At 43.9% G+C, this 57,671-nt stretch carries 54 protein-coding genes, 3 tRNA genes, 1 pseudogene and 1 other annotated feature (1 of these 59 running past the window's edge); of the genes and pseudogenes, 18 read left to right on the top strand and 40 right to left on the bottom strand.

Annotated features, from left to right (window positions below):
* The 11 genes from FFM70_RS01860 to FFM70_RS01815 all read right to left on the bottom strand — a co-directional run.
* A protein-coding gene (locus FFM70_RS01860) for a GNAT family N-acetyltransferase (protein ID WP_137615158.1) crosses the window boundary here: on the bottom strand, positions 1–333 show its 5' portion. It extends 126 nt beyond the left edge of the window; only the first 333 of its 459 coding nucleotides appear in the window; it begins with the start codon at positions 331–333; its stop codon lies off the left edge, out of view.
* Positions 334–420: 87 nt separating this feature from the next.
* Positions 421–491 (bottom strand) — tRNA-Gly (locus tag FFM70_RS01855).
* 61 nt (positions 492–552) lie between these two features.
* A complete protein-coding gene (locus FFM70_RS01850; RefSeq protein WP_137615157.1) occupies positions 553–798 on the bottom strand; it encodes a DUF2187 domain-containing protein in 246 nt (81 codons plus the stop codon).
* Between the two features lie 69 nt (positions 799–867).
* Positions 868–2,259, bottom strand: a complete 1,392-nt coding sequence (locus tag FFM70_RS01845) for an MATE family efflux transporter (RefSeq protein WP_223877414.1) — start codon at positions 2,257–2,259, stop codon at positions 868–870.
* Between the two features lie 218 nt (positions 2,260–2,477).
* Positions 2,478–3,209: an SLC13 family permease gene (locus tag FFM70_RS13915; protein WP_223877413.1), complete on the bottom strand. Its 732-nt coding sequence runs from the start codon at positions 3,207–3,209 to the stop codon at positions 2,478–2,480.
* 15 nt (positions 3,210–3,224) lie between these two features.
* Entirely contained in the window at positions 3,225–4,253 is a 1,029-nt protein-coding gene (locus tag FFM70_RS13910) for an SLC13 family permease (protein ID WP_223877412.1), read from the bottom strand.
* 350 nt (positions 4,254–4,603) lie between these two features.
* On the bottom strand, positions 4,604–6,361 hold the full coding sequence (locus FFM70_RS01835; protein WP_137615156.1) for an aryl-sulfate sulfotransferase: 1,758 nt from the start codon (positions 6,359–6,361) through the stop codon (positions 4,604–4,606).
* A gap of 168 nt (positions 6,362–6,529) precedes the next feature.
* The gene (locus tag FFM70_RS01830) at positions 6,530–7,465 is read right to left on the bottom strand and encodes a DHH family phosphoesterase (protein ID WP_137615155.1); all 936 of its coding nucleotides are present in this window, start codon (positions 7,463–7,465) and stop codon (positions 6,530–6,532) included.
* Entirely contained in the window at positions 7,452–8,084 is a 633-nt protein-coding gene (cysC, locus tag FFM70_RS01825; RefSeq protein ID WP_137615154.1) for an adenylyl-sulfate kinase, read from the bottom strand. The genes FFM70_RS01830 and cysC overlap by 14 nt, the downstream gene beginning before the upstream one ends.
* A gap of 2 nt (positions 8,085–8,086) precedes the next feature.
* Positions 8,087–9,256: a sulfate adenylyltransferase gene (sat, locus tag FFM70_RS01820; protein WP_137615153.1), complete on the bottom strand. Its 1,170-nt coding sequence runs from the start codon at positions 9,254–9,256 to the stop codon at positions 8,087–8,089.
* A 13-nt stretch (positions 9,257–9,269) separates the two neighbouring features.
* Positions 9,270–10,862: a sulfotransferase family protein gene (locus FFM70_RS01815; RefSeq protein WP_137615152.1), complete on the bottom strand. Its 1,593-nt coding sequence runs from the start codon at positions 10,860–10,862 to the stop codon at positions 9,270–9,272.
* A gap of 812 nt (positions 10,863–11,674) precedes the next feature.
* Between FFM70_RS01815 and metE the strand changes: the two genes are divergently transcribed.
* From metE to FFM70_RS01800, 3 genes are all read left to right on the top strand, one after another.
* Positions 11,675–13,981, top strand: coding sequence for a 5-methyltetrahydropteroyltriglutamate--homocysteine S-methyltransferase (gene metE / locus FFM70_RS01810; protein WP_137615151.1), 2,307 nt, complete (start codon positions 11,675–11,677; stop codon positions 13,979–13,981).
* 11 nt (positions 13,982–13,992) lie between these two features.
* Positions 13,993–15,849, top strand: a complete 1,857-nt coding sequence (locus FFM70_RS01805; RefSeq protein WP_137615150.1) for a bifunctional homocysteine S-methyltransferase/methylenetetrahydrofolate reductase — start codon at positions 13,993–13,995, stop codon at positions 15,847–15,849.
* Positions 15,850–15,917: 68 nt separating this feature from the next.
* A complete protein-coding gene (locus FFM70_RS01800) occupies positions 15,918–16,277 on the top strand; it encodes a DUF1516 family protein (protein ID WP_137615149.1) in 360 nt (119 codons plus the stop codon).
* Between the two features lie 46 nt (positions 16,278–16,323).
* On the opposite strand, the gene FFM70_RS01795 is transcribed toward FFM70_RS01800, so the two are convergent.
* Positions 16,324–16,815 carry a GtrA family protein gene (locus FFM70_RS01795; RefSeq protein WP_223877411.1) on the bottom strand — a complete coding sequence of 164 codons (492 nt, stop codon included), beginning with the start codon at positions 16,813–16,815 and terminating at the stop codon, positions 16,324–16,326.
* A gap of 136 nt (positions 16,816–16,951) precedes the next feature.
* Here FFM70_RS01795 and FFM70_RS01790 point away from each other — a divergent pair, with 136 nt between their 5' ends.
* Positions 16,952–17,965: a hypothetical protein gene (locus tag FFM70_RS01790; RefSeq protein ID WP_137615148.1), complete on the top strand. Its 1,014-nt coding sequence runs from the start codon at positions 16,952–16,954 to the stop codon at positions 17,963–17,965.
* Positions 17,966–18,112: 147 nt separating this feature from the next.
* The gene (locus FFM70_RS01785; protein WP_223877410.1) at positions 18,113–18,544 is read left to right on the top strand and encodes a hypothetical protein; all 432 of its coding nucleotides are present in this window, start codon (positions 18,113–18,115) and stop codon (positions 18,542–18,544) included.
* Positions 18,545–18,699: 155 nt separating this feature from the next.
* On the opposite strand, the gene FFM70_RS01780 is transcribed toward FFM70_RS01785, so the two are convergent.
* Both FFM70_RS01780 and FFM70_RS01775 read right to left on the bottom strand, forming a co-directional pair.
* Positions 18,700–18,882 carry a hypothetical protein gene (locus tag FFM70_RS01780; protein ID WP_137615147.1) on the bottom strand — a complete coding sequence of 61 codons (183 nt, stop codon included), beginning with the start codon at positions 18,880–18,882 and terminating at the stop codon, positions 18,700–18,702.
* 40 nt (positions 18,883–18,922) lie between these two features.
* Positions 18,923–19,189 (bottom strand): hypothetical protein, encoded by a 267-nt coding sequence (locus tag FFM70_RS01775; RefSeq protein ID WP_223877409.1) that lies wholly within the window; start codon positions 19,187–19,189, stop codon positions 18,923–18,925.
* A gap of 104 nt (positions 19,190–19,293) precedes the next feature.
* Here FFM70_RS01775 and FFM70_RS01770 point away from each other — a divergent pair, with 104 nt between their 5' ends.
* The gene (locus tag FFM70_RS01770) at positions 19,294–19,746 is read left to right on the top strand and encodes a hypothetical protein (RefSeq protein WP_479686839.1); all 453 of its coding nucleotides are present in this window, start codon (positions 19,294–19,296) and stop codon (positions 19,744–19,746) included.
* Between the two features lie 420 nt (positions 19,747–20,166).
* Here FFM70_RS01770 and FFM70_RS01765 read toward each other — a convergent pair.
* A tRNA-Leu gene (locus FFM70_RS01765) sits at positions 20,167–20,250 on the bottom strand.
* 161 nt (positions 20,251–20,411) lie between these two features.
* Here FFM70_RS01765 and FFM70_RS01760 point away from each other — a divergent pair.
* Positions 20,412–20,484, top strand: a tRNA-His gene (locus FFM70_RS01760).
* Between the two features lie 165 nt (positions 20,485–20,649).
* On the opposite strand, the gene FFM70_RS01755 is transcribed toward FFM70_RS01760, so the two are convergent.
* Positions 20,650–20,931 (bottom strand): hypothetical protein, encoded by a 282-nt coding sequence (locus FFM70_RS01755; protein ID WP_137615145.1) that lies wholly within the window; start codon positions 20,929–20,931, stop codon positions 20,650–20,652.
* A gap of 253 nt (positions 20,932–21,184) precedes the next feature.
* On the opposite strand from FFM70_RS01755, the gene FFM70_RS01750 reads away from it, so the two are divergent.
* Positions 21,185–21,661: a MarR family winged helix-turn-helix transcriptional regulator gene (locus FFM70_RS01750; protein ID WP_137615144.1), complete on the top strand. Its 477-nt coding sequence runs from the start codon at positions 21,185–21,187 to the stop codon at positions 21,659–21,661.
* Between the two features lie 38 nt (positions 21,662–21,699).
* On the opposite strand, the gene FFM70_RS01745 is transcribed toward FFM70_RS01750, so the two are convergent.
* Both FFM70_RS01745 and FFM70_RS14075 read right to left on the bottom strand, forming a co-directional pair.
* The gene (locus tag FFM70_RS01745) at positions 21,700–22,395 is read right to left on the bottom strand and encodes a CPBP family intramembrane glutamic endopeptidase (protein ID WP_137615143.1); all 696 of its coding nucleotides are present in this window, start codon (positions 22,393–22,395) and stop codon (positions 21,700–21,702) included.
* A 93-nt stretch (positions 22,396–22,488) separates the two neighbouring features.
* Positions 22,489–23,265, bottom strand: a pseudogene (locus FFM70_RS14075) (methyltransferase domain-containing protein).
* 954 nt (positions 23,266–24,219) lie between these two features.
* Between FFM70_RS14075 and FFM70_RS01735 the strand changes: the two are divergent.
* Complete coding sequence (locus tag FFM70_RS01735) at positions 24,220–24,702, top strand: hypothetical protein (protein WP_137615142.1); 483 nt, start codon at positions 24,220–24,222, stop codon at positions 24,700–24,702.
* Here the strand turns inward: FFM70_RS01735 and FFM70_RS01730 are convergent.
* The 6 genes from FFM70_RS01730 to FFM70_RS01705 form a co-directional block, all read right to left on the bottom strand.
* Positions 24,699–25,079, bottom strand: a complete 381-nt coding sequence (locus tag FFM70_RS01730; RefSeq protein WP_223877407.1) for a hypothetical protein — start codon at positions 25,077–25,079, stop codon at positions 24,699–24,701. The genes FFM70_RS01735 and FFM70_RS01730 overlap by 4 nt on opposite strands.
* A 131-nt stretch (positions 25,080–25,210) precedes the next feature.
* Positions 25,211–25,552 (bottom strand): hypothetical protein, encoded by a 342-nt coding sequence (locus FFM70_RS01725; protein WP_137615141.1) that lies wholly within the window; start codon positions 25,550–25,552, stop codon positions 25,211–25,213.
* 164 nt (positions 25,553–25,716) lie between these two features.
* Positions 25,717–26,493 (bottom strand): LytR/AlgR family response regulator transcription factor, encoded by a 777-nt coding sequence (locus FFM70_RS01720; RefSeq protein ID WP_223877406.1) that lies wholly within the window; start codon positions 26,491–26,493, stop codon positions 25,717–25,719.
* Positions 26,490–27,878 carry a sensor histidine kinase gene (locus FFM70_RS01715; RefSeq protein WP_223877405.1) on the bottom strand — a complete coding sequence of 463 codons (1,389 nt, stop codon included), beginning with the start codon at positions 27,876–27,878 and terminating at the stop codon, positions 26,490–26,492. The genes FFM70_RS01720 and FFM70_RS01715 overlap by 4 nt, the downstream gene beginning before the upstream one ends.
* A 108-nt stretch (positions 27,879–27,986) precedes the next feature.
* Complete coding sequence (locus FFM70_RS01710) at positions 27,987–28,595, bottom strand: hypothetical protein (protein ID WP_137615139.1); 609 nt, start codon at positions 28,593–28,595, stop codon at positions 27,987–27,989.
* A 139-nt stretch (positions 28,596–28,734) separates the two neighbouring features.
* Complete coding sequence (locus FFM70_RS01705; RefSeq protein WP_137615138.1) at positions 28,735–29,556, bottom strand: Cof-type HAD-IIB family hydrolase; 822 nt, start codon at positions 29,554–29,556, stop codon at positions 28,735–28,737.
* 194 nt (positions 29,557–29,750) lie between these two features.
* Between FFM70_RS01705 and mscL the strand changes: the two genes are divergently transcribed.
* Both mscL and FFM70_RS01695 read left to right on the top strand, forming a co-directional pair.
* Positions 29,751–30,137 carry a large-conductance mechanosensitive channel protein MscL gene (gene mscL / locus FFM70_RS01700; protein WP_137615137.1) on the top strand — a complete coding sequence of 129 codons (387 nt, stop codon included), beginning with the start codon at positions 29,751–29,753 and terminating at the stop codon, positions 30,135–30,137.
* A gap of 94 nt (positions 30,138–30,231) precedes the next feature.
* Positions 30,232–30,879 (top strand): deoxynucleoside kinase, encoded by a 648-nt coding sequence (locus tag FFM70_RS01695; protein ID WP_137615136.1) that lies wholly within the window; start codon positions 30,232–30,234, stop codon positions 30,877–30,879.
* A 65-nt stretch (positions 30,880–30,944) separates the two neighbouring features.
* On the opposite strand, the gene FFM70_RS01690 is transcribed toward FFM70_RS01695, so the two are convergent.
* From FFM70_RS01690 to FFM70_RS01665, 6 genes are all read right to left on the bottom strand, one after another.
* Positions 30,945–31,631 carry a glycerophosphodiester phosphodiesterase gene (locus tag FFM70_RS01690; RefSeq protein ID WP_137615135.1) on the bottom strand — a complete coding sequence of 229 codons (687 nt, stop codon included), beginning with the start codon at positions 31,629–31,631 and terminating at the stop codon, positions 30,945–30,947.
* 20 nt (positions 31,632–31,651) lie between these two features.
* A complete protein-coding gene (locus tag FFM70_RS01685; RefSeq protein ID WP_137615134.1) occupies positions 31,652–33,013 on the bottom strand; it encodes an ABC transporter substrate-binding protein in 1,362 nt (453 codons plus the stop codon).
* Positions 33,010–33,858 (bottom strand): carbohydrate ABC transporter permease, encoded by an 849-nt coding sequence (locus tag FFM70_RS01680; RefSeq protein ID WP_171002275.1) that lies wholly within the window; start codon positions 33,856–33,858, stop codon positions 33,010–33,012. The genes FFM70_RS01685 and FFM70_RS01680 overlap by 4 nt, the downstream gene beginning before the upstream one ends.
* Positions 33,858–34,814: a carbohydrate ABC transporter permease gene (locus tag FFM70_RS01675; protein ID WP_137615133.1), complete on the bottom strand. Its 957-nt coding sequence runs from the start codon at positions 34,812–34,814 to the stop codon at positions 33,858–33,860. Before FFM70_RS01675 ends, FFM70_RS01680 begins: the two co-directional genes overlap by 1 nt.
* Positions 34,789–35,898 (bottom strand): ABC transporter ATP-binding protein, encoded by a 1,110-nt coding sequence (locus tag FFM70_RS01670; RefSeq protein WP_137615132.1) that lies wholly within the window; start codon positions 35,896–35,898, stop codon positions 34,789–34,791. The genes FFM70_RS01675 and FFM70_RS01670 overlap by 26 nt, the downstream gene beginning before the upstream one ends.
* Before the next feature lie 313 nt (positions 35,899–36,211).
* The gene (locus FFM70_RS01665; RefSeq protein ID WP_137615131.1) at positions 36,212–36,832 is read right to left on the bottom strand and encodes a flavodoxin; all 621 of its coding nucleotides are present in this window, start codon (positions 36,830–36,832) and stop codon (positions 36,212–36,214) included.
* A gap of 330 nt (positions 36,833–37,162) precedes the next feature.
* Here FFM70_RS01665 and FFM70_RS01660 point away from each other — a divergent pair, with 330 nt between their 5' ends.
* A complete protein-coding gene (locus tag FFM70_RS01660) occupies positions 37,163–37,363 on the top strand; it encodes a hypothetical protein (protein ID WP_137615130.1) in 201 nt (66 codons plus the stop codon).
* A gap of 346 nt (positions 37,364–37,709) precedes the next feature.
* Here the strand turns inward: FFM70_RS01660 and FFM70_RS01655 are convergent, their stop codons facing one another.
* Positions 37,710–38,219 (bottom strand): universal stress protein, encoded by a 510-nt coding sequence (locus tag FFM70_RS01655; protein ID WP_223877404.1) that lies wholly within the window; start codon positions 38,217–38,219, stop codon positions 37,710–37,712.
* 35 nt (positions 38,220–38,254) lie between these two features.
* Entirely contained in the window at positions 38,255–39,658 is a 1,404-nt protein-coding gene (gene pepV / locus FFM70_RS01650; protein WP_137615129.1) for a dipeptidase PepV, read from the bottom strand.
* Positions 39,659–39,786: 128 nt separating this feature from the next.
* On the opposite strand from pepV, the gene FFM70_RS01645 reads away from it, so the two are divergent.
* Positions 39,787–40,614 carry an NAD(P)H-hydrate dehydratase gene (locus FFM70_RS01645; RefSeq protein ID WP_137615128.1) on the top strand — a complete coding sequence of 276 codons (828 nt, stop codon included), beginning with the start codon at positions 39,787–39,789 and terminating at the stop codon, positions 40,612–40,614.
* 87 nt (positions 40,615–40,701) lie between these two features.
* On the opposite strand, the gene FFM70_RS01640 is transcribed toward FFM70_RS01645, so the two are convergent.
* The 3 genes from FFM70_RS01640 to leuS form a co-directional block, all read right to left on the bottom strand.
* The gene (locus tag FFM70_RS01640) at positions 40,702–41,445 is read right to left on the bottom strand and encodes a pseudouridine synthase (protein ID WP_137615127.1); all 744 of its coding nucleotides are present in this window, start codon (positions 41,443–41,445) and stop codon (positions 40,702–40,704) included.
* A gap of 7 nt (positions 41,446–41,452) precedes the next feature.
* Entirely contained in the window at positions 41,453–43,123 is a 1,671-nt protein-coding gene (locus tag FFM70_RS01635) for a putative polysaccharide biosynthesis protein (RefSeq protein WP_137615126.1), read from the bottom strand.
* A 184-nt stretch (positions 43,124–43,307) separates the two neighbouring features.
* Positions 43,308–45,731 (bottom strand): leucine--tRNA ligase, encoded by a 2,424-nt coding sequence (leuS, locus tag FFM70_RS01630; protein ID WP_137615125.1) that lies wholly within the window; start codon positions 45,729–45,731, stop codon positions 43,308–43,310.
* A 245-nt stretch (positions 45,732–45,976) separates the two neighbouring features.
* Positions 45,977–46,191 (bottom strand) — a binding site (T-box leader).
* 149 nt (positions 46,192–46,340) lie between these two features.
* Here leuS and FFM70_RS01625 point away from each other — a divergent pair.
* Together FFM70_RS01625 and mnmM are read left to right on the top strand one after the other, a co-directional pair.
* On the top strand, positions 46,341–47,000 hold the full coding sequence (locus FFM70_RS01625) for a phosphatase PAP2 family protein (protein ID WP_137615124.1): 660 nt from the start codon (positions 46,341–46,343) through the stop codon (positions 46,998–47,000).
* Positions 47,001–47,018: 18 nt separating this feature from the next.
* Positions 47,019–47,585 (top strand): tRNA 5-(aminomethyl)-2-thiouridylate-methyltransferase MnmM, encoded by a 567-nt coding sequence (gene mnmM / locus FFM70_RS01620; protein WP_479686840.1) that lies wholly within the window; start codon positions 47,019–47,021, stop codon positions 47,583–47,585.
* A 55-nt stretch (positions 47,586–47,640) separates the two neighbouring features.
* On the opposite strand, the gene FFM70_RS01615 is transcribed toward mnmM, so the two are convergent.
* The 4 genes from FFM70_RS01615 to metK form a co-directional block, all read right to left on the bottom strand.
* Entirely contained in the window at positions 47,641–47,916 is a 276-nt protein-coding gene (locus FFM70_RS01615) for a bacteriocin immunity family protein (protein WP_137615122.1), read from the bottom strand.
* A 136-nt stretch (positions 47,917–48,052) separates the two neighbouring features.
* Complete coding sequence (locus FFM70_RS01610; RefSeq protein ID WP_137615121.1) at positions 48,053–48,766, bottom strand: alpha/beta family hydrolase; 714 nt, start codon at positions 48,764–48,766, stop codon at positions 48,053–48,055.
* Positions 48,767–48,769: 3 nt separating this feature from the next.
* Positions 48,770–50,266, bottom strand: a complete 1,497-nt coding sequence (locus FFM70_RS01605; RefSeq protein WP_137615120.1) for an MDR family MFS transporter — start codon at positions 50,264–50,266, stop codon at positions 48,770–48,772.
* Positions 50,267–51,124: 858 nt separating this feature from the next.
* A complete protein-coding gene (gene metK, locus FFM70_RS01600) occupies positions 51,125–52,330 on the bottom strand; it encodes a methionine adenosyltransferase (protein WP_137615119.1) in 1,206 nt (401 codons plus the stop codon).
* Positions 52,331–52,643: 313 nt separating this feature from the next.
* On the opposite strand from metK, the gene FFM70_RS01595 reads away from it, so the two are divergent.
* Positions 52,644–53,363 (top strand): hypothetical protein, encoded by a 720-nt coding sequence (locus tag FFM70_RS01595; RefSeq protein ID WP_137615118.1) that lies wholly within the window; start codon positions 52,644–52,646, stop codon positions 53,361–53,363.
* Between the two features lie 73 nt (positions 53,364–53,436).
* On the opposite strand, the gene mmuM is transcribed toward FFM70_RS01595, so the two are convergent.
* Positions 53,437–54,366 carry a homocysteine S-methyltransferase gene (gene mmuM / locus FFM70_RS01590; protein ID WP_223877403.1) on the bottom strand — a complete coding sequence of 310 codons (930 nt, stop codon included), beginning with the start codon at positions 54,364–54,366 and terminating at the stop codon, positions 53,437–53,439.
* Positions 54,367–54,449: 83 nt separating this feature from the next.
* On the opposite strand from mmuM, the gene FFM70_RS01585 reads away from it, so the two are divergent.
* Both FFM70_RS01585 and FFM70_RS01580 read left to right on the top strand, forming a co-directional pair.
* A complete protein-coding gene (locus tag FFM70_RS01585) occupies positions 54,450–55,829 on the top strand; it encodes an amino acid permease (RefSeq protein WP_137615117.1) in 1,380 nt (459 codons plus the stop codon).
* 2 nt (positions 55,830–55,831) lie between these two features.
* Positions 55,832–57,499, top strand: coding sequence for an acetolactate synthase large subunit (locus tag FFM70_RS01580; protein WP_137615116.1), 1,668 nt, complete (start codon positions 55,832–55,834; stop codon positions 57,497–57,499).
* Positions 57,500–57,671 lie beyond the last annotated feature (172 nt).

Here is a 57,671-nt window from a genome sequence, read left to right as displayed (position 1 = left end):
AATATTGATCTGCGTCGTCGCCGGCCAAAGGCTTCGAATCTGCCGAATGGCTTCGATAATCAATGCCTGTCCATTCCCCTGACCACGTGCGGCTTGACTGACAATGACTCGGCCAAACCGCGCCTGATTGTTTGGTTCACGCATTAGACGCGCATAAGCCATCAACTGTCCAGCCGAATCTGTTCCTAGTAAGTGAGTGGCTATTAAATCAGTATCATCAACTTCTTGGTACGCACAATTTTGTTCCACCACAAAGATTGCCACCCGCAATTTATAGATGCCCTGTAATTGCCGTGGTGTTAATTCATCAAACTGATAACCTTCAAACTGCATGTCAATTCACACTCCTCAGTTAGAAAAACGGCACAAAAAAACTAGTAACCTGACTGCCAAGTTACTAGTTTGCCGAATTGAAATTTAAGCGGGTGACGAGAATCGGACTCGCGACTCAAGCTTGGGAAGCTTGTATTTTACCACTAAACTACACCCGCATTGACAACAGAAAATAGTATAGCATATATTTTCTGCCTTGTCATCGTTAAATTTAAAAAATTATGCTTCTGGTTCTGGAACTTCAACTGGCGCTGGTGCAGCCTTGATCATCTTAGCATCCGCCTTGCGAACAACGGCACGATGATTGTATTCGTTCACGATTGGTTCATCAGACTTCGTAAATTCTTTAATTAAAATCAGAACTGAGTTTTCATAAACTTTTTCGATTTCACCTTTAAAATCATGTTCAAGTGAAGCAAATTTTTTACCTTGGACGTAATCGCCAATTTTTAATTCTACAGCCATTAGAAATCTCCTTCATTCAAATTGATAACAAATATTATCAAAGATAACCTTCAGTTGCAAGTGAAATTCTTAGTTTTTTACGGAAGCTTCCATGACTGGCGCCGTCTTAACTTGATTATGCGCTTCAGCCCGGGCTAAATGGCGTAACTCACGCACCGCTTTAATATAAGCCGGTAACAAGACCGCACATGACCCTAGCCAAGCTAACGGTTCAGATGAGCAAGCCCCGGTGTAGCCGAGCAACTTGACCATGATCAAAGCCGCAAAGACCCGCATAAACAGTTCGGCAGCCCCTGCCAGGGTTGGAATTGCAGAACGACCCAAGCCTTGAAGCGTGTTCCGCATAATAAATAACATAGATAATAAGATATAAGTACTTCCAATAACATTAAAATACGTTTGTGATAAATTCAGGACGGCCATATCTTGGTGGCCGACGAATAAGCCAACCAATTGTTTGCCCCAAATAATTTCAATTAAACCGGCTGCGACACTGAAACTACCAGACAACCACATCGTTTGTTTGACCCCTTTGACGATACGGTCATATTTATGCGCACCAAAATTCTGAGCCGCAAAGGTCGCCATCGTCACCCCGAAGGACATTAAAGGTTGCGTCGCCACTTGGTCAATCTTTTGGGCCGCTGTCGTGGCGGCCACTGAATTGGTTCCCAAACTATTTAAAGCCGCTTGCAACACGATTGTCCCAATCGCAATGATTGACATTTGAAATGCCATGGGTAGCCCGACCTTTAAGTGAGCCCCAACTTCAAGCCGCCGTAATTTGAAATGCCGCCGACCAATGTGCAAAATTGGCACGCGTGCAATGATATAAACAACGCACATTAAGGTAGCAATCAGTTGTGCCAAAATCGTGGCCCAACCGGCACCCGCAATGCCCCAGTGAAAGCCTAAAATAAAGAGCAATTCCAAACCAATATTAATCAACGAACTCACGATCAAAAACCACAATGGCGTCCGACTATCCCCGAGCGCACGAATGATGTTGGATAATAGGTTAAACGCAATTGGCGCTAACATCCCGCCCAACATGATTTGTAAGAAGGTTCGCGCATCGTCAATAATATCCTTTGGCGTCTGCATTAACACTAAGATGTGGTCAACAAAAATTAAAGAAATAATCGTTAAAATAATCCCAACAATTAAACTAATCACGATACTGATGGCAAAACTACGCCGGACGCCTTTAAAATCCTTGGCGCCGTAGTGTTGCGCGGTCAGGATTGACAATCCAGCCGTTAAGCCTTGGGCAAAGCCAATAATTAAAAATTGCACACTCCCGGTTGATCCGACCGCCGCTAAGGCTTTCACGCCCAACGTTTGGCCGACAATCAAAGTGTCAGATAAGCTATAAAATTGTTGAAAAATATTTCCGATTAATAATGGAATCGTAAACCAAAAGATTAGTTTTAACGGGTTCCCCTTCGTTAAATCATTCATTTTTACACTCCTTTCGTTAAGTCAACTCGCCACTTGGTAACCGTTTTCTTTCCCGTCAGTTCCCAAGCAAACTTTGTTAGTATAACAACTTTACCACTGCAATACTAGTAATTTACTCGCGAAATATAAAAGTAATTATTCTGTAATATCGACCAGCCCACTGACACAAAAAGACTGACTCATGCTAGCATTCAGCAAGTCAGTTTCACTTCAATGAGTTAGGCAACCATATAAGCGTAATAAGTGACAAGAACACAAATCACCATACAGATTAAGTTGAGTGGAATCCCAACTTTAAAGTAATCCGTGAATTTATAATGTCCGGGACCATAGACGATCAGATTTGTTTGATAACCGATGGGCGTTGAAAAGTCGGCCGTCGCGGCAATCGTAATCAGCATGACTAACACCATCACCGGCAAATTGACAATATCTGCCGCCGAGATCACGATTGGAAACATCAATGAAATTGCCGCCGCATTTGAGAGGATGGCCGTCAAAAAATTAGTTATAAAGTATAGTAGAAACATATAGATCAACGGTGCCGAAGTTCCGGCCACAGCAACCATGGCTTTCGCAATATATTTGTCCGCCCCCACATTGGACATTGCCAGTCCCAGACCATAACTGCTGGCCACTAAGAATAACACATTCATATCGACTGCTTTGACAATGTCGCTGACGCTGACACATTTTGTGACAAACAGAATGACACAAGTCGCGGCTAGTCCAACAAACAGATCCACAAGGCCCAACGTTGAAATAATAATCGTCACAACCAATAATAAAATTGGTAAAAAATCGCGATAATTTTTGTGACTGCTTTGAACCGTTTGGACATTGAACACGTGTAAATCGGGCATCGTTTCTAACTGAGCTGGCTCATTATTGGTAATAGCAACCAGATTGTCACCACCTTTTAATGCAATGTGACCGATCTGATCGTGCAACCGGACCGAATTACGCTAAATGGCAACAATAACACTTCCATATACCCGCCGAAATTGCGCGGACTTAACGGTTTGATTGATCAAACTAGAATTGTCTGGAATCGAGATCTCGACTAAGCGGGCACGATCACTTGTGACATCCGCCATATCGATTTTCTCAGTACTTGGAATTAAGCCCTTAATTTGCAATAAGTCTTGAATACAGTCGACTGCCCCAGTGAAATAGAGGCGATCGCGTAGCCGTAAAATCGTGCCATCAGTGACTGGGACGATGGGGTCACCCCGTCGATTAATCGCTGCTAAAAAGACATTGTTTAAATGTCGCAGCTTAGCATCCGCTACGGTCTGATTCAAATAGTCAAAGTCCGGCCCAATGGACATTTCAATCAAATAATTATTGGGCTCGGCCATGACCTCATCCACCGAGCTGCCATGATAAGTCGGTAACAATTTGTAACCGACTGTTAGTAAGTAGACCAAGCCGACAATCGTAATCGGAATCCCTACAATTGCTAAGTCAAACGTCCCAAATTGTTTCAGATGATATTTTGAGAGCAACCCTTGCGCCACTAAATTTGTGGACGTCCCTAATACCGTCAACAGGCCGCTTAGAATGGTGGCATAGGATAACGGAATCAAAAATTTCGAAACGGCCAGTCCCTTCTGTTTGCACCAACGTTGAACCATCGGCGTCAATGTGGACACAATCGGCGTATTATTCATAAATGGCGAGATCAAGCTCACCGTTGCTAATAGTTTCAATAAAGAGACCCGTTCATTCTTGCCATTTCCTAAAATACGATTAAACAACCGCGTGATTAAATCACTTTTGGCAATCGCATAGGCCACGATATACATCAAGGCAATCGTTGCGAGGCCATCATTTGCAAAGCCAGCCAGTGCATCGGTTGGCGATAAAATACCCACGAACATCAAGAAGCTCAACGCACACAAAATGACGGCATTTGGGGTGGTGATTTCCATTGCCATCAAGACAAACGTCACCAATAGCGTGATTAAAACAACTGCAATTTTTACGGTCATAGACGTTTCACTCCAATATTAAAATCTGCTGAATCAATGTTGTGGGCGTTGGCGGTCAACGCGCAAGCACTTGGTCGTGACCATCATGATTATTAGTCACTTAACTTGCTTACCAACATGTCATTAAGTTTAAACTTGAAATGTGACTAAATTAGCGACACGGTGTGAAACAATTCAGCCATAAATTGTCACAATTCGGCGACTATGACGATTTCGGGGGTATTGGTTGAAATCTTTTTACGAAAGCGTTGGTTGGTCCTTTACACGGCGTAAAAAAATAAGCATTCAGAAATTCTAAAATAATTTCTGAATGCTTATCTTATCGATTTTTCAGTTTAGTCTTCAGTGAACTATTCATTAACCCCGTAACTGTGCTTAGTTGGATATAGCGAGAAACGTTCGGAACGATAAACATAGCCACCTGAACCTAAATTGCTCAATTTGACATTAAAAACTTCCTGTTTCGTCTGCGTGTCATATTCAATCACATTTGCGGCTTTACCACCGTCCAGCCAACCAAAGTCGATCAACCGATTGGCAGCACTCAAATAACGATTTGAGCCAATAATGTTAGCAAAATTAGCTTTACCTAATGATTTCCCATAAGCGCCGACTTGTTTAATGGTCTTAGTCTTCTCATTGATTTTGTATTCGACACCTTCCGAATACTTCCCAGAAGACGCCTTTAGAGAAGTCTTAGTGTCACCGACCGCAATATTATTGTTAAAGATCAATAGTTTAAGTGCACTTTGATTGCCTAAAGTTGTTGGATCGACGATTGCCGCATGTTGCCCACCTGGCCAAGAAATCTTGCCGCTTGCTTTGAGCAAGTACTTCCGATAGGCTTTCGGCCATGCCGACCGTTTCTTACCAGACAGAATCCACTTGATTTTTTGTGTCTTGTAATCAATCTTCATCACCAAATTCTGATTTCGACTAGAAATAATCAAACTATTATCCGTCTGATCATAATAAACTGAATTTTCGTGGAACCAATCCCGTTTACCCATATATTTACTCGAGCTCGTCGCATTGTAGTGTGTATAGAATTTCGATGGCAAAATATTCTTCATATTGATCACTTTGATGATTTTACCAGTTCGGTGTGAAATCACGATCATCGTATCTTCCACATAAGTCCGGCTACCATCCGACACTGTTGCAATTAAATCGCCATTTGGTAACTCAGTCACATCATGGTGGACTTGGTTATGATTCTGTTTCTTAGAACCCGCCGCTTTTCCCCACGATTTATGATTAAATTTATAGGTTTTGTAGACTTTCCCGGTGTAATCCATCTCGACCAACTCATCAAAATAAGAATTACTTGCCTTTGATTTAGTCCAAATTAGCAAGTGACCGTTCGTTAACTGTTTGAAAATATGTGACGTCGGTTTGGTCGTCACCCAACGAATTGCCCCGTCAGCGTCAATCCCAAAACTATAGTTCTTAGATTGATTTTTGCCAGAAATGGTGGTCCGAACCATAAAGGTCAGCTTCGAATTGCCGGTTCCAAGCGCCATCTTAGACTTATTAGCCTTAGTCACATTGATTTTAACGCTAGCTAATGATGACGGTAATTTTGCCGTCTGCAACCGAATCGTCTTAGTCGCCTTGGTCCCGTCTTTGTACGTCACGGTCAACTTGACGGTGTTATTGTAACCAGCATACAAACCTAGAATTGTTAAATTATGGCTCGTCGAATAGGTACTCTCACTGTTCGTAATCGAGGTCCCTTTAGACTTACCAACCACGGTATAACTCACTTTGGCCGCTTTAGTCGTCTTAAAAATTGCGACCGCTGACAAGGGCGAGACACCATAAGGATTGACCTTAGTATAGATATTGTCCAACGTATAACTCGAATCGGCCGCTGCCTGCTTTAACGCGGTCGTAACCGAACTCTGCGCCTTGATCTCAGTATCGACTAACCGAGTATTGATGTCCTTCGTCGTGGCTGCGGCCGAACGCACTTTGCTCGTTGTAACTGTTGCACTCGAAGATGAGGAACTCGTTGAGGAATTTTGCTGGTGTTGATAGCCATAAAAACTACCGATTGCAAGCAAAATGACGAGGACAATCGTAGTCAACCAACCTTTTTTGTGCATCGCGAAACCTTCCTTCATTCAACTAATTTCTGCCGTCTGTTGAGACTAGCAAACAGATTATTTTTTAACTGATTGTAAGCATACTTTATTAAAGCCAGTTTGACTCACAAAAGCCATTCAAATCCCATTATTTTTTCTCAATGAGATCTAAATGGTTCCGAATAAGCGTTAATCTTCAGTTTCCAGTCTGGCAATCACCTGCTGCACTGTCGCCAAATCTGGGACGAACGCCCCACTTGCTAGTGAATGACCACCGCCATTAAAAGCTCTAGCCACACTATCGATAGGTCGCCGTTTGGACCGAAAATGGACCCGATAATCGCCGGTAGCCCGTTCAATAAAGATGACCCAAACTTGTACGGTCGTTAAGCTGCCGGGTAAGGCTTTAATCGCATCCGTTTCTGCCTCACTCACGCCGAGTTGGTGTAATTTTGCCTGTGACAACACAATATGTGCTAACCCCGTTGGACTGACCTGGAGCTGCTGCAACACATAACTCGTTAAACGGCCCACTGCCGGAGTTATTGCCATTTCTTGATAACTGACAGCAGCGATATCGACACCATGACTCGCCAAGGCAGCAGCAATCTTCAACGTCCGTGTCGTCGTTCCGGGGATTGAAAAACGCACTGTATCGCCAATCAGACCAGCATATAAAGCGGTGGCAGCGGCTGGCGTCATTTTTAGTTTGGCCGGAACCAGCGTCGTCAGCGCGTAGATCATTTCAGCGCAACTGGAGTAACTCTCATCTACCCAGTTCCAGGTCCCAAACGGCTCCCGGTTGGGATGATGATCGATTTTGTACACGGTCATGCCAGCCGGTAACTCACCCGCAATTCGACTCTGGTTAGCGCAATCCACGACAATGGCTAAATCTGAAGCCGTTGGGGCGACCGATTGTGGCAAAGTTTCGGGGTCACCAAGCCAATTTAACGGTGTTGGCACTGCGCCAACTGGAATGATTACTTTATTCGGCCAAGCTTTCTTCAAAATTAACGCCAACCCGTACTGGCTCCCAATCGCATCTGGATCAGGAGCGGTATGACGATAAATAAACAGCCGTTGATGGGGCTCAATTGCAGCAATGAGTTTAGTCGGCTGCATGTCTTGCCACCATCGAAAACGAAATAACTCCCTGCTCGCTCAGATAAGCCATGATTTGATCAACCGACTGCGTCAACGGCTGTTTTGACGTGTCAATTGTTATTTCTGGCTCAACTGGCGCTTCGTACGGTGCATCGATACCGGTAAAACCGGTGATTTCACCTCGGCGTGCCTTCGCATAAAGCTGTTTGACGTCACGTCCTTCACAAACTTCAATTGGGGTATCGACAAAAATTTCAATAAATTCAGTGGGTCCTAGTAGGGCTCGAACTTGATCACGATCCACCCGATATGGTGAAATAAACGCCGTCAATGTAATCGTGCCAGCGTCAACAAATAGCTTGGCCACTTCACCGATGCGGCGAATGTTTTCTTGCCGATCAGTTGCAGAAAAACCGAGATTGCTGTTCAAGCCAAATCGGATATTGTCGCCGTCCAAAACATAACTGCTGATACCAGTTTCATAGAGTCGTTTTTCAACCTCGTTAGCAATGGTCGACTTACCGGAACCCGATAAACCCGTAAACCAGAGAACGGCACTCCGGTGACCTAACAATTGCTGCCGTTCGGTTTTGCTAACTTTCGCGACTTGCCAAGTAATATTGTCAGATTTTGTCATATTTACACCTCCATTGATGCCCGCTTTTTCAAACCATCGATCAACACTTTAGCCACTTCTGGCCGTGAAACTTCCTTTGGCGGCACAATGCCATCACTCAGCATTTGTCGAACTTTAGTCCCACTTAACGAGATGTGATCAGCATCACCATGTGGGCAAGTCTTATGTGTCGCCATTGACCCACAAACTTTGCAATAAAAGGCATTATCAAATTTGAAGAAGTGCATCCCAAGTTCATCCTGAACCGACGTGATCAATTCTTGCGCCTCGTAAGTGCCATAGTAATCACCAACACCCGCATGATCGCGGCCAACAATGAAATCGGTACAACCATAATTTTTCCGCACGATTGCATGTAAAATAGCTTCTTTCGGGCCCGCGTAGCGCATTGCGGCAGGATAAATGACCAGTCGGACACGGTCAGCAGGATAATAAGCCTTCAAAATAGCTTCATAGCTTGCCATCCGGACATCCGCGGGAATATCATCGGCCTTCGTTTCACCAACCAACGGATTCAAAAATAACCCGTCAACATTTTCTAAGGCTAATTTTTGAATATATTCATGAGCGCGATGAATGGGGTTCCGAGTCTGAAAGCCGACGATGGTTTGCCAACCTAAATCATGGAACAACTTGCGCGTCGCCAGCGGTTCTAAGTAATAGGCGCTAAAATCACCATGGCTCGGCTGCTTTAAGAGCTTAACTTTGCCACCAAGATAGACGGCCCCATTTTCAAATAATCGTTTCACGCCTGGATGGGCCAATTCTGTCGTGCCATAGACGTTTTGCGCCTCTAACGTTTTATCCGGCGTATATTTATCCTCAAGCAGTAAGGTCCCATAAATGTCACCTTTTGCATCTCGCAGGGCAATTTTTTGATTCAGGTCAAACTTGGCAGCGGTCTCGGCAGCCACTGGCAACGTAATCGGAATCGACCAAAGCACCCCACTTTTGAGATGCATCGTTTTAACGACCGAATGATAATCATCACTAGTCATAAAGCCGGATAAGGGGCTGAAACCGCCGATGCCGATCAATTCCAAATCGGATAAATTCCAAGCGTTGATCGTCAAACTCGGAAGTTGCTCGGCCTCGGCCATTGTAGTTGCCGAAAAGTCTTTTAAATTAATTAACTGACCACCATGTGGCGTAATGCCGTATACTTTTTCCATTACTATCACCTATCTAATTTATAATTTTTTGAAAGTTTGTGGTTACGAATACATTGAGTGCCGCCTGCTGTGACTGCTCTTGTGCCGCGGCCTTGCAAGCAGTCGTGAGCGTCGTCGCCAGTTTTGACCAATCAATTGGTGTGGCTAATTCTTGCGTAGTTGTCGTCATTGTCAACGGGATTGCCGATGCAGTTTCTGATACAAACGCCTGTACTTTTTCAGCGGTGGCTTTTTCGGATAATTCCGAGTTCATCAAGAGTAAGTATGGGCGCGGCTGTACCGCTTGAATCGTCCGACAAAGTTGTCGAATGGCAGTTTTTTGCGCGATAGGGTCAGCAATCGTTGTGTAGTCATCGGCAATAATGAGGTTATGCGTCTCTGCACCAATTTCATCACTCACTGTTGTCAGCATCTCCACAATCTGACCTGAAGTGACGTCGCCGATGCCCCACAAGGCTTGTTTTTTCGCATTACGTCGCAAATAATTGTTCAGCTCTTCCTTGAGTTCAACCAACTGAAAATCTTTCGAATACGTGGCTAACAAAACTTGCCCACTGCTCAATTGTTGTCCAATCGCGATTGCCGCCTGGTGACCGGCATTTTTCGGAGTCTCATCAAATTGAACGCCAGCTGTCGTTAATTGTGACTTAACTTGATCAATCTCAACTTGCCGTGAGCCAAAGATATAAAATATCTTGTGATCAATTTGGGCATTAAAATCACGATACAAGGCACCATACGTCGTTAAGTAATCTTCAACCAAGCCATGAATTGCTTGATCAAACTGGTCAGAAGCAAAGAAGGCTTCATCGGCGGCCGCGTGTCGCGCCAATAAATACAAGGCTTTCACGTCCGTATCAACATCTGTACGCGTTTCAAAGTCAGCTAAGGATTCACCACTATCACTCTTTTGTAAATTTGGATCAATAAAATCATCGATTTGCGCTTGTAAGGCTGCTTCATCCTGTGGCCAAGGTAGGTCTAATTTCGTCGCGACACGATGTAGACTCGGCAAAGTTTGATTAAACAAGTCCTCATAAGTCAACAGGACTCGGTGGTCACGGTCAGTATCACAAAGCGATAATAATGTTCTAACTTGCCATTGCCGCAACGCTAAGATGTTATCGCGATGCCAAGCACGCTCATTGGAACTCACAACATCCAGTGGATTTCGCACCAGAATGATTTCAGCGGGTTCAACGTCAATATCAGCCAACACCGCTTGCCACAATTCAATGTAGTCATTCATCCGTGGATCCTTGATTGCCAAAAGTTGGTTCGTCGCAAAATAATTCTGCAAATAAGTCGTCAGCGCTTGGCGGTCCGCCTTGATCTTCGGACTGTCATAATAGCCCTCGTACGATGGCCGATAACGAAGCTTGCCTCCTAACGACTTATGAATTTTGATAATATCTTTATTTTCAAAATAGCCTTTGGGGTTGATGCGTTTACTGGGAGCGAGTAAATTATCGGTTCCCAGCGAAATCCCCATTAAATTAAGACATCTGGTTAAAACCGACGTGCCTGAACGACCACTGCCTAATATTAGGACCGCTTTTTTGGTCTGATGTTTGCCAAACAGTCGTTGAAAGATTCCTTGCGCCATTTTAGTCATCCTAGTTCATTATTTTTTGAAACAAGTTGCTTTGCCGGTGGGCTCAAGTAATAGCCTACCAAGAAGGTTGTGCAAAGCTATAACCAGTTCTGGAAAAAAATGTGATTAAATCGTGACTTTCACCTGCTTATCACTAGCTAGTCGTCGCAAGTGCGAGGTCATTTGTGGCACGTTTTTTAAAATTGTGAAGAGGCCTCCCTCATCCACGCGACGACCGGTTATCAGCTTAACTGCCATGGCCGACTAGCGAGCATGTGTTAAAATTCGATTTGTTGGTTAAGCTCGCTAATCATTTCTTTGAAAATTACATTGGCGGTTGAACTAAAAAATTTATTAACTTATTAGAATAGCCTGCCAATCATCGGTAAAGCGGTTACATGCGTGACAACAACTGTAACCCCAACATAATTAATTTAATTAAAAATGAGAATCTTGCGTTAATTATTAAAATTTGCTTTGACTAAATTGAAAATTGGTGGTACTTTTTAAGCATTCATAAAACAACAACGTGTAGATGAGGAAAGTAAGTTTTTGCTACTACGAAGTGAGCTTGGACTAGTGCGAACCAAGCAAGTGAGCAATTACCGAAAAATGGCCTCTAAACGGCACCACTGAGCAAATGCCAGGTGATGACAGCCAGCTACTGTTAACCAGCTACCGTATGAAACGTACGGGATAAGATCAATATCGTGAGGTGTTGATAAACTAAGGTGGTACCACGAACGGCAACTTCGTCCTTTTCAGGCGAAGTTGTCGTTTTTTTATCGTTGAAAATTCAGATTTGAAGATGAGGAGTGATCGGCATGACCGTTATTAGTAGTAATTTAGGATACCCACGTTTAGGGGAACATCGCGAGTGGAAACATTTATTGGAACATTATTGGCAACACAAGTTAAGTGATGCCGACTTCCATGCTAAATCAAAAGCACTGCGACTAGCTAATTTAAAAAAGGCCCAAGCATTGGGAATCGACTTAATTCCAGTAGCCGATAATTCCGATTATGATCACGTCTTAGACACTTTGGCCGCATTCGGCGCCATTCCGACCCGCTTCGGCCATTTCGACCAAGCCTTGAGCTTGCCAGAATATTATGCAATTGCCCGCGGCACGAAAACGGCGGTGGCCGCTGAAATGACGAAATGGTTCAATATCAACTACCATTACATCGTGCCAGAATTCGACGATGTCCAATTCAAATTACTAGACAATCGCTGGCTCCGTTACTATCAAGAAGCCAAAACTGAGCTTGGTATCGAAGGCAAGCCCGTCATTCTAGGACCGGTCTCCTTCTTAAAGCTTGGCAAACGGGATGGCCATTATTTAACCGCCGCCGACGTGGAAGCCTTATTGCCACAACTGTTACCACTCTATCAACAAGTCTTCGAAGAGTTAGCAGCTGCCGGCGCTACTTGGGTTCAACTCGACGAACCAGCGTTGGTGAAAACGACAACTAGTGACGAACTTGACCCCTACCGAAAAGCGCTCACTACCCTGCACGCTGCCGTTCCAGCCTTGAAAATTGAACTCCAAACTTACTTTGACAGCTTGGATTTATACGATGAAGTTGTCAAATTACCCGTTCAAGCGCTGGGCTTAGACCTAGTCCATGACCACGGCGAAAATTTAGCCCACTTGCGGACCAGCGGCTTCCCAAGCGACAAGATTCTCGCGGCTGGAATCATTGACGGCCACAACATCTGGGCCAGTGACTTAACCCAAAAGCTGCAACTGGTGACTGAGCTTAAAAACCTAGTAGCACCTGACCACTTGTGGTTACAGCCGGCTAATTCACTGTTACATGTGCCCATTACAACCGCCAACGAAACCAAAGCTGACCCAGTTCTATTGGGTGGACTCGCCTTCGCTGATCAAAAATTAGCGGAACTCACGGCTTTGACCACAGCCGCCAATCAAGGCATCGCCGCCGTACAAGCTGCCTTTAATCTTAATCAAAAAAATCTGGAGGCTTTGAACCACTCCACACACCGCAACAATGCGGCAGTGCGTACGGCTGAAGCTCAACTACCTGAACGGACTTTTGAACGGGCAGCGCCTTTCGCCACTCGGATTAAATTACAGCATGACCGCTTAAACCTGCCACTCTTACCGACAACGACGATTGGGAGTTTCCCACAAAGCCCAACTGTCCGCGCCAAACGCGCAGCCTGGCGCAAAGGCAACCTCTCCGATGCCGATTATCAAACTTTTCTCAAAGCAGAAACCGCCCGTTGGATCGACTTGCAAACCAAACTGGGCTTAGATGTCCTCGTCCATGGTGAATTTGAACGAACCGACATGGTCGAATACTTTGGTCAAAAACTAACTGGCTTCTATGCCACCCAAAATGGCTGGGTCCAATCCTATGGGTCGCGAGCGGTCCGGCCACCCGTTATCTTTGGGGACGTTGCTTATACCAAGCCGATCACCGTCGCGGAATCGGTTTACGCCCAAAGTTTGACTGATAAGCCGGTCAAAGGAATGCTAACGGCGCCCTTAACGATTATCAACTGGAGCTTCGTTCGCGATGATATCTCTAAAGCTCAAGTGCAAAATCAAATCGCACTCGCGCTCCGACAAGAAGTGCAGAACTTAGAAAAAGCCGGTATCAAAATTATCCAAGTCGACGAACCAGCCTTGCGTGAAGGCCTACCGCTGAAGCCACGCCACTGGCAAGCCTATTTAGATGAAGCCGTTTATTCATTTAAGATCACGACGACCGGCGTCGCCAATGACACGCAGATTCACACGCATATGTGCTATTCCAACTTCGGCGACATTATCGACACCATTAAGGCGCTCGATGCCGACGTCATTTCGATTGAGACTTCCCGTAGCCATGGTGAAATCATCGCCGCCTTCGAACAAACGGGTTACGACAAGGAAATTGGACTCGGTGTCTATGATATTCATAGTCCCCGCGTTCCAAGCGTCAACGAAATCGAAGCCAACATTCAACGCGGGTTGCGCGTCATTGACGCACGGCAATTCTGGATCAATCCCGATTGTGGGCTGAAGACCCGCCAAGAGTCCGAAACCTTGGCCGCTTTAAAGAACATGGTCGCTGCTCGCAACGCGATTCAAGCACAACTCAGCACACCGACCAACTAGGAGGCTTTGCGATGGATTTACGACAAGCTTTACAACAACGGGTGCTAGTCGCAGATGGCGCAATGGGCACCCTCCTCTACGGCAATTATGGTATTTCGTCGGCTTTTGAAAATTTAAACTTGACCCATCCTGACACGATTTTACGTGTCCATCAATCTTATATCGACGCCGGTGCAGATGTGATTCAAACCAACACCTATGCCGCCAATCGCTTAAAACTGACGCGCTATGACTTGCAAAAACAAGTCACCGCCATCAATCAAGCCGCCGTTAAAATTGCTGAACAAGCACGGGCACAAGCAGATCACCCTGTGTATATTTTAGGCACGATTGGCGGTTTAGCTGGCGACACGGATCAAACTGTCCTACAGGCCACTCCGGCTGAAATTGCAGCCAGCTTGACCGAACAGCTGACGGCGCTATTGGCAACTGGAAAACTCGATGGCATCCTACTAGAAACTTACTATGAATTACCCGAGTTACTCGCTGCCTTAAAAATCGTGCGCACTAAGACGGATTTACCGGTGATCACAAACGTGTCAATGCTCGCACCGGGTGTTTTGCGCGATGGCACAGCTTTTGGCGCTGCCCTGCGCCAACTGGCCGCCGCGGGTGCGACCGTGGTCGGCGCCAACTGTCGACTGGGACCATATTATCTGGCACAATCCTTTGAAAACTTGGCAATTCCCGCCAATGTAAAATTAGCCGTCTACCCAAACTCTGGTTTACCTGGAACTGATCAAGACGGTCACGTCGTTTACGATGGCGAGCCCAGTTATTTCGAAGACTATGCCGAACGCTTCCGGCAACTCGGCCTTAATTTAATTGGCGGTTGCTGTGGGACGACACCACTCCACACCGCCGCACTCGTTCGTGGCTTAGCTAGTCGCAGTATTGTCGGTCGCACCGGCAAAATTGCACCAGCGCAGCCGAAGCCACTGGCACAAACGCTTGGCCGCCATGCTTTTTTACAAAAGGTTGCCACGCAAAAAACGGCGCTAGTCGAACTCGACCCGCCGAAAGATTTTGAAACAGCTAAATTTTTTAAAGGGGCACAACGTTTGAAAGCAGCCGGTGTCGATGGCCTGACCCTTTCAGATAATTCCTTAGCCACCGTTCGCATCGCTAACGCCACGATTGCCGCGGAGCTCAAACTAGGCTATGGCATTACCCCCATCGTCCACTTGACGACCCGCGATCATAATCTGATTGGCTTGCAGTCAGAAATTATGGGCCTGCACAGCCTCGGCATCGAAGATATCCTCGCCGTTACTGGTGATCCAGCAAAACTGGGCGATTTCCCCGGAGCAACCTCCGTGGGTGATGTCCGTTCCGTGGAGCTCATCAAACTAATCAAACAATTTAACAGCGGCATCGGGCCGACCGGGAAATCCCTGAAGCAGGCCACCGACTTTCGCGTGGCCGGTGCCTTTAACCCGAATGCCTACCGGACCAACGTTTCGACCAAATCGATTGAACGAAAAATCAGTTACGGCTGTGACTATATTATTACACAACCCGTCTTTGATCTCGCAAACGTTACGGCTTTAGCGGACGCACTCACCGCCAATGACATTCATATTCCCGTATTTGTCGGCGTGATGCCGCTAGTCTCCAAACGCAATGCCGAATTCTTGCATCATGAAGTCCACGGCATCCGGTTGCCGAAAACGGTATTGGCACGGATGGCGCAGGCCGAGATCGATGGCAACGAACGCGCTGTCGGTATTCAAATTGCGAAAGAATTGATTGACGGTATCTGTACGCGCTTCAACGGCGTTCACATCGTTACCCCCTTCAATCGCTTTAAAACCGTGATTGAACTCGTTAATTACGTCCAAGCGAAAAATCTGATTCCAACCAAATAAAAACTTAACGCCCCCGCACAACACTTTCATGCTAAAATTAGACTCAAAGTGTTGACGGAGGCGTTTTTATGATTTTAAGTATTCATCTTGGGAGTTGGCTGTGGCTATTAGTCATGGTCATCGCTGGTCTGACACGGCATTCAGTCAAAGCGACCAACCGATATTTGATTTTAAGTCGGCTCGGCTACTTGCTGCTCATTATTAGCGGCGTTTATCTTAGCACCAAAACTTTCAGCGGAGCCTGGTTACTCACCTTACTAAAAGGCATCCTTGGTATTGGCACAATCGGGTTGATTGAAGTCGCCTTTGCTCGCAAACAAGAAAGTCGCCTCAGTCCCCAATTATTAAGTTTACTCTCCGCTGGACTAATTTTGACGATTGTCTGTGGCTTTAGCCTTCATTATTTATTAGCTGGTCATTGGTTCTAATCGTGACTAGTTATGGTCAAAAAAAGAGCCTGACAGCTCGTCAGACTCAGTCATTGCGATTGCTCAATCGTTTCATGAGATTACGCCGCATACGCATTTTTTGATTATGTTCCATGAAAATCAGTCGTGAAGTGACATAGTTGAACAAGCCGACCAGAACTTGATCGAGAATCTTAACTAGCATTGGTGCCCAAAATAACACTGAAATTCCCAGAAACATCAAGAACGTATCAAATAAATATGAGAGTCCGCGTGTCAGCATGAACCCCACAAATTCACGAAACAGCTGCCATGAATTAGTCGATTTAGAACGAAAAACGACCGCTTTATTCGCATAAAAACTAAATAAAGTTGCGAGAATCCACGCAATGGTATTTGAAAATAAATAATGCTCTAAGAGAACTGTATGTAACAGCCAAAAAGCGAGCACATTAATTATTGCGGCCATGAAGCCGAAAATTGCATATTTCCAAAAGTACCGGTATCGCCGATAAATTTTCATCAAGACTTGCACCGCTGCTCGCCGCCGTTTCTTCAAGATTATAAACAACCAGAAGTCATTTATGAAACATCATAACCCATTTAATAGCCGCCTGACAAGCGCAAAATTGGCGTTACGCTTAGGAGTCAATTATACTTAAACTAATCTGCACTTATTTTTGGAGTGAAACCATATGACACTTGTAACTATTTTAATTGGACTGGCTGCGATCAGTCTGATTTTATGTTTTATTTTAATCGCATTATTGGTGCGTATCCACCGTTTGAAACGGTCGGCCAAAGAACAAAGCACCCTCTTAAAGTCGATTCGGACGCGCCTCGTTCATCAAACCCTCGCCAATCAGAAACAAGATGCGACGTTAGCAACGCTGAAGGACGAAAACGACACTTATAAGGAAAAATTTTTGAAACCTGGTCCGAAACCAATCGATGTGCCACAAAATCGCCGCATTAACGCTAATTCACGGGCCATTTTCCGGTCATACGTCGTTGGCCTCGATTATTATCAAAAAGAATTTGAAGCAGCCTTGGCCGATGCTAGTCGTCGTGGTTACTTCAAACCTTATGATGATTATAATGATTCAGGACTGAAAGCTGACTACCTCTACGATAAGAAGTATCGCGTCGATTCCGATGCCAATATTGGTGAAGTCCAACTCGTTGAAGAGGTCGATGGCGCCAAACGCTCCGTACGGGTGGAATTAAAAGTCGCTAACCATGGCTATGTCATCGGCTATCTTCCTAAAAAACAAGTAAATGAAGCCTTTAACGTGATCGACATTTACGCCAACTCAGTGATGACGCTCTCCTCGAAGACGCGTCTCACTGGTGGTCAATGGAAGATGGCAATTGATGCCGTCGATGAAATGCAATATCTCAATGATCCCAACGCCCAAAACCGGACGTTGCCGGATTATGGCTCAATTGACACCCCATTGCAGATCAAGACCGGGCAAAAATCCTACTTCTTACAATTCACGCTTTATGAAATGGAAATTCCAACGAACCAAATTCCACTTTATAGTTTGATTGATACCGTCGATGGTCAACGTGGCACAGTCATTACCGTGGAAGCTGAACCGACCACTTATCTCGTTAATGTGGAGGCTGGCTCGAATGCTGGGCAAGAAATCAGCGTGACCCCAGCTCAAATTGATCGAATTATTTGGGTGCCTAATTGGAAATAAACGAGGTGTTAACATGCGAAAAATTTTACTCGCAGCCTTTTTAATTATTAGTATTTTCATCATGGCTGGGATTGACGCGACAATTATCCATCATGCCACCACGCCAAGCCTGTCACAGGAACAAACCGAATGACTGGAGGAACTCTAATGGTGAAGCGAACGATACTTCTCAGCTGTTTAGGGCTCACCCTATTACTCAGTGGCTGTGCCGCACAAGCCCAACCAAGCATTACCGCCAAAACGGCTAATCAAATTGCCACAGCTAATCGTCAAGCCGACGCAACCTCACGTGATAAAGCCAAGGACGCCAGCGCTGCCGCGCAGACCGGCAAACAGTATCAGGCTACTAACGACCATATTACTGGTGCCCCGCAAGCAATAAAAGCTGTTCAACAAGTCTTAAACAACCCAAAAGATACCGCGTTTAAAGCGATACCAGATGCCAATACCGATAGTCACGGACATCATTACTATCAAGTTGATGCTTTTAGTCAGACCGCATCACCAGCCCATAGCAACTTTTTACAAAGCTACTTTGTTTATCCAGACGGTTCCATTACAACTAAACAAGCCAATTAATATAAATGCTCGTTATCTAAAGTCAGCTTGGCTTTGATAACGAGCGTTTATGTTATGTCAGGTTTCAATCTCAAGTCTCGTCAACGCTGTTAAATCAATATCGATGTCACTTACAACTATTCTACAACTATAAGTTATCATCTGGATATCTGAACCTATTCAGAATCACTTGGACGATTATACACACGCACAATATCTTTTAACTCAATCTGTATCGTATCCCAGTTACTGGGTCCATCACCCACATCAGCTAAGAAGTGCGTACTATCGAAAATTTCAATAATTCCGGCTGTTCGACCATCCTTTAAAACAACATCATCGAACACTTTAATTTCCATACTTAATCTCCTTGATATAAACAGTCGTATTCAATTATTCTCACATCACTATAATCTCGATTTCACGCCATTGGTCACGAATTCTTCTTCCATCAATAACAAAGTTCAATACTTCATCTGGATCATCGCTTTTGAATTGATGATTGAAATCACCGCTAGCAATAATCCTTGGCCCTTGTGGTGAACCAATATACCACTCAGACCCATTTATTTTTATTCGAATATCTAGATGCACATCAATCGCATTGTAAAGTTCATCTAAAGAATTAAAGCGGTTGTCATTTCTCTTACACTTTGGAGATTCCAACCATACTCACTATCCTTTCAACAGAATTTGATACTTCATATCAAAATTTTCTAGGCGGTATCATCGAATACCATTTCAATCCTTCATATATCTTGGCGATTTGGGTGTTTTCAGAAGTTGTACCATTTAGGGATTTATCACAGTTTATAGCGTTTTATTTTAACAAATATCCAACCAAAGTTTTGAAAACAATTGTGGCAAATATGAAATTCACTAAAAACATCAGAAATGCTGCTGCCCATTCTAATCCAATTTTGGTCAATCTTTTTACCCCCAAAGAATTTTTACCACACCCTACACAAACTATCATTTCTGAAGTAAGCTTAATGAATATTGATAATTTACTATTAAATGATATGAAAATTCATGACTTAATCGGGCTATTCTACTTAAACAAATTATTAACAAGTAACGCAACCAGAGAACATTTTCATAATCATGGAATGAAAATTATTGAAAGATTTAATCGACATCCTGAATATTATCAGACTATCGCATCTATAAATCAGTTCAAAGAAATTCTCGGCAATATTATTGACTATCAAGTTTCAACCTGATAGTATTCAGACAAGGAAAGGACGGTTCGACCGTTCGCTCAATGAGATGGTATCAACATTTGGGTTATCGATTAAAGGGCCACGTAGCCGTTGCTACTTGGCTCTTTTTCGTCCAAAAATATGATCCTCATTTCTGGTCATACCAAACGCACTCATTAAACCTTATCCATTGTTGTAGGGGTACTTGCACGCAAATTCAAAACTACTCAACCATTTCAGTTCAGTTACTACTAGAACAGACTCATTTGTCATCGAAAACATACAATGCCAAGTGTTTTACTACGCGTATCACGATGCAAAACTGTCCTGATTGTCCGCCAAGTTTTTTTAGACATAGCATTTTCAAGCACAAATAAAAAATAGAGGCCCCGCTAAACACTAATTTAACGGGATCTCTACTTTTTTAAACCATATCTTCTATGCCCCAGGCAGGATTCGAACCTGTACATTGTTGCCAATACAGCGACCTGAACGCTGCGCGTCTGCCAGTTCCGCCACTGGGGCAGTTGCTATTCAACAACACAGTTAATTATAGCGAAACTCGGGTTAAAAATAAACCTTTTTCTATTTTTATGCATTAAAACTGAAAAAATTCATGATAAGTCGTTTGCAGGACCGTAATTTAGTGTATACTAGGTTCTGTTGGTTACTTAATCAACTTGTTGGCGGTATTGGCGAAGTGGTTAACGCACCGGATTGTGGCTCCGGCACGCGTGGGTTCGATTCCCACATACCGCCCTTATAGTTTTTCGGATAAAGTTGTACTGATTGATTTCAATTAGTGCAATTTTTTTGTTGGCCCAGATTTAGTAATGACGTTGAACTTCTCAGAATACTCGTGTCAAAGGCAAGTGAATAAGCCCAACAATGACTACTAAATTGTCGTCATTGTTGGGCTTTATTTTATTGATCAGCGAGCTTTACAATCGTGCCATAACCGGTCACGACTAAGAACCGTGGGGCCACACTCATCTGAACTACTTCTGTATTGAAGTTAACATAAATCAAGCCATCACCGTCTTGATCCTGAGCCTTCTGAATCAAATCTTGTTTAACTTGATCAATCAACTCATCGAAACGTTCAAATTGATCAATGTGATCAGACTGAAACATTGCATGCTCGGTCGCTGATACGACTGATTTAATCATATGTGACCGTTGTAAATCACCAGTTGTCAAAAACATTGTTGTAACCCCCTATTTACAGCTAATTTTACTTGAAAATTGATGTTATCGCAATCATATCCAGAATTGATTATGCCTCAATCGCCACTAATTCAGTTAAAATTTTCTTCTTAAAAAGAAGACTCACATTATTCCCAAAAATCAATGGTTTTCAATATTAAATTAATTATTTCATTAGTTGTAGTAATTAATATTGCAAATGCCTAATTAATTGCGTACAATATACTAGAATAATAAAAAGGAGGCTGGTTTAATGGCAACTCCAACCAAGAATATCTTGCTGGACGATCAACTTTGTTTTGCCTTGTATACTGCTAGTAAGCGATTTAATCACTTTTATGCGGATGCTTTAGCGCCATTTAAGCTTACCTATCCACAGTACATTACCCTCCTTGCACTCTGGGAAAATAGTCCCATGACAGTACGAGAATTGGGCTCACATGTCAATCTGGATAGTGGAACGTTAACACCCCTACTCAAGCGGATGCAAACGCAAGGGTGGGTCGAACGTAAGCGTGATGAAGATGATGAACGTCAAGTCAATATTTCACTTTCACAAAAGGCCATTGATGCAAAAAATGACATCTTCGCCCATGTGAATTCTTGTATGGATTTACTCGGCATGGATGACAAAACCTATGCTGAAACACGTAACACCGTTAATTTTGCTTCTGACCGGATCAAAAATGCCGATCCGAAAAAAATTAAGTACACTGGCAATGAAGTTTAGCAAAATAGCCCGCAAGTTAATGACTTGTGAGCTATTTTTTAATTTAACAAACTAATTAGCATAATACTCATTGCACCGGCATTAATTAAAAAGTGTAAAATAATCGAATCTTGTATTTTCCCTGATAATCGATAAACTGTCGCTAAAATTAATCCCATTGTGACATAAATCATAAAGCTTGGTAAGGTTGAGCTACTATGTAGGCTGCCGAATACGACCCCACTAAGGCTAATTTTCAACCATTCCTGCTTAAAAAACAAATTTGTGAGGACACCCCGAAAGACCATCTCCTCTACAATGGGCGTAATGAACACTGCACTAATCGCTAACATCCACATGGCAACCGGACTGCCACTCATTAAATTTTTGATAGCGGCATTATTTTGCGTCTGGCTCTGCTGATAAAGAAGTTTGTTGATCATCTGAAAAACACCTTCACAAACAATAATTGCCAAATAGCCACCAAACACAAAACCAATATCTTGATGGTGAAGCCGCTTTAACTGCACTTCACCCGTATAATGACGATAAACGGCGCCAGCCACGACAATAACCAACAGAAAGACGGCAAAATACGCAATAACCAACGCGATTTGCCAGCCAATGAAACCGTCATTATCATTTAACTCATTCAATAACCTGAGTAACATTGGTGGAATCACAATCCCAATGATTAGTCCCACTGAAATGACCACTCGCCACAACCAACTTAGGCCACGATCTACTGTCTGCATCAACCTCACCTCTTCCAGCTTAATTTTACCGCAGTGCCACATAAGTTACACAATTTCGCAAACGGAAAAAGACACCCTGCTGTCGCTCGCCTGTTAAGCTGATTGAACCTGCTTATCGGCAACAATCATAAACCGATCCTCAAACGTACTAATACTACCTTGCGTCTCAATCAAACGTGCTAATTTTTCTAATTGTGGCAAACAACTTGTCACTGAAAACTCCGGAAACTCCCAAGGGATAACGCTCGCATAATAAACAATTGCACCAACATCAAAGAAGCGCATCTGCGAGAATGCTGCTGCTTGTTGTTGAATATGCATGCCATTTTCTTGCAATTGGGTACAAACATTAATTAACGTGTTATCCGGGTACGCTGGCATGTAACTTGGATCCAAAAACCGTGATAAGGCAAAGTTATTTGTCCCACCAACCTGTTGCGTGATAAAAGTTCCGCCTGTTCGTAATTTGCGCACCGTTTCAGCAACGGGTAACGCCCCATGACTATTAGTCACAATATCAAAAGTGTTATCGGGCACCTGCTATAAGTTCTCAGCTGGGTCTGCGATAACTTCAATTTCAGAATCAGAATATGATTCTCGTAATAACTTCAAATTTGGCGCCCAGCCCTCAGTCACTACTGTCTTGCTTGCCGGATGATGAAAACTACTCATTAATTCTCCGCCACCTGTATCAACATCCAGCCACATCTGATCATCTGTTAACTTAGACTTGACCAGTTCTGAATAGTCCTAAGGCAACGGTTGCAACTCCCAACGACCATCGAGATGACTGAAATTCCAACCACGCATAGCCAGCTTACTCTCGGCTCGCCATTCAGTTATCAGATTCACGCCTGTAACCCCTTTCATTTTGTGGTAAACAACTTTTTGATGAAGCTTCATCTTATTAACGAACAGACTCTCACAACATCTGTTGAAAACTTAAAAGCAAAGAAATAAAAAAGATAACCCCAGGCACATGGGAATGCTAAGTACAAAAGTACCTACCCCATCTTGGGACCCAGTGTTATTCCTTCTCAAGTTATCTTATCGTCATTTTAACGTATAACAGTCTTTATAGTCAATCACATTTACTCAATGAAAAAACACCTCCCACCTCCTCCAGAGTTAAAGATGTGCTTCACCTGAACTAAACTCAACGGCAACCCTGAACAAGCAAGTCTGCAAAGTGCTCGCCAAGTGTGATATTAACATTTCAGAATTCTACTTTCCTCATTACGTCATACTCACGCATCATATTTATTATAAAAATAAGTCACTATCTTTGGTATTAGATTAGGCCACGCAACATACAAAATAAAATGAGCGTGTATAGCCATGTTATGGATGAAATGCAAAAAGCCGAACGTTCAAAAACACTCTCTGCACTCGATAATCTTGGATAGTGCACTTTTGGTGCATTTTTCAAAAATGGGGATAAAAAAATGACTCTACCGCATAAAGCAGTAGGGCCAAAGAGTTAGGTTTAAGTACAATATGGGGGATTGTACTTACTTGTCCATCCACTTTGGGGGAGTAAAATGAACAAGTGTATAATTATTAGGTACATGTATATACTATTATATAATTGTGAAGAAAGTGTGAAGATTATGCTTAAAACACGAAAAATAGAAATATATTTTTCAAAATATAAAATTACATGATATTTAAATAGTTATGTAAGCCTCTAAAATTAGTTAAAAAATTTTCACCTTTTTGGGTTAAATCATGTTAGGATAGGAACCGTTAAAGCAAATGAACGGTTTGATTAAACGGCTAACTGTTCTCGTCAGTTTACATTTTAAAGGAGTGTCTTTCAGTCATATGTTATTTTTTAGGGGTTTTGCGAGTATCCTGGTTGTTATTGTCATGTTCTATTTCATCCGATTGGTCATCATTCACCGGCGCCCACTTTCACAAATTGACAGTGGTAACGAGCGACAACATCAGAACGGTGAAGCCTATGTCAACGCTGTTAATACGATCAATTATTTGATTACGGACGTCCGGAATGGACATAAAAGCCAATTTACGGCGGGTGACGCAGCCGATTTAGAAACTGCCCTCAGCCTCATTTTGGGCACCTCAGTTAGCGCTCTACCCATTACTGGTAATGAGATCCGTCTAACTATCCAACTGGCCAATCGGGGCACTCATGACATCACAGTTAAACTCACCAATCCGGATCTCAAAACGACCACCCTTTTTGAGCGCGAAAAAGCGACGACAGTGAAAGTCAATCAAACTGCCGTCGCCAATGGACGTGAATTTTATAATGTGATCAAGCAAGCCCTCAAAAAAGCTTAACTTGCAACCCCGCCAAACCAAACTAATAAAATATCAAAAATCAAAAATAACAAGTTAAATTGCAATAGCCACCAATTCATCAGGCCCTTTTCCCGCCACATGCCATAAATCGATAACAATATGCCGATTAAGGGAATCAAGCCACCTTGTAAAAGTCGATAAAATGGCAAATAAAAACGCCCCGTGACAATTGGTCCTGAAAGCTGCCCCAGTAACACAAAAAAAAGAAACACCCCAATATTTAATAACGAACAAGCAAAAGCGGTCTCGGTAATCGTCCCCATCGACAACCGATAATGGTAACGAAAACGTAAAACTCCGGTACCAATCAAGCCAACAGCCAATATCAAACAAACGACTAGCATGGTTTTTTTCACGACTCCTTTTTATAGTCAATGTAACCATACCCTATTTAGCACAAGACGCCTACCTCTCCCACTGAAGCTTAACCCTTTTTTAGCAAAAAAAGACCCGCGAAGTGACCTTCCGGATCTTACCCAATTATGCCCTAACGCTTTGACGCTACTGGTACTTTCAATGTTTTTGTTTTCAATCCAGCAACTTGTACAGCCACGCTGGATTGATTTTTCATCACTAGTTTGACGTAGAAGCGACCATCTTGTTTGTTCGAGATGACTTGTCGCGTCAACTTACCCGCGCGAAAAGTCACAATCACCCCATGCTTCGTCCGACCACGCACGATGGCCGCTTTTTTAGCGGCATCATAAGTCATGGTGGCCGTCACTTGATGTCGATGATGACGATAATCGCCCTGCAAACTATACTCCGAACCTAGAATTAATAAGCATCCGGCGAGAATCATCAATATCAGCGACCAAAACTGCTTCATTAATGTATCCCCCTTTTAGCCAGTCCCCACAACTGACTAAGTCGATAGTCTTATCATAATTGAGACTTCCGTTCAGTAAACAAAAAAGGTGCAAAGCCTAAAATAGCCTGCACCAACGTTACTTCAATTTTAGTTCACACAACGATTTTGTTACATAAGAGTCATTAATTTAATTTTACTGGCAATTGCGCCTGTTTAATTAACGCCAACAGATCATGCATTTTACGGATTGCAATGTCAATTGTCTCACCATTTTCAAAGTAGCCTAATTGTGCTTGCTTGTCCACCCGCACCAACATGTTTGGATTGACCAAAAAGCTCTTATGGACTCGAAAAAGTTCCGGATGTGCAACTGTTTCATCACTGATTTTGCCATTATACTGTACGATTCGATCCACTAAGTGCAAAACCAGCTTATTCCGACTCATCCCAGTTTCAATAAATAAGACTTGCGATAACGGCAAATTAAATAGCTGACCACCCTTTGAATAAGAAAACATGGCCTTGCTCGAAACACCTTGCTTCGTATAACGTTCATAGGCGATTCGAATATCTTTTTCGACTTTTTCTTTAACTGCCGCTTGTCCTAAATCCTTCACAATAAAATCCAACGGTTCAATGCGACGTTCAAACGTGAGGAACGCCATTTCGGCATGTGTCGAGACGAAAACAATTTTGGCATTCACATCTTGTTCTCTAATCTTGCTGGCCAATTCCAACCCATTGAGCGCCTGTCCAGGATAATCAATATCCAAAAAATAGAGTCCTTCAGAGTCTGGGTGAGCATTAACTTCATCCAAAAGTGCCTGCGCTTCACCAGTTGCCAGCGTTAAACACATATCAAAATCATTAATCATGATATGGTTATTGATAATTTGCTTTAAGGTTGCTAATTGCTCTGGATCATCTTCAACGACAAAAGTCTTTAACAAACCACTCACTCACTTTCAATACTGATAATGAATTCGAACTGATCACGGGCACCCAACTCATAGGTCACATTATCTAACGGATCTAATAACTCACGCACCGTGGCTAAACCCTGACCGTGGCCGACACCTTTAGAAGTATGCCCAGCAGTCATTAATTCATCCAAACGCGCGATTGGTGCCTGAATCGAATTAGCAAACACTAACTCAACCATTTTAGGGTATTTTACAACGGCAACGGCAATTTGACCATCTGCTTGGCTCTTCACCGCTTCAATGGCATTGTCTAATAAGATACCGCTCACCCGCGCTAATGTCACCGGATCGATTGCCAACTGCGTCACCGGCTCACTCGCTTCAAGTCGGACCTTGATACCGGCTTGGCGGGCAACTGAAAATTTATTTTGAATGATTGCCTTTAACGATTTATCCTTAATCCGTTCCAAGTTGTCAAAATGGCCAAAGTCACGGGTTAAACTTTTTTGTGACTGTAGCACGACTTCATCAAAATAGGTTTTAAGCTCAGAATTATCGGTTGCATGAATATATTCGCCCAATGATAGCAAAATATTTTGATAATCGTGACGAAATTTTCTTAAATTTTGATAGCTACTTTCCAAATTATTAACGTAAATATCATACTGCTTACGTTCTAGCGACTGGCGATGAGCCTGAACCCGCATCGTATAACTATAAAATAGGTAGATGAACGTCCCACCATTAATCAGTAAAATAGCAACCAGAATAATCATTAAGATTCCTAAAAATCCAGAACCAATATTGTAATTATCTGCGGCAGTTGTAATGGCAAAAAAAGCAATTGCCACGACGGCTAATGCACACACGACGACGTTTAACAACACTTCATCCGTAAATTGACGCGCATGTCGTTTATACAAGATTTGAAAACTAATGGCCACGGCCAACATGCAGGCGGTGACGATCGTTTCACCAACAATTTCAAATAACCAGCCACTCCATTGATCCAGTCCAAGCCCAAACAGATGAAAAATCGTCTCGGTTGCGAAATTACCGAAATAACTGAACAAGATATACGATAAGGTCGCCGTCAAACTGGTGACAATAAAGAACTTTTTATTGCGGACAAACCACAACAACCCTAAATTTACAATGAAAGTCGCAATATCCGAATAATCGTCATACCACATATATAGGCCAGTTAGTAACAACGCCATCATTACGACCGTCACATAGACGCGCCGCTGTCGCAACTCGCGATTAATTAAAATCTGTAGCATAAAGACCAGCATGACTGAATACCAGTGATCAAATGCGGCAATATACCAATACACATAAACGATGGTGCGCCCCTCCCCCGAAAACCGATAGTTCAATAGTCTTATTGTATCGAAATGACCGCCATTTGTATATTTCATCTGATAAAACTTAATAATCTTTACTTAATCTTTCCCTGCCTTAGTTAGTTGCAGGCAATAAAAAACACCAGATCGACCAACTCGACCTGATGCCTTTCAAAAGTCATCTTAATGGAAATCACCGGGCATATAGCTTTCGATGACAGCCGTAATGTTGAACGTTTCAAAGCTGTGGAAACTGGCTTCGTCAATTTCAGCATACCGAACTGCAATTTGAGGACGTTTGGTTAAATCAAAGGTATCCACATAATTGAATTCCAAATATTTTTTATGTTCGCTATGAATAAAACCAGTATAACTGTCGCCATGTTTTTTGATACGACCTGATAGCTGAATCACTTGATCCTTTTTGAACGCTAGCTTCAACAACGTCTTTAACAAAGAATGATCGTGTTGAGCCTCTTTCTTCAAAAACTTGGCCACCAAATGCTCCGTATTCCAAATGTCATAGTAGCCCCGTTGTTGCGCTAAACTGACAATTGTCGCCATACTCTTCAAATAATCGGAAGACGCAATTACCTTGGCTAAGGACGCCTTACGGAAAACTACCAAACCATCTAACTCACCGTCAACATTAATGGCTTCGACTAAGACAAACTTTTCGTCTTGTTGCATGACATAGCCAACGCTAAACTGCTCGTTGGTCCCTTTAGAATAGATTTCAACGAGGGCTTTGTTTTTGATTGCTTTAGCTAAATCGTCTCGAATCGCACTCATTGCGCGTTCCTCCATTCACTGATGTCCAGTGAGTTATCACTGGCTAGTATACTTCAATTTACTAATTTCAATCCCTATCATACCACTTGTAAAACCCTCAATTCAAACGGAGACTGCTACCGTTGATTACCAGCTCATTTTACAATATAAACTTGTTAATTATTTCAGCAATGGCATCCTGATTATTATCGGCAGTTGTCACGTACTTTGCCACTGATTTCACCACATCTAAACCGTTAGCGACACTGACTGGTAGTCCAACCGCTTTCAGCATTGGTAAATCATTACTGTTATCACCAGCCGCAATAATTTCGTCAGGTTTGATGCCTAACAACTTACCAAGTTGAACTGAGGCTGACCCCTTATCCACGCCGGCCCGATTAAATTCAACATAACGATCAGAGGAATAAGTGACGGCTAATTCAGTCGGATCAACTTGCTTTTCGACCGCCGCTCGCATGGCTTTGCGCGCCGACATCGTTGGCAATGCCATGATGACCTTCATAATATTCATATCTTTAAACTGCTCAAAATCCGGCGTCTTCAACACTTCAAACGAGACCCCACGATTAGTCAGGTAAGCAGAATCTTCGGGCGTTGGATTATAAATGTACAACACATCTTGTGTATAGACATGAGTCGCCGCTTGCTTGTTAGCCGCACCAGTCTCAAAAACTGCTTTGGCCATGGCATACGGCATCGCGTTAACAGCAATTGGGCGGTTCCCAGCATTTTCTAAGATTAAGCCACCATTATAAGAAATCGAATATTGCCCTGCTTGGTCGCGCAAATGCATCTTTTCCAAATCATTTTGAAATGAGGTATAACTCCGACCAGAATTAGGCACAAAGTAGACGCCCTTAGCAGTTGCCGCTTGAATCGCTGCCGCATTTTTATCAGAGAGCGTTCCATCATCATTCATTAAAGTTTCGTCCAAATCACATACGATCATTTTATACATAGCAAACCCCTCGCAATTCATAGTCATACTTTCACTTTAGCGAACTCATCTGGGAAATGCAACCGCTTTTATCGTTGGTTTGGCTAGTGACCGTTCTAACACTACTAATTCTGATTTAGCAGTGCAAAGCAGTTGAGGCCGCTTTCAGTTTTCGCTATACTAGTCAAGATAAAAACTGAAGGGAGTTTTTCTGCATGATTGAAGAATTCAAAACATTTATTGCTCGTGGCAATGTCATTGACTTAGCAGTTGGGGTCATTATCGGCTCGGCTTTTACCGCAATCGTCAAATCTTTAACTGATTATCTGATTAATCCATTAATTGGGATTTTTTTAGGAAAGATTGATCTATCAAATTTGAAATTTACAATTGGTGAAGCCACCTTTAAATACGGGGCTTTTCTCAACTCAGTCATTAACTTTTTTATCGTGGCCATCGTCGTCTTTTTCATGGTCAAAATAATTAATCGCGTCGTCCGCACAGAACCAGTTGAAGACGATGAAGATGAAGAAACGCCGGATCTATCGGCTCAATACCTCGCTGAAATCCGTGATTTGCTAAAAGAACAAGCCAAAAAATAGCCACTAAGCAAAGTTTCTACCAAATGTCTATATGGTATTGAAACTTTTTTTGGTATACAATATGTAGTGCAATTTTCTATAAAGAGGGGCTATCATGGTGATAATAACAGCAGGAATGATTGGGGTCGGCAAAACCACGTTAACTGGTTTAATCGCCGACCACCTTGGTACAAAAGCATTTTACGAACCCGTTGGTGACAATCCAGTCTTACCACTGTACTACTCGGATCCGAAAAACTACGGTTTCCTACTACAAATTTATTTCTTAAATAAACGTTTTGGGATGATCAAGAAGGCATTGGCGGATGATAATAACGTCCTCGACCGTTCAATCTATGAAGATGCCCTCTTCACTCAAGAAAACAACGCCGAAGGTAACATTTCTGATACCGAATTAAGCGTTTATCTTCAATTGTTAGATAACATGATGACCGAATTAACTGAACTCCCTAAAAAGGCGCCAGATTTGATGGTCTATTCAGAAACTGACTTTGACACGATCCTTTATCGCATCAAGAAACGTGGTCGTGATTATGAACAATTCGATAACAATCCTGAATTGGAATCGTACTACTACAAAATGTGGACAGCTTACCGTAAGTGGTTTGACGAATACGATGCTAGTCCAAAAATGAAGATTGATTTACAACACTATGACTTGGAAAAGCCTGAAAATCAACAGGCCGTCTTAGCCCAAATCGACGCTGAACTTGGCAAGATCCGCAACCCAGCCAAAGCTTAACGCAAAAAGCACTACCGCCACGGAATAACTTCCGTAACGATAGTGCTTTTTTGATGCCATTAACTTTAGCTCACCGCACGCACATCGCGAGCCAATTCAAAATTGTTCGTAATCACGGCACTCACTTGCTTATCAAACAATTGCCGCATTTCATCTGGATCATCAACCGTCCAGACCCGTTCGGAAACAGTCGACATTGCCTGATAATGTTCTAAATGTAGCCCTTCTAAATGTTCGCTTGCACAGAAATCTTCGGGATTTCCAATATGTGCCGCGGATAAAAAGGCGTACTTTTGACTTGGATCTAGGCGATAGCCACGTTCCAAACTATGCAAGTTGAATGACGAAAATACAACGGGATAAACTAAGTCAGCTTGGTGAACTAAACGTAAGACGATTCGTTCAATCCCCTGATAATAATGCTTATCCGTCTTAAATTCCAAGTTCAAATGCACTGGTTCACCACTCACTAAATCCAATAACTCCTTCAGTGATGGGACTGGTTCACCATTGGCTAATGAAAATTGACGCAACTCGGCATACGTATAATCAGAGATTTTTCCCTGACCATCCGTTGTCCGGTCAATCTTTTCATCATGCATAATAACGGGCACACTGTCTTTCGTCAGATGCACGTCAAATTCCAAGCCATCAATCTTTTGATCCACCGCATATGCAAATCCCGCTAATGAATTCTCTGGAAACTTCACCGGAACGCCACGATGACCATAAATCAACGATTTACTTGTCACTATCTTTCAACTCTTTCCACTTATTTCTTCGTCCAGCCATTGGCCAGGTTATTTGATTCTAACACTTTATTATAAGAATCCTCAGCTGCCTTAAGTGATTTATAGACATCTTTCCCGGCATAAATTTGTTGCATGGCATTTTGAACGAGTGAACGAGCTGCAACCACGCCATCTACAAAAATTCCGGAGTTGGTGTAATTGGCTTTGGCACTCTTCAACTGATCACTTGGCACTTTAAGCATTGGTAACTTTTCATAGGACTGCTTTAAGATTGGTTCATTCGCAGAATCCTTGTTAATCGCTAAATAACCAGTAGCCTTTTCCCAGCGGGCTTGATTCTTAGGATTAATCAAGAACTTAGTGAATTCCCAAGCACCTTGTTGAACGGCTTCAGATTTATCATTAGAAATCCAAAGTGAGGCGCCACCAACTGAAATCCCGTTGGCTTTAACGCCATCAGGTCGTGGATAATAGGTGACTCCAAGGTTCTTACCTAAGCCTTTAGCTAACACACTCATATCAGCTGAAGTCTGCATATAAATCCCTAACTTATTAGATAGGAAGGCAGCCATTTCATTTTTGTGAGAACCAAAGTTCATGAAATCACCGTATTTGACACGATCCTGTACCCAAGTCATTGATTTAATAGCTGTTGGCCCAGTAAAGTTTACCTTGGTTGAAATACCAGAATGACCATCGTTCTTGTTGGCAAATTCTTCGTTGGCATTTGATAAGAATTGTTCAAATAACCATGAGTAGGCTTCAACACTAATACCCTTAACTTTGTGGTTAGAACGGTCATAAAGTTGTTTAGAAACCCTAGTAATATCACTATAAGTTGGGTTAACTGGTGGTGGTGTAATCTTATACTTCTTCAACAAACCAGCATTATAATACAATGTCGTTTGCGATGTGTTAAATGGCATTGCTAATAACGTATTATTCCGAGTAGCAACCCCTCTGGCAACCGATGCAATCTTGCTAATATCGTAATTTTCTTTATCAATAAATTTCTGCATTGGAACCGTAAAACCACTATGATACATTTGGCTAGTTGAAATATCCATTGATTGGAAAATCGCTGGTGAGGCATCAGTTCCGTGGGTGTTCATGATCTTTTGAATCACATCATTGTAACCACCTTGGAATTGGGGAACGACCTCATACTTCGATTGTGACTTATTAAATTCATTGATAAAAGTCACTAATTTTTTCTGACCAGGACCTTTCATTTCATGCCAAAAGACGACCCGCGTCCGTCCAGAAGCGGCGTGTACTTGTGATTTCGAATAGCCGAAGACACCAAGACCAATAACCAAAATAACTGCAGCGGCACTAAAAAGCTGCCAATAACGTTTAAATAACTGACTAAGTTTTTTCATTTGACGGATCCCTCATTTAAGCCTGATTTAAAGTAATGTTGGCCAATGTATAAGACAATCAATGTTGGTACAACAACGATTGCTGCACTAGCCTGTACCATACCCCAGTCATTGAATGTTTCTTCTGACTGTAGTTGTCGTAAGCCATCTTGTACTGGACGCAAATGATCGCTAAAAGTCGTTAACATTGGCCAGAGGTATTGGTTCCAAGCGCCTAAAAAGCTATAGGCAGCTAATGTACACAAACTAATCTTGGAATACGGCATAACCACTTTCCAATAAAATTGCCAATGCGATAACCCGTCAACATCGGAAGCTTCCTTTAAATCTCGTGGAATTTGTTTGAAAGTCTGGCGTAGCATAAAGATTCCGAATGCTGAAGTCAAGAACGGAATCACCATTACAGAATAATGGTTTAATAACCCAAGCATTTTGACCGTTGCAAAGTTTGGAATCACTTCTGCTTCAAATGGCAACATCATTGTGCCTAAAACCACGTAAAACAAGAAATCACGATATTTAAAATCTAAGAAGACAAAAGCGTAGGCTCCTAATGAACAGAAGAATAAATGCGCCGCTGTCACCAAGGTTGCAATTACTAAACTGTTTAACAGATAACGCAAAATCTTAGTCTGAGTAAAAGCAGTGACGTAATTATGTAGCGTCAACTGACCGCCACCCCAAAGCGTCCCTTTAGCAATATCCATGGATGGCAAAAAGCTCGTCCAAATTCCAAGGGCGAAGGGAAAAATGACAATAAAAGCCAAAATGGCCAACAGTAAATATTTAACGGTATTACCAAGTATTTTTTTCTTGGCAACTTGTTTCATCATGGAATTTTCCATTAGTAATTCACCCGCTTTGCTAAGAGCTTAAATTGAACAAATGTAATAATGGCAATAATAATCGTCAAAATAATGGCTTCCGTACTTGCTTGTGCATAGTTACCATTCATGAAAGCATCTTTATAGACCCGGTAAACTAACAAGTTAGTTGCATTAGTTGGGCCACCACCTGTCATCAAATCGATTAGTCCAAAGCTCTTGAACCCTGAGATCAACGTGATCACAGCGACGAAAAACATGGTTGGTGAAATCATTGGTAACGTAATGTGCCAAAATTGATACCGTGATGTCGCGCCTGAAACAGACGCAGCGTCATACAAACTTTTAGGAACAGCTTGTAACGCGCCAAAGAATAGTAAGAACGTAAAACCTAAATGCATCCACACAGTTGTTGCAATCACAGCGGTCATCGCCCAACCTGGCGTTGTTAACCAGTTGATTGGATGAAAACCAAATGCAACAACAACTTTGTTTAAGATACCCAATGATGGGTTAAACATGAACAGCCAGAAAACGGCTGAAACTGAAACCGAAACACCCATCGTGGCGGTAAAAATATTGCGGAAGAAGCTAATCCCACGCAGTTTTTGGTTTGCCAAGGCTGCCAGTAATAGCCCAAAAATAATAGTGAAAACAGAAACACTAATAACATACGTCCCAGTTGCTTTCAAGCTTGCAATATATGATGCAGATTTAAGCAAGGTCGTGTAGTTCTTCAAACCGATAAAGACGGTTGGATTCCCAAATGTATCTGTCAAAAATAGACTCAAGTATAAAGTTCGCAACATTGGGAAGAAGACAAAGACCGTTAATAATAAGATTGATGGCCCCAAGAACAACCAAGCATAATACTTGTCATTCTTTTTTAACTCGAAGCTTTTGACTTTAGCAGTCACTTCATTATTCGCTTCAGGGCCTTTAGGTTGTTGCTTAGTTGACGGCAACGATTCGATCATTTTCTACCCCTCCTTGTTCCGCAATTAAGGCTTCATGGTCATCGAATACAAAGGCTGGTCCAAGAGCCGTCACAGCAACCCGTTGGTCCAATTCAACGTGAACTTGGCCATCTTTAACGATGCGAACTTCAACGTCGTTATCCATAACAGCTTCAATAATTGTTTGGTCACCAAGGGCTTCCACATTGATAACCGTGGCATTCCCACTGTTTGCAGCAACTTGCTTCATGCCAAGTTGGTTTGGTCGAATACCGACCGTATATGTCCCAGCAGCGATTGGGTTATCGAGTGACACTTGTAAATATTCATCAATAATCAATTGGGTTGCAGTCCCATTCCCACTAGTCGTTGCCGTTAACAAGTTAATTTGAGGGGTTCCAAAGAACTGGGCAACGAAATGGTTGGCTGGGTGATTGTAAATGCCAAGTGGTGAATCGATCTGTTGGACATGTTGATCATGTAAAACCATCACATGGTCAGCCATTGTCATCGCTTCAGTTTGATCATGGGTCACGTAGATCAAAGTTAACCCTAATTTGCGTTGTAATTCGCGAATTTCAGAACGCATCCGAACCCGTAATTGCGCATCCAAGTTTGACAAAGGTTCATCCATCAAGCAGATTTTTGAATCACTCGCAATTGCCCGTGCCAAAGCGACCCGTTGCCGTTGACCACCTGAAAGTTCCCGTGGTTTACGGTCACGATATTTCGTTAAGTTGACCATCTTTAAAGCATCGTCAACACGTTGGGTAATTTCGGCTGCCGCCATCTTACGGGCTTTTAAACCGAATGCCACATTATCAGCGACACTTAAAAATGGATATAGCGCGTAACTTTGGAAGACCATTGATAAATTCCGGTCCTTCGGTGGCACATTGTTCATGACCTGACCATTGATTTTTAAAATACCGTCAGAAATTGGAATGATCCCCGCAACCATCCGCAATAATGTACTTTTCCCACAACCAGATGGACCAACGATCACAAATAATTCACCATCTTGAACTTCGGCGTTAACCTCGCTCAAAACTGGCTTTTCGCTATGATCATAAGTCTTAGTGATGCCTTTCAATTCGATTCCCATGTCTGTCCTACTCCCTTAAACAATTTATTAGTGATTTAAACAAATCAATCACTTCCTAAATCATGCCAGATGAACGTTTCAATCGTGTCGACTTGCTGTAAAGTTTATGTATGACTTGCGTAAAATGTTGCACCACACAACGATTATTTGGCCATTATAAAAGCCTGCTCAACGATTTCTCGTCAAGCGGGCTTTGAAAGTCATATTCAATTATATTTTTGAGTCTTCATGTTCTGGCGCTTGAAAATCGATTAATTCACTAGTCAGTGCTTTTTTACACTGATTTCACCTTAATATCGGCCAATTTATCGGTTTAAAAATGATTCTTTGCCAACCAAGACCTTACTAACTGTTTTGTGTCACCTAATTGATCATCGGTAAGCCCCAGTCCTGACCTAAAGCTTGCCCGTTTCGCGTACTGCTTCAATTCGGGCATACTGGATCCTAGGCCACTACTACCGCTAGTCGTAAATGGTAAAATCGTTTTTCCCTTGAAACTTGGGTAATGATTAAGAAAAGTATTGATGGCCATCGGATTTTTATCTAACCATATTGGATAACCTAAGAAAATGTATTTATACCCTGTTAAATTTGGGAGTTTTCCGGTCAATTCTGGTCGTGAATTCCGATTCTGTTCAGAACGTGCAACCTTCAACATTTTTTGATAACTGGTCGGATACTTTTCCTTGGTTTGTAGATGATAAATGTCGGCACCTACTTGTTTTTGAATGGTCTTAGCAACTGTTGCAGTATTTCCGGTACGGGTCATATAAATAACAATAGACTTACCGTCAGACTGTTTATTTTTGGTAGCGGCCACCGTTTGATTGGTTGTAGTGCCTGAATTTTTATCGGTGTTGATATGGGTAACCAACAAAACTCCGACAATAATAATAGCGCCAAGTCCAATGAGGATTAAACTCAATTTTCGCATCTTAAAATTTCCCCTTCTCACATGTAAAAGCCAAATATCCTAAAACGTTGAAATTATCATAATGCGAGAATGTAGCAATGTAAAATACCTATATCGAATGTCTTACTATAGCAAATACGTATATCATGTAAAGTTTGCTACTAAGACACTTAGGGCTAAACTGATTGTTGTGATGAGTCGCCATAAGGCCATCAAAAATTGGCCTTATAATTGGGTATAATCGACAGTTGCCAAACTTGGTGAGATGATATTCAGTACATTAAAGAACCGACCAATGACGCGGTTGCGGATGCCGTACTTAAATGTGGTAGCACCGAGTTATCAAACGAAATGGCGATGACCGTTGCTCGTCTTTGCACCATTGCTGGTCACGTTGATTTACCACACGAACCTAAAATAGCTATGACAGCTTCGTTTGATTACAACACCATTATTGTGGGCGGTTCCACTTATGGTAAGCAAGTGTTGTTGAAGGCTGTATTGGGCAGTGACATTCATCCTGGCAAAGTCTTCACGTACCCATTCAGTTAAAAGAAATCGATGACGCCTACAAGGCAAGGACAATAAGTGAAGCAACCAACACCCAATATTTGTGTCAAATAAAAAGGACAAAACTCCGCATTTTATCACTAGGACCGTCCAAAGTAAAAGCAAGTGAGAAGAAATATCTCCAAACCGTTTTTTCAAAGATACACTTCAAATTAAAGACCCTAACATCATTTGTACTGATGTCGATAGCAACAATTCAACCTTTCAACATCCTCATTTGACAGAACGCGATTTTACACAAGAATTCGGAACAAAAAAAGAAAACCAATTCGAAAATGAATTGATTTTCTCATAAAGTTCCTCATCAATAGCGGTTGAAAAAGAATCATTATAGTCGGCGGGTTAGCCGCGTACTCGTTTTAACCGGTTGATGCTGCTGATCCGTACGCACAACTAAGACATCACAAGGTGCGTTACGAGTGACATAGGTGGCGTTCGACCCAATTAGGAAACGGGAGACCGCATTGAGTCCAGTCGCCCCCAACACAATTAGATCCGTCCCATAACGCGTAGGTAAGGTCGTTGCCAGTAATGATTTCGAATTACCAGAATGCAAGTGAACCTGCACATCCGTCACCCCGGCAGCCACCGCAGCCTTGCGTGCCCGCACTAGGTTCGCCTTGAGCTTAGTTGTCAGTTCGTCCAAAACTTGTGGCGTGGCTGCGCCAAACCCCATTGGTCCTTGTGTGATTCCAATAAATTTTTCAGTATTAATAATCGTCACAATATCTAATGTTGCTTGCATTTGTGCCGCAATCGCAATTGCTTTATCTAGTGCTAATTGCGATTGTGGTGACGTATCTACGCCAACCAGCACGTCTTGATAACCAGTCATCATCAGCATCCCCCTTAGTTAAAAATGATAGTCGAATCTTAGTTGTCAGTTGCGAGCACGGCAATCGATTCGCCGTAAATGGCCATCGCTGCAATCAAATCATCAATTGGTTGAAATTCGTTGGCTTGATGCATCGTGTCTTCAGTATATGGGAACAAAGCCCCAAAGGCCACCCCACGTGCCATCATTCGGCCATACGTCCCACCACCAACAATTTCTGGCTGTGAGTCAGTGTCACCAGTTTGCCGACGATAGACGTCCATCAAATCTTTAACGATTGGGTCAGCGGGATCAACGTAGTGTGGCACCATGAAATCTCCCTGGCTAATCGTTGCGCCAGCTGGTAATTGCTGCTTAATTTTTTCAGTCAGCGTTGCTGGTTCGATACCCTTTGGATAACGGAAGTTTAAGGTCAAATCGCCCCCATTTTGTTGATCAAAATGTAAGAGCCCCACGTTCATCGTCAAGTCGCCCATCACTTTATCTGTATAAGCAAGTTCTAGCTGCTTAACGCGTGAATCATCATGCAATTTAGTGGCAATGAAACTCAAGAAATCCTGTGCATCGGCGCCAAACGTATACTGACTCAAGAAGGTGGCTAAATAAGTCCCAGCGTTGATGCCATTGCGCGGTTCCATCCCATGTGCGGCTTTACCGACAACTTCGAGTTTTAGCCCATCAGCAGCTTGTGTCGCTTGACCAGTGACTGGTTGGGCTGCCAAGAAGGCTTCGAAATTAGTGACCACTTGATCATTAGCGGGAGTATTAATCACAGCGACTGCTTCACGTGGCACCATATTTTCCCGCAAACCAGAATCAAAGGAAACCAATTCAAACGGTGCTTTCGCTTGGTTGCCAAAATGAACTTGCAAACTAACGTTACCTTTTTCCCCATTAATTAACGGGAATTCGGCATCTGGCGAAAATCCCAGCGTTGGTGCTGGTTCAACTTCAAAATACCGTTTCATGCCGGTCCAATTACTTTCTTCATCGGTTCCAACAATGAAACGAACCTTTTTGTTCAACGTCAAGCCAAGCGCTTTGACCATTTTAAGGCCATAATATGCGGCCATCCCAGGACCTTTGTCGTCAGAAGCCCCACGCGCATAGATTTTACCGTCTTTGATAGTTGGTTCAAACGGATCCGTATCCCAGCCATTCCCCGCTGGCATTTCGTCAACATGAGCCAATACAGCTAGGGTTTCATCGCCCTCACCGTATTCAGCATAACCGACTAAGTTATCAATATTTTTAGTTTTGAAACCGTCGCGTTCCGCCAAGGCTAAAAAGGTCGTTAAGGCCTGTTTAGGACCTGGACCAAGGGGTGCCTCAGGAGTTGCTTGTGCGTCATCACGGAAACTAGGTACGCGTAACATGGTGGTTAAGTCTGCCAGATAATCTGTTTGGTACTTTGCAGCTTCAGCTTGCCAATCAATTGTCATGTTAAAATTCCTCCCAATCGTTTACTAACTCAATTTTAGCATAGGTTATGCGAAGTTAATAATCGGAAGCAACCGCTCTCAAGCAATCATGTTATACTCGAGTTAAATCATTGAAAGTGGGTGTTCATTTGCAATCAATCACAGCTGAATTAGTCCATCAAACGATCATCCGCCGACCAGCCGAATCTCACAAAGGCACTTACGGTCGGCTGATGCTGATTGGTGGCAACCAAAACTATGGTGGCGCCATCATTATGGCCGCAACTGCCGCTGTCCTCAGTGGTGCGGGCCTAGTCACCGTTGCGACCGATGCCAGCAACTTCACAAGTTTACACGCGCAATTACCGGAAGCCATGGTCGTAGACTATCATCAAACCGAATTTGTCAGTCAATTACTCAAAACAATGGATGTGATCGTCATCGGTCCTGGCTTGGGCACGGACCAGTTAGCGACACACTTGCTGTCAACGGTGTTGGCACACGTCCAAGCCAATCAACGACTCGTCATCGATGGTTCCGCTCTGACCTTATTAGCGACTCGTCAGCAGCCACTGCCGGCAGTCCCAATCGTGGTGACCCCGCACCAAATGGAGTGGCAACGGCTCAGTGGGCTTAAAATCGCTGACCAAACGCCGACAGCCAACCATCTGGCTCAGCAACGACTAGGCGTCACTGCCGTCGTTAAAGCGCATCACACGACGATTTACACCGACGACCGTGTCTGGTTCAATCCCGGCGGTACACCGGCGATGGCCACTGGCGGCATGGGTGACACGTTAGCTGGCATGATTGGTGGCTTTACGGCCCAATTTAAAGACTTTACCAATGCTATTCTCAGTGCGGTTTATTTGCATAGTGAAATTGCCGATGACTTGGCACAATCACGCTATGTCGTCCTCCCACACCAGATTAGTGCCGAAATTCCGAAATACATGCATCGTTATAGTCTCAATTAATCAGTCACCCCACCGATTTAGCCGGAGGTCGCGGCTAATAAAAAATCATCGAAACTCAGCCATAATCAGCTAGGTTTCGATGATTTTTTAGTCGATGTCAGTCGCTTGACCAGCATCCTGTTTTAGCGCCTTTAATTCGTCATCCGTCAAGGCACGGTAATTACCGGCCAGTAATCCCACGGGCAACTCTAATGACCCAAAGGCGATACGGCGGAGTTGAACGACCCGTTCACCGAGCGTCCCAATCATCCGTTTAACTTGATGATACTTACCTTCATGAATCTTAATTTGTAAAGTCGTAAAGTTTTCAATTTCATGAAAAGCCACAATTTCCGCTTCTGCGGGTTGTAATTGTGTCCCATCTTTAAGCGTAATCCCATCATTGAACCCAGCCACTTGTGCTGGCGTAATTTCACCGGTGACCTCGGCCTCATAGACCTTGGTTACATGATGAGCCGGCGACAACAAAGCATGTGACAAGGCCCCGTCATTCGTCATCACGAGGACCCCTTCAGTATCCTTATCCAAACGGCCGACTGGGAAGAGGTCGTCACGATAGTCAGTGGTATTGAACAGATCGAGCACCGTTTTCGCTTGCGCGTCGACGGTCGCCGTAATGACACCGACGGGCTTATTCATCACATAATAAAAATATTGTTGGTAGCGTACCTGCTGATCATCTAATCGCACCATGTCGCTACCGGGATTGACTTGTTGTTTACCAGACAACACTGGTTCACCATTCGTCGTAATATGCCCATCCTTGATGAGTCGTCGGACCTGCGTTCGCGTCCCCACTCGCATGGCATGTAAAAATTTATCAATTCGCATCATTCACCTACTTAATCCGGAGTTTGCGCCGTAAACCGTTCGCTCGTTCACCAATCATCAAATCAGCTAAATGCGAGCGTAAGGCGAAGTATGCATACACCGCTCCACCAACGGCGACCGCTAAGACTACGATCACAAACGCCTGAGTTTTACTTTGTTCATTCATCACGAAATTCAAGCCGTAAACGACTAAAGCCGCTGAAACATAAGTCAAAATCGAGAAAATCAAGATTCGATTCACATTTGGGAGTAACTTCACATAACGCACCCCAAAGTTCACTTCCAAGTCGTACAGCGCCATCATGCTAGCGACAAGCATCCCAATGGCCGTCGCAACTAGTGGGCCTGCTGCTGACAAGAAATAAATACATGGCCACTGCACGACTAATTTCACGGCCAAACCAATCAAATAGAAACGGATAATATCGCGATTGCGCGACAACCCTTGCATCAAAGCCGAAGCAACGGTGAATAGGCCGAGAATAATCGCCGTAAACGCCGAGATTTCCAGAATCATTGTCCCTGCTTTGCTATACCCATAAAATAACGTATTCAATGGTTGTGCCACCGCTGCCATCCCTAACGCACCGGGAATCATAATAAACAGAAACAGCGTAAAAGCATCTTCCAATTGTTTACGAATATTACGCATATTATGCGCTGCTAACGATTCAGATAATAATGGTACCACCGTCACCGCAATGGCCGAGGCCAGTGACACGATAATCATGACTAATTTATTCGCATTAAAAGCAAATAACGCATACAAATCATTGATTACGGCAACTTTGGTATGGAACGTCGCTTGCATGATCGGTTGGAATGTCGCTTGATCAAGTAAGTTAAAGACCGTCGTCGCAGTATCGATCACGATAAATGGAATAGCTTGCACAATAATGTCTCGGAACAACTGCCAAACTGGAATCACTAGTTTGGCATCACTCTGCGCAGCGAGTCGATTTAACTCTGGTCGTTGACGGTAATAGTACAGCCCCAGCAATAAAAAACTGGCAGCCGCACCGACAAAGGCAGCAAACGTTGATTGGGTAATTGCATTAACCCAGTCACCCTTTTGTACGCGCATAATATAGTAAGTCGCGCCCAACATGTAAATGACCCGAAAAACTTGTTCAACAAACTGGGAAATCGCTGACGGCGCCATCTGTTGGTAACCTTGGAAAAAGCCCCGTGTCAACGACATCGATGGAATAATGACCAACGCAATTGCTAAAGCCCGTAACACCGGAATGACATTCGGATCACCACCGCCAAAAGCAGCGGCAATGATATGTGCGCCAAACCAGAGCACGCATCCGCTTAAAATACCGAGTGCAGTTGTCAGTAACAGCCCTCGTTTAAAGAGCCGTTGACCAACACCATATTCATTGATTGTATTATATTCTGAAATCTGTTTTGAAATGGCTGATGGAATCCCACCAATTGCCACCAGGAGAAAGAAGCTGTAGATATTATACCCTTTCGCATAGAGGGCATTCCCCTGTTGCGAATTATTACCAAGCCAAATGACCCAGGGAATAATATAAATGGCACCCAGAATTCGTGAAAAGAGACTGCCCGCCGTCATCCAAGCTGAGCCCCGCACCATTTTTTGATGCGCATCAGCTTCGGAGTTGACGTGGCCATTCTGTGGCTGATTAGCCTTTGGTTCCTCAGACATTGTCCCGTACCTACTTTCTTAGTTCAATCTTAACCATTTTAGAGGAAATCCTCCTAAGTTGCAATTCAATTTCTAGCTTCTGCGTGAGTTTAACTGAACCTTAAGCAACCAACCGATTCCACACTCAAAAAACACCTCATCATCACGATAAAACGAGATGACAAGGTGTTCCAACTAATTGCGCTTAATTGGCAACGATATTAACTAATTTACCAGGAATAGCGATCACTTTACGGACCGTCTTGCCAGCTGTAAATTCTTTCACTTTTTCATCAGCTAAAGCCAAGGCTTCCAACTCATCTTTACCCATGTCTTTGGCAACTTCGGCGTGTGACCGAACCTTACCATTAACTTGTAAGACGATTTGAACCGTGTCTTCAACTAACTTAGATTCATCATAAGTTGGCCAGGTTGCGTACGTGATGGTCTTATCATGACCTAACAATGACCAAAGTTCTTCAGATAAATGTGGCGTGATTGGCGCTAACAATTTAACTAACCCTTCAATGTAGACAATTGGTAAGTCGTCAACTTTGTAGGCTTCATTAACAAAGACCATCATTTGTGAAATGGCAATGTTAAACCGCATGGCTTCATAATCTTCGGTAACTTTCTTAACCGTTTCATTGTAGACCTTCGTCAATTTACCATCGTTAAAGGTCGTTACGCGGTCACGGACCCGATTATTTTCATCAATCATTAAACGCCAAACTCGTTCGATCCACTTGTTGGCACCATGTAAGCCATCCGTACTCCATGGAATTGAGGCTTCCAATGGCCCCATGAACATTTCATACAAACGCAAAGTATCGGCGCCGTATTGTTCCACAATATCATCTGGATTAACGACATTACCACGTGACTTCGACATCTTTTCATGGTTATCACCCAAGATCATCCCTTGGTTCACTAACTTCTGGAATGGTTCCTTGGTTGGAACAACTCCGAGATCATACAAGAACTTGTGCCAGAAACGCGCATACAATAAATGTAAGACGGCGTGCTCGGCACCACCAACGTACAAGTCAACTGGTGACCAGTATTCCAACTTCTTGTAGTCTGCAAGCGCATCTGGATTGTGTGGATCAACGTAACGCAAGAAGTACCATGAGCTCCCGGCCCATTGTGGCATCGTGTTGGTTTCACGTTTTCCTTTACGGCCATTTTTGTCAACGACATTGACCCAGTCATCGATATTAGCTAATGGACTTTCACCAGTTCCAGAAGGTTCCAAATTCTTTGTGGCTGGTAAACGCAATGGTAATTCATCTTCAGGAACTAACGTCGTTTCGCCATCTTCCCAATGGATTACTGGGATTGGTTCACCCCAGTAACGTTGCCGTGAGAAGATCCAATCCCGCAAGCGGTAGTTGACTTTCTTTTCACCACAATCATGTTCAACCAACCAGTCGATCATTTTATCGATTGCTGGTTGCTTTTGTAAGCCATCAACCAAGCCAGAGTTAATATGTTCACCATCACCGGTATAGGCTTGTTCGTCGTAATCATTTTCACCAGCGATGACTGGTTTGATTGGCAAATCAAACTTCTTCGCGAATTCATAATCACGATCATCGTGAGCTGGTACGGCCATGATGGCCCCAGTTCCGTATGAGGCTAAGACATAGTCGGCAATCCAAATTGGTAATTTTTCGCCATTAACTGGGTCAATCCCGTAACTCCCAGTGAAGACCCCAGTCTTATCTTTGTTTAAATCGGTCCGTTCCAAATCAGACTTGCTGGCAATCTTAGCTTTGTATGCTTTGATAGCATCAGCTTGTTCTGGCGTGGTCAAGGCTTCAACCAAGTCATGTTCTGGTGCTAAGACCATATAAGTTGCCCCGTACAAAGTGTCGGGACGCGTTGAAAAGACTTCAATTGACTTATCTTCTTGACCCGCAACTTTAAAGCGAATCGAAGCCCCAATGGAACGACCAATCCAGTTACGTTGTTGTTCTTTGATGTTTTCTGGCCAGTCGATATCATCTAAATCATCGATCAAACGGTCAGCATAAGCCGTAATCTTCAAGCTCCATTGTTTCATTGGTACACGATAAACGTCATAGCCGCCACGTTCAGTCTTGCCATCAACGACTTCTTCGTTTGAGACCACGGTCCCACCCATCATATCTGGTGCCCAATTGACGAGCGTTTCAGATTCATAGGCGAGGCCTTTTTTATAAAGTTGTTCGAAAATCCATTGGGTCCATTTGTAATAACTTGGGTCAGTGGTATTGACTTCACGATCCCAGTCATATGAAAATCCGAGGGAGCGAATCTGCCGCTTAAAGTTTTTAATGTTTTGCGCGGTGAAGTTCTTTGGGTTATGCCCAGTCTTCATCGCATATTGTTCTGCAGGTAGCCCAAAAGCATCCCAACCCATTGGATGTAACACGTTGAAACCTTGCATCCGTTTCATCCGTGACATAATATCAGTCGCCGTATAACCTTCAGGATGCCCAACGTGTAACCCTTGACCGGATGGATATGGGAACATGTCTAAGGCGTAATATTTCTTTTGATCGGTGTTATCTAAAGCTTTGAAGGTTTTATTTTCCTTCCAATAATGTTGCCACTTGTGTTCAATGACTTTATGGTTGTATGCCATAATTGTGCCCCTTTCTTATGCTATGTAACTAGCAAATACGACTTTGACTTGGATGGTGTGCTTACTTTCTTAATAGCATTGAGTGCGACATTGATAGCCGAAACGTGGTGACCAAGCCTGCTGGTTCCGCTTGCTACGCCATTGACTAAATGCTAAAACCGCATTCAGCCAATGGCTAGGCAATGCTCATCCTCAAACCGCTCCAGTGAACACTCTACAAAAAAAGCCCCATAAGCAAAAAGCGCTTATAGGACGAAACGAGGTTCCGCGGTACCACCTATGATTCCACGTCTGGCGTGGCCTCTTGGGATTCTTAACGCGAAACCACGTCCGTGCCTACAAGTTGCCTTTTCAGCCGGAAGACTCGAAGGTGAGTTCGTTAGTGATGAATCGTCGTTTGCAACGACCACGGCGTTTCTGTAAAACATCGCTAATTACTAATCCTTGTCAGAGTCGTAAAGTTATTGATACTTATACTAGCAAACCCCCGCCACTTTTTCAAGGGGTGAGGCGCAATCTTGACCGAGTTTGTTGGCCGCTCCCTCCCATTAATCTAGTTATAAAACATGCTATAATAATCAAAGTAAATTTTTTATCGGAGGAACCGACATGACCCAAAAGATTTGGCATCGACGTGATCTCGCAATGAGTGGACTCGCCTTAATTTGGCTCGCTTGGAGTATTGCTGTTTGGCAACATGCAGCAGCCATTACTTGGTTCGACCAAGCAATCGCCCTGCCACTGCATCACAGTCCCCAATGGTTTCAAACGATGATGGTCAATTATACCCACTTAGGTGATCCACATAGTATCACGCTAATCACCGCGATCGTGGGTCTTGGCCTAATCTTTGCCCGTCAAAGTAAGGCTGCCGCCTTCTTCTGGCTCAATACTTGGGGCTTAGCTGGTTATGGCAATTATTTCATCAAACAACTGATTCAGCGTCCTCGACCGACTGCCTGGCGTTTAGTGCAAATTGGTGGCTACAGTTATCCAAGTGGTCACTCTACCACCACGACCGTCCTCATTGGCAGTCTGTTGGTCATCGCCTATGACTTGCTTAAAAATCAGCAGCTCAAACGATGGTTATTTGGACTCGGAATCGCTATAATTTTGTTGATGATGATCAGTCGGATTATCGTCGGCGTGCATTATCCAAGCGATACCTTGGGCGGACTCATGCTTGGTACCTGCTTAACGTACCTGAGTGCCCGTTTGACTCATGGTCATCGCCACGGCAATTTTAAGTTTAAACGCCAATCGCACTAGCTAAGGGAGGGACTCAAAATCCAACTCAGTTCAGCACTAGCTTTTAGTCATACATTGATGAATCAAGTCGTTGATCCTGGTGATACCGTCATTGATGCGACCGTCGGCAATGGTCACGACACCGTCTATCTCGCAAAATTGGTGGGTCCGAACGGTCACGTTTATGGCTTTGATGTTCAACAAACAGCCATCGAAAATACCGCCGCTGCCCTTAAAGCTGAGCGACTCGACCATCAGGTGACGTTGACTCACGCTGGCCATGAGACGCTCAGCACGGTCATTGCCGCCGAGCAACCAATCAAATGTGCCTGCTTCAATCTGGGTTATTTACCCGGTGGTGATAAAACCATTATTACTAAGCCGACCACGACCCTCACCGCGATTCAAGCGATTCAAGAACGGCTGGTCACTAATGGCCTGATTATTGTACTCGTCTACGCTGGCCATCCTGGCGGCCAACAAGAAGCACAGGCTGTCACCGACTATGCTCGCCAATTGGATCAGCACAACTATCAAGTCCTACATTACGGCTTTATGAATCAAGTTCACTTTCCACCTGACTTAATTGCTATCCAAAAACGTTAAAAAAGTAGTTGCCTTCACCTCATCGGGATGACAACTACTTTTTTGCTAGCTCGATTTACCACAGACTGACCATACCACGTTGACCATAACCGAGATATTGCCGCGACAGCTCGATAAAAAACGACGTCATCGCTGGTGTCAGATGGCGGTTCATCGCCAAAACTGATAATTGGCGTTTCAACTGCTGGGCCACTTGTTCATCATAGTGACCACTCGCTAGCCCTTTTTGAGCGGCCAATAATAATTGACGCTCAGCTGGTGAAATCGTTGAATTCTGAACAAGGTCGCCAACCTGGTTCAATATTGCTGGTCGTTTAGACTTTAAAAACATCTGATCGTCCCCTTCAGTATTATCTTATCACCATGAATTGGATTGACATTATATCGACATAAACGCCGATTTTGACGACGCTAACGTCAAAAAAATCGCCACGGTAGCATCTCAGCTGACCATGACGATGCCAATCTTATTTTAACCAATCAATTAATACCGTACTGATTTGACGTTGCTGGCTCGCATTGCTGACCGTCGCGTGGTGATCACCCTTTTGATGACCATAACTCCCAAAGCCACCGTGGTTGCCACCTTTGATCGTTAGATAACGCGTGTTTTTAGGCAAATAACGCCGATTTTGACGATAATTTTGCCAATTCAGCACACCATCGCGCGACCCCGTCACTGAAAGTACCGGTAGTCTGCTAGTGTCAAGCCGACCCTTTTCATCCGGATAGCTCGCTAAAAAGAACACGCCTTTTAGCCCCTTAGTCTGATGCTTAGCCACATAACGACTCGCCATCACACCACCTAGTGAATGACCCCCGATAACGTAATTTTGTCGGACTGACTTGGGGACCGCGGTCGCCCGATTACCTGCTAATACCGCTAAATCCAATGGAAAATGCATCAGATAAACCGAATGTCCTTGACGAGCTAATTGCGCCGCCCAAATACTATAACTATCCGGCGCGACCAAGGCCCCCGGATAGAAGACGACCGCCGTTTTGTCCGCATCACCCTTGAAATACGTATACTCGCGGGTCGTCTGCGTCGCTTGGCGGGCAACTCGCGTGGCCTCGGCTGACGGTGCGTATTCTTTTGATTTGATCACGCCGACGGCCACCAGCACCGCCAAAATTGCGACAATCACCCCTGCGAGACTAAATTTCACCCATTTTTTCATCACTTATTCCTTCTTCAACCGTTCCGCATGCTGCGCCGCAGTCATTTGTTTGCCACGGTCCAAACTATTCACAATAAACGCTAGGATAATCAAGACTAAGCCGATTAAATAAACCCAGTGTAACCCAGTATATAGAATACCGCGCAACGTTGGTAATAATTTGGCTGGCAGCTCGGTGGCCGTTTGTGGATTGATCAATTTATTCATCATCGCCATGTTCGTGCCGTGATGTTGTGCAATTCCTTGATTCATCCCAACATTCAAGGCAATCCCAAAAATGGAAATCATCACAGTTTGCCCAATCGTCCGACTCAACGTGTTGAACGAAGTCGCGACCCCCACATTCTTCGGTGAAACCAAGTGTTGTGAAGTCACAGTCGTGGCGGTAATCGTAATTCCGAACCCAATCCCGCCAACAGCGGTAATGGCAAAGAACCAAATAAATGGTGTTGAAACTGGGATTAAGGCCAAACAAATCCCGGTAAAGAGAATAAAGAATAAACTCAAATACAGAATTCGCCGTGGTGCCCACTTCGCTAGCAAGCGACCGGTCACAAACGACCCGATAATCCACATTAAGGAGCTTGGTGTCACCGCAAAACCGGCTAAGGATGCTGGCACACCTAGAATCCCCTGAGTCCAAGTTGGAATGTAGACTTCCACCGCCATCAAAAAGCCACTGATTAGCGCGGCAACGGCATTTTGAATCACAAACGTGCGATTTTTAAACAAATTCATGGAAATAACCGGTTCTGGCGTATGGCTTTCGCGCCGAATAAACAGCCATAAGCTCAAGCCACTCACGACCCAAGCCACAATCACCGTGGCCCAGTTGATCGTTGCATTACTCAAGAGCTGGAAACTCAACATCAAGCAGAGTAAGAATAGCATTAACCAGAAACTCCCTAAGTAGTCCACTTTGACATTATTATGCCGTTTCGGTTCCCGTAAATAAAATTGGAATAAGAATAAGGTAATCAAGCCAACTGGCACATTGATAAAGAAGATCCAATGCCAACTTAACTTATCAACGATCAAGCCCCCAATTAAGGGTGCGAGCACGGAGGCAATCCCCCAAGCAGAACTATTGAAGCCAAGCACTTTGGCGCGTCGTTCAAAGGAATAAATATCCGCGATGATAGTCATTGAAACGGGCATTAACGCCCCCGCACCGATACCTTGAATCGCTCGCCAGAAGATTAAAACTGGCATTGAATCTGACAAGCCACTCATCATCGACCCGACGATAAAAATAATCAGTCCGGCCTGCATGACTGGTTTACGGCCTATCAAGTCAGTCAATTTGCCATAGATTGGGGTCATCATGGCATTAGTCAAAAGATAAATTGAAAAAACCCAGTTCATTAAGGAGACCCCATGTAGGTCCCCGACGATGGTTGGTAAGGCGGTTGAAACGATCGTCCCCTCGATCGCACTCATAAAAGTCGCCACATAAATGGCAATCGTTACTGCCATTACATTGGTTTTACGTTGTTGCATAGTTGTTTCCTCTCTCTGTGCTCATTTGTTACTAACAAGTTCTTGTGGAATAACCGTTTTTATACGCAAAAGGTTATTTCGAATATTGATTACTGTTCTAAAAACATCATCCCATCTTGCGACTAGATTAGGAGATTACTGCCTAATTTAGTTAGTCTGATTATGGCAAGTTCGGGAATTAACTTTCCAGTGTTTTTCTGAGTCTGTATTAGGCAATTTAAAACACATCAACAAAATCACCCGTGTTTAGCCTAACATACTGACTAAAGCGATAACGATTGAACGCTAAATTAGCTACCGACTGAAGCTTAACCATTTTGATTAACTAACATTACTCTAATGCCAGGTTTAACTTAATTTAGCCGTGAGGTCGGGGCCTAAAATGCTCGGCCATGAAATTGTTCTTAGTGCGGGCAGGTTTCCCGGACTTAGAACAAGGACAGTTTTGAAGACCGCCCTTTGGCTTCAAAATGGCCCATGGCGTTCCAGCGTTTTAGGCCCCGACCGGAAGGCGGCAAGTGGACAGCCATTTTGCATGCTACCAGTTGTTCCTTACCTTGACAGCTGAAACGTGTTCGGCAAGCCTGGGGATTCCGCTTGCTACGCCAAAGGCACAATGCTAAGACCGCATTATCCTGCTCCCTTAGCTTGACAGTCGAAACGTGCTCCAGTCAACTGCTCCCTCCGCTTGCTACGCCAAAGGCACAATGCCAAAACCGCATTATACCTTTGGCTAGGCAATGCTCAGGAGCAACCCGTTGATTGGAACACTCTTGCACAAAAAAAGCGACCCCAGAAAAAAGGTCGCTTTTAGCGTCGAGTACCTACAGACCGCGATGGCCGATAAGCTCGTCGCGTTTATTTATTAAGTTCAGTGGCACTGAATTCAGCTTGTAAGGCTTCAACTTTATCAGTGTGTTCCCATGGTAAATCGATGTCAGTCCGACCGAAGTGACCATATGCCGCCGTTTGACGGTAAATTGGGCGCTGTAAGTCTAACATCTTGATGATACCGGCTGGCCGTAAGTCAAAGTGCTTACGAATTGCCGCAATCAAGGCTTCATCACTGACTTTACCAGTTCCAGCTGTATCAACTGAAATTGATACCGGTTCAGCGACCCCAATTGCATACGCTAATTGGACTTCGACCCGGTCAGCTAATTTAGCCGCCACAATGTTCTTGGCAATGTAACGCGCCGCATAGCTTGCAGAACGGTCAACCTTAGTGGCATCCTTCCCTGAGAAGGCCCCGCCACCATGATGCGCAAAACCACCGTAAGTATCTACGATGACTTTCCGACCAGTCAAACCAGCGTCCCCTTGAGGACCACCGATCACAAAGCGACCAGTTGGGTTCACCAAATACTTGGTTTGATCATCCAACAAGTTAGCTGGAATGATGGCTTTGATGACTTGGTCGATCACCGTTTGGCGAATCGTGTCCAAGTCAACGTCAGGATCATGTTGCGTTGACAAAACGACCGTGTCCACACGTTGTGGTTGATTATTTTCATCATATTCGACCGTGACCTGAGCTTTCGCATCTGGCCGCAACCACTTGATGGTGCCGTTTTTCCGTAACTCAGCAATCTTACGCATTAACCGATGGCTTAAGGCAATTGGTAATGGCATCAATTCTGGGGTTTCGTTAATGGCATAGCCAAACATCATCCCTTGATCACCGGCACCAATCTTGTCTAATGGATCCTCGTCACCTTCACGAGTTTCTAGGGAATCATCGACCCCTTGCGCGATATCAGGTGATTGTTCATCCAATGAAACTAAAACAGCACAGTTGTCACCGTCGAAGCCGTATTGGCCATCAACATAGCCAATCGACTTGATCGTGTCACGCACGACCTTTTGAATATCGACGTAGGCTTTGGTCGATACTTCACCAAAGACGAGCACTAACCCCGTTGTCACAGAAGTTTCAACGGCAACCCGGGCTTGCGGGTCTTGTTCTAACATAGCATCTAGAATCGCATCACTGATTTGATCCGCAATTTTATCGGGATGGCCCTCAGAAACAGATTCAGATGTAAATAGGTGTCTTTCACTCACTTTAAAATTCCCCCTTGAGATATTTCGGTTACAAGGCATCTAAGAGTGACAAACAGGGCTTTGACTGAGTCATCACGCCGAAATCCGAGACGAGTTAAGCCTCAAATTTAACCGGCACGATCAACAGTCAACAGCCCTGTTATGCACGATTCGATTGTTCAGATCGAACTCGCTCTTATCCTTTCGGGAACTGCTCATAACTATACCAGCCTATCACAATCATCATTTTTTTTAAAGAATCTTATCAAATTATTGACTGACTGACCGTCTATCGGTAGGATTGAAATAATACTTATCAGAAAGATGTTGCCTTATGATTCGAATTGGAAAGCTCAAAATAAAACGCGATTATTTACACCTCGTGATTTTTACAATCATTCAAAGTATCGTGGTTTGGTGGGCAGCACTAGACTATGGTCGCTCATTTCAAACCGCAAAATTTTCCGCGGCCCAGCTGCCACTGATTGGTTACACGTTAGCGATCGCCGCCACTGTCTTCATTATTCTCGATCGCCGAATTCCCGCGCAATGGAGTTTAATTGCAATCGGCATTTCAGTGGCTTTCGCCTTTACCAACATTATCGCGAAAGAATCTGAACTGCTCTACTTGCTCCTAACTTGTAGCGTTTGGTTATTCATCATGGCTATTCCACGATTCGGCATGCAAAACTACTTCGGGTTAGTGGTCTTTAGCATCGTGATGACTTATACGATTCCGGTCGCCGTCTTCTACTTACAAAACGACTACCTCTCCACGACCTTTTTATGGCGACTCGCGCCACTTGTTGCTAGTTATGTGTTCCTGTATGTTCCAACTTTTAGTAAGCAGCGTCAAATCAATCAAGTGATTTCAGCCATTACTGGTGCCATCTTGGTCATCACAATCTTTTTACAGCCGATTACTTGGCAAACGATTACTGCCATCGTCATCACCATCGCCGTTTGGTTCAGCCAACAATCTTTTGGCCGGCTAAAATTACACCTGATGATCAATGCTGGGATTCAATTAGTGCTCATGTTTTTACTTTATTAAAAGTAGTGTTAACCAAATAAGGACTCGGAAATCAATTTTTGACTTTCCGAGTCCTTATTTGTGTAGCGATGGGTTAGGCGCGCACTAACTCATGTACCGTCGCAATATCTGTTGGTGTCGTCCGACAACAGCCCCCAATAATTTGGGCGCCAGCCGCTAACCACTTTGGCACAAAGCTATCGAACGTATGACTAAGCTCGGTCTTTTGCCACGTTTTGGTCGTTGGATCGTATTCATCCCCAGAGTTGGGATAAACGATCAACGGAATCTTGACTGCCGCATTTAATGTTTGCAAGGCCGGCTCAATATTTTCTAACGTTGTGCAATTCACCCCGACTGCGACCACGTTCGGTTGTTGTGCGACCCATTTGGCAGCGGTCGCGAGTGACGTGCCATCACAGAGCGTTTGTGGATCTTTCAGACTAAAACTGACCCAATAGTCTTGACCGGCAAATTCCTTGGTTACTAATTGAACCAGTGCTTGCACTTCCGCAAAGTTAGGCATCGTCTCCAATGCGAGTACGTCAACCCCGACCCCCGTAATGAGTTGGAGCCGTTCGCGGTGAAAATCTTGATAGGCGGCTGCCGTCAGCTGATAGTCGCCGGTATATTCGCTACCATCCGCCAAATAAGCGCCGTATGGGCCAATACTACCGGCGACGAGCCCAGTAAAGTCCGGATGCGTTGCGGCGTAGTCATCCCGTGCTTGATTGGCCAGTTGAACGGCTTGTTGGGTTAACTTACGAGCCGATTCAGCCGGAACCCCCGCCGCAACAAAAGCTGGTACATTAGCTTGATAAGTATTGGTCGTCGCAAGCTGCGCCCCAACTTCAAAATAGCTCTTATGAACCGCCGTGATGGCTTCGGGGTGATCAATCATGGCCGTCGCTGACCATAAAGCACTGTCGGTATCGACGCCGCGTTTTTCTAATTCCGTCGCCATGGCCCCATCTGAAACGACCGGACCTTGTTGTAATAACGTTTTCATTGATGAAACTTGCATAATCAGTTTCCTTTCTTCACTTACATTATGATATGATTATCTCATCTTATTCTAATTATTCCAAGCCTGCAAGGAGTATCTTCATGTCAAAACAAACTCATTTAAATCGCCAAATGGAATCACGGCACGTCTTAATGATCTCATTAGGCGGCGTGATTGGGACCGGGCTTTTCTTAAGTTCCGGTTATACCATTCACCAAGCCGGCCCGATTGGGACCTTATTGGCTTATACAATCGGTGCTATTTTGGTCTATCTCGTCATGCTCTGTCTGGGCGAACTGGCCGTCGCAATGCCATATACCGGCGCCTTTCACGTCTACGCTAAAAAGTACATCGGCCCAGGGACTGGCTTTACCGTTGCCATCCTGTATTGGCTCACGTGGACGATTGCATTAGGTTCTGAATTTACGGCCGCCGGGCTGATCATGCAAAATTGGTTTCCACATATTCCAACTTGGATTTGGAGTCTGGCCTTCATGGTCGTGATATTCACGGTCAATGCCATGTCAGTCCGGTGGTTCGCAGAAGCCGAATTTTGGTTTGCCAGTATTAAAGTCATCGCCATCATTGCCTTTATCATTCTTGGTGGCCTCGCCATTGTCGGTTGGCTTCCTTTAGCCGGCCAGTCGAGTGCGCCACTATTAACGAACTATACTAAAAATGGCTGGTTTCCGAACGGCTTTGGTGGGGTCTTCACCACGATGTTGACGGTCAACTTTGCGTTCTCGGGGACGGAATTAATCGGCATTACTGCGGGCGAAGCTAAGGATCCTGCCCACACGATTCCAACTGCCATTCGAACCACGCTGTGGCGCTTGATCATCTTTTTCGTCGGCAGTATGTTCGTGATGGCCGCCTTAATTCCTTACAAACAAGCCGGCGTCACCCAAAGTCCCTTTGTGCTTGTCTTCAAAGAAATTGGGATTCCGTATGCAGCTGATATTATGAACTTTGTCGTCTTAACCGCCATCATGTCCGCTGCCAACTCCGGCTTGTACGCCTCAACGCGGATGCTCTGGTCATTAGCAAACGAAGGCACCATTTCTAAAGTCTTCAAACGCACCACTAAACGTGACGTTCCGTTAATTGCCCTCATGACTAGCATGCTTGGTGGAATTTTGGCCTTACTATCTAGTGTTTACGCTGCCGGGTCCGTTTACTTAGTACTCGTTTCAATCTCCGGGCTAGCCGTCGTCATTGTTTGGATGGCAATCGCCCTGTCGGAAATTAATTTTCGTAAAGCTTACGTAAAAAGTGGTCAAAACATCGCTGACTTAACTTATCGCACACCGGGCTATCCGGTCGTCCCTTGGTTGGCGTTCATCTTGAGCGGGCTGTCTTGTTTGCTGATTTGGTTTGACCCCAATCAGCGAATCGCGTTATATTATACCGTCCCATTCGTCTTAATTTGTTATCTTGGTTACTATCTCAGTCAAAAGCTTAAATCACATAAAGAGGGTTAATTATGGCAACAATTAGTAAAAATACTGCGCAGCTCCTCGTAGAATGTTTAGAAAATGAAGGCGTCAAATTCGTTTTCGGGATCCCTGGCGAGGAAAATATCCATCTGGTCGACGCCATCAATCAGTCGACTAAAATTAAATTTATCTTAACGCGGCACGAACAAGGCGCTTCATTTATGGCCAGTGTCTATGGCCGTTTGACCGGTAATCCAGGGGTCTGTGTGGCGACGCTTGGCCCCGGCGCCATCAACTTGTTATTAGGCGTTGCGGATGCCGAAACCAACTCAACACCCCTCGTCGCAATTAGCGCGCAAGGTGGCTTGGATCGCTTACACAAAGAATCTCATCAAGTTATCGACTTAGTCTCAATGTTCAAGCCCGTCACCCAATACGCTCGCATGGTCTTGACTGCGCACGCCGTCCCAGAAATGGTCCGTAAAGCCTTCTCCATTTCAAAACGTGACAAGCCTGGGGCAACGTACCTTTCGATTCCACAAGATGTCGAAATGGCTCCCGCCGATCCTGAAAGTCGGCCATTACCGATTGCGCCCATTTCGGTGACACAACCAACAGCAAGTGATATCGACCGCGCCGTTAAATTGATTGCCGCCGCCAAACACCCGATTATTTTGGCTGGTGACGGGGTTACCTGGAAACATGCTGAACAATATGTCCAACAATTAAGCGAACTGCTGAATATTCCGGTGGCAACTACTTTTATGAGTAAAGGCGTTATCTCTGATCGCCACAAGAACGCCCTCGGCGTCGTGGGCTTCATGCGTAAAGATTATGAAAACTTTGCTTTTGAAGAATCCGATTTGATTATCGCCATTGGGTTCTCAATCCAACAATTTGATCCTAAAAAGATCAATCCCCGCGGCGACAAGAAAATTATTCATATCAATATGTTCCGTCAAGATACTGACAGCCATTACGATGTGACTTTAAACATCATTGCAAATATTCGCCCCAGTTTAGCGGCGTTAATCAAAGCTTTGCAGGAACAAGATATTCATTTTGACCACCGCAAACCAATGATCCGTGCAATGATCCAAAAAGAACTGACCACTGGTGCGGCCAGTGACGCGATTCCAATGTTGCCACAAAAAGTCGTCAGCGACACCCGTGAAGTGCTTGCCGATGATGATATCGTCTTGGTGGACACTGGGGCCGTCAAAATGTGGATGGCGCGCTTGTATCAAACCTATTTGCCAAATACTTGTTTGATTGATAACGGTCTGTCCACGATGGCTTGGACCTTACCTGGGGCGCTGGGTGCCAAACTCGCCTACCCCGATCGGACCGTCGTCGCTGTCATGGGTGATGGGAGTTTCATGATGAACTCTCAAGAAATCGAAACTGCCATCCGTGAAAAACTCCATCTCGTGTTCGTCATTTGGGAAGATGCGTCATATGGTTTGATCAAATGGAAAATGGACATGGAATTACAGCATCATGATGAAGTCGATTTTGGCAACCCCGACTTCGTGAAATACGCTGAAAGTTTCGGAGCCGTTGGTTATCGTGTTGCACACGCGGCCGACTTTAAAACGATGCTCCGTCAAGCCGTCGCCGCCAAAACTGGTGTGCACATCATCACCGTGCCCGTCGATTACCGTGAAAACTTGAAATTAATTGAAAAACTCGGCAATACAACGATTCGCCTCTAAAAAAATAGCAAGGGTTATCGGTTCTAAAATATCTGTTGTTGGTAATCAAAAACTTGATTACTGGCAGCGGATTTTTTCGTATACTGTGAAGAGTGAAAAAGTGTATAAAAAAGGGATATAGTCGCAGACTTGTATCCATCCACTACCACATTTCAAGAGAAAGAAAGTGACT

The sequence above is a fragment of the Lactiplantibacillus nangangensis genome (genome assembly GCF_005405065.1).
Lineage (GTDB): Bacteria > Bacillota > Bacilli > Lactobacillales > Lactobacillaceae > Lactiplantibacillus > Lactiplantibacillus nangangensis.
The sequence above is the reverse complement of the archived record's forward strand: the minus strand, read 5'-3'. Positions and strand labels throughout refer to the sequence as shown.

Coding starts and splice junctions, on each gene's coding strand:
- FFM70_RS01780 (WP_137615147.1), bottom strand. CDS start 18,882: ATGGAAATTAAAGTGTTCGATGATGTTGTTTTAAAGGATGGTCGAACA.
- FFM70_RS01695 (WP_137615136.1), top strand. CDS start 30,232: ATGGTGATAATAACAGCAGGAATGATTGGGGTCGGCAAAACCACGTTA.
- FFM70_RS01635 (WP_137615126.1), bottom strand. CDS start 43,123: ATGTCTGAGGAACCAAAGGCTAATCAGCCACAGAATGGCCACGTCAAC.
- FFM70_RS01685 (WP_137615134.1), bottom strand. CDS start 33,013: ATGAAAAAACTTAGTCAGTTATTTAAACGTTATTGGCAGCTTTTTAGT.
- FFM70_RS01800 (WP_137615149.1), top strand. CDS start 15,918: ATGATTTTAAGTATTCATCTTGGGAGTTGGCTGTGGCTATTAGTCATG.
- FFM70_RS01615 (WP_137615122.1), bottom strand. CDS start 47,916: ATGTTTTTAAAGTCTAAACGACCAGCAATATTGAACCAGGTTGGCGAC.
- FFM70_RS01755 (WP_137615145.1), bottom strand. CDS start 20,931: ATGTTTTTGACAACTGGTGATTTACAACGGTCACATATGATTAAATCA.
- FFM70_RS01655 (WP_223877404.1), bottom strand. CDS start 38,219: ATGATGACTGGTTATCAAGACGTGCTGGTTGGCGTAGATACGTCACCA.
- FFM70_RS01610 (WP_137615121.1), bottom strand. CDS start 48,766: ATGAAAAAATGGGTGAAATTTAGTCTCGCAGGGGTGATTGTCGCAATT.
- FFM70_RS01710 (WP_137615139.1), bottom strand. CDS start 28,595: ATGAGTGCGATTCGAGACGATTTAGCTAAAGCAATCAAAAACAAAGCC.
- FFM70_RS01725 (WP_137615141.1), bottom strand. CDS start 25,552: ATGAAGCAGTTTTGGTCGCTGATATTGATGATTCTCGCCGGATGCTTA.
- metE (WP_137615151.1), top strand. CDS start 11,675: ATGACCGTTATTAGTAGTAATTTAGGATACCCACGTTTAGGGGAACAT.
- FFM70_RS01595 (WP_137615118.1), top strand. CDS start 52,644: ATGATTCGAATTGGAAAGCTCAAAATAAAACGCGATTATTTACACCTC.
- FFM70_RS01705 (WP_137615138.1), bottom strand. CDS start 29,556: ATGTATAAAATGATCGTATGTGATTTGGACGAAACTTTAATGAATGAT.
- FFM70_RS01640 (WP_137615127.1), bottom strand. CDS start 41,445: ATGCGAATTGATAAATTTTTACATGCCATGCGAGTGGGGACGCGAACG.
- pepV (WP_137615129.1), bottom strand. CDS start 39,658: ATGACAATTGATTGGCAAGCTGAAGCTGCAAAGTACCAAACAGATTAT.
- FFM70_RS01815 (WP_137615152.1), bottom strand. CDS start 10,862: ATGGCGCAAGGAATCTTTCAACGACTGTTTGGCAAACATCAGACCAAA.
- sat (WP_137615153.1), bottom strand. CDS start 9,256: ATGGAAAAAGTATACGGCATTACGCCACATGGTGGTCAGTTAATTAAT.
- FFM70_RS01665 (WP_137615131.1), bottom strand. CDS start 36,832: ATGCGAAAATTGAGTTTAATCCTCATTGGACTTGGCGCTATTATTATT.
- FFM70_RS01850 (WP_137615157.1), bottom strand. CDS start 798: ATGGCTGTAGAATTAAAAATTGGCGATTACGTCCAAGGTAAAAAATTT.
- FFM70_RS01805 (WP_137615150.1), top strand. CDS start 13,993: ATGGATTTACGACAAGCTTTACAACAACGGGTGCTAGTCGCAGATGGC.
- mmuM (WP_223877403.1), bottom strand. CDS start 54,366: ATGCAAGTTTCATCAATGAAAACGTTATTACAACAAGGTCCGGTCGTT.
- FFM70_RS01845 (WP_223877414.1), bottom strand. CDS start 2,259: ATGAATGATTTAACGAAGGGGAACCCGTTAAAACTAATCTTTTGGTTT.
- FFM70_RS01605 (WP_137615120.1), bottom strand. CDS start 50,266: ATGCAACAACGTAAAACCAATGTAATGGCAGTAACGATTGCCATTTAT.
- FFM70_RS01670 (WP_137615132.1), bottom strand. CDS start 35,898: ATGGGAATCGAATTGAAAGGCATCACTAAGACTTATGATCATAGCGAA.
- FFM70_RS01830 (WP_137615155.1), bottom strand. CDS start 7,465: ATGCAGCCGACTAAACTCATTGCTGCAATTGAGCCCCATCAACGGCTG.
- FFM70_RS01680 (WP_171002275.1), bottom strand. CDS start 33,858: ATGGAAAATTCCATGATGAAACAAGTTGCCAAGAAAAAAATACTTGGT.
- FFM70_RS01660 (WP_137615130.1), top strand. CDS start 37,163: ATGGCGATGACCGTTGCTCGTCTTTGCACCATTGCTGGTCACGTTGAT.
- mscL (WP_137615137.1), top strand. CDS start 29,751: ATGATTGAAGAATTCAAAACATTTATTGCTCGTGGCAATGTCATTGAC.
- FFM70_RS01735 (WP_137615142.1), top strand. CDS start 24,220: ATGTTATTTTTTAGGGGTTTTGCGAGTATCCTGGTTGTTATTGTCATG.
- FFM70_RS13910 (WP_223877412.1), bottom strand. CDS start 4,253: ATGACCGTAAAAATTGCAGTTGTTTTAATCACGCTATTGGTGACGTTT.
- FFM70_RS01835 (WP_137615156.1), bottom strand. CDS start 6,361: ATGCACAAAAAAGGTTGGTTGACTACGATTGTCCTCGTCATTTTGCTT.
- FFM70_RS01745 (WP_137615143.1), bottom strand. CDS start 22,395: ATGCAGACAGTAGATCGTGGCCTAAGTTGGTTGTGGCGAGTGGTCATT.
- leuS (WP_137615125.1), bottom strand. CDS start 45,731: ATGGCATACAACCATAAAGTCATTGAACACAAGTGGCAACATTATTGG.
- FFM70_RS01675 (WP_137615133.1), bottom strand. CDS start 34,814: ATGATCGAATCGTTGCCGTCAACTAAGCAACAACCTAAAGGCCCTGAA.
- FFM70_RS01785 (WP_223877410.1), top strand. CDS start 18,113: ATGGTGAAGCGAACGATACTTCTCAGCTGTTTAGGGCTCACCCTATTA.
- FFM70_RS01750 (WP_137615144.1), top strand. CDS start 21,185: ATGGCAACTCCAACCAAGAATATCTTGCTGGACGATCAACTTTGTTTT.
- cysC (WP_137615154.1), bottom strand. CDS start 8,084: ATGACAAAATCTGACAATATTACTTGGCAAGTCGCGAAAGTTAGCAAA.
- FFM70_RS01580 (WP_137615116.1), top strand. CDS start 55,832: ATGGCAACAATTAGTAAAAATACTGCGCAGCTCCTCGTAGAATGTTTA.
- FFM70_RS01625 (WP_137615124.1), top strand. CDS start 46,341: ATGACCCAAAAGATTTGGCATCGACGTGATCTCGCAATGAGTGGACTC.
- FFM70_RS01790 (WP_137615148.1), top strand. CDS start 16,952: ATGACACTTGTAACTATTTTAATTGGACTGGCTGCGATCAGTCTGATT.
- FFM70_RS01585 (WP_137615117.1), top strand. CDS start 54,450: ATGTCAAAACAAACTCATTTAAATCGCCAAATGGAATCACGGCACGTC.
- FFM70_RS01715 (WP_223877405.1), bottom strand. CDS start 27,878: ATGAAATATACAAATGGCGGTCATTTCGATACAATAAGACTATTGAAC.